We start from the raw sequence: 55,842 nt of genomic DNA, 5'->3' as shown, positions 1-55,842 counted from the left end.
GAGGGGGACGCTCTATCCAACTGAGCTACGGGGGCGAGGCGCGGATTTTGGCATGGATGGGCCAGTGGCGCGATTCCCCTGACCGATCGCGCTCCGTTTGTCCCCCTCCGCCTGCCGGCATCTTCCCCGCTAACGGGCGAAGGCTCACCCGACCCCACCCGCAGACAGAAGCTCCGTACCGCGATCCTTCCGCCGCGAGCGGGGGAAGGATCGAGGAGGGCGGATGGGGGCAGCCTTGCCTCAGCCCCGGCAAAGCCCGCTGACCCACCCTGCTAGAATGGTCGTTTCGCAATAGTCCGGCGCCCTCGTAGCGCCCGATCCAAAGGAGTCACGCATGTCCCACGATATTCTCAAGGCGCTCGGCCTGGGCGAGTCGCAGTCCGGTACCTATCTCGGCCAGGGCGAATGGTCGAAGACGACCGACGCCGGCACGCTCCAGCCGCAGAACCCGGCCACGGGCGAGGTGATCGCCTCGGTGCATGCCTCCAGCGCGGCCGACTACGAGACCATCGTCAAGCGCGCGCAGGAAGCCTTCAAGGTCTGGCGCACCACCCCGGCGCCGCGTCGTGGCGAGGCCGTGCGCCTGTGTGGCGAGGCGCTGCGCAAGCACAAGGATGCGCTCGGCTCCCTGGTCGCGCTGGAGATGGGCAAGATCAAGCCCGAAGGCGACGGCGAAGTGCAGGAAATGATCGACATCGCCGACTTCGCCGTGGGCCAGAGCCGCATGCTGCACGGCTACACCATGCACTCGGAGCGCCCGGGCCACCGCATGTACGAGCAGTACCAGCCGCTGGGCCTGGTCGGCATCATCAGCGCGTTCAACTTCCCGGTCGCGGTGTGGGCCTGGAACGCCATGCTGGCCGCCGCCTGCGGCGACATCTCGATCTGGAAGCCTTCGCCCAGGACGCCGCTCTCGGCGATCGCCACCATGAAGATCTGCAACGAGGCGCTGAAGGACGCCGGCTTCCCGGACATCTTCTTCCTGTTCAACGACGCCGGTACCGAGCTGTCGCAGGCGTTCGTCGACGACAAGCGCATCCCGCTGATCAGCTTCACCGGCTCGACCAAGGTCGGCCGCATGGTCGGCGAGCGCGTCGCCCATCGCATGGGCCGCTCGCTGCTGGAGCTTGGCGGCAACAACGCGATCATCCTGGACGAAACGGCGGACCTGAAGCTGGCCATCCCGGGCATCGTGTTCGGCGCCGTCGGCACCGCCGGCCAGCGCTGCACCACGACCCGCCGCCTGTTCGTGCACGAGTCGATTTTCGACAATGTCCTCGATACGTTGGTCGGCGCGTACAAGCAGGTCGAGGGCAAGATCGGCGACCCCACCCAGGCCACCACGCTGATGGGCCCGCTCAACAGCCCCGAGGCGGTGAAGGCTTACCTGGCGGCCATCGAGAAAGCCAAGGCTGCCGGCGGCACCGTGCGCACCGGCGGCGCGGCGCTGACCGACCGCAAGGGCAACTTCGTGCTGCCGACCATCATCACCGGGGTGAAGAACTCCGATGACGTCGTGCAGACCGAAACCTTCGCGCCGATCCTCTACGTGATGCCGTTCAAGACGCTGGACGACGCGATCGAGATGCAGAACGACGTGCCGCAGGGCCTGTCCTCGGCAATCTTCACCAACAACCTGCGCGCGGCCGAGCAGTTCCTGTCGGCGGCCGGTTCGGACTGCGGCATCGCCAACGTCAACATCGGCACCTCCGGTGCCGAGATCGGCGGCGCGTTCGGCGGCGAGAAGGAAACCGGCGGCGGCCGCGAGTCCGGTTCCGACGCATGGAAGGTCTACATGCGCCGCCAGACGAACACGATCAACTACTCCGACGCGCTGCCGCTGGCGCAGGGCATCAAGTTCACGGTGTAAGAAGCCCGTTCTCCCCCGGCCCAGCCGGGGGAGAACGACCTTTCGCATATCCGCCACCGGCGGCCTGCCCGACCCATGCCACCGTCCCGGACGCCGCCAGGCGCCGGAACGACGCCCTCGATCGGTGCCTGGTGCCACAATCCCCATGGATTCCCGCGTTCGCGGGAACGACGTCCAGGTAGTTCGTCTTTTCCGGCCGACAGACCCTCGCGAGGACAGCCGCCATGAACGCACCGCCTCCCGCCCATCGCAGCACCAGCGCCACGGCGGTCGTCAGCCTGGTCTTCGGTGTCCTCACCTGGTTCCTGCTGCCGGTCATCGGGGCGGTAGTGGCGATCGTGTGCGGTCACCTCGCGCGCAGCGAGATCCGTCGCTCGCAGCAGGGCATGGAGGGTGACGGGCTGGCGATCGCGGGCCTCGTACTGGGTTACGCCCAGCTCGTACTGGGCGTACTCCTCGTGGGCTTCCTGACGATCGCGCTGATGTTCGGCCTGTCGATCGGCCTCTCCCACTGATGGCCGAGGGCGCGTTCGATTTGGTCGGCTACCGCGTGCTGGTCGCCGGGGCCAGCAAGGGCATCGGCCGGGCCATCGCGCTGGCGTTTGCGCGCGCCGGGGCTGCGGTGTCGATCTGTGCGCGTGGCGAGCAGGCGCTGGAAGCGACGCGGCAGGAGCTGCTCGCACTCGGCCCGGCCGCCCACGCGGCCCGTTGCGACCTTGCCGACCCGCAGGCGATCGTCGCCTGGGTCGACGCGGCCGCGGCCACGCTCGGCGGCGTCGACGTGCTGGTCAACAACGCCAGCGGCTATGGCTTCAGCGACGAGGACGAAAGCTGGGTGCGCGGTTTCGAGGTGGACCTGATGGCCGCCGTGCGCGCCTCACGCGCCGCCCTGCCCCACCTGGTGGCCTCGCCGCACGCCTCGATCCTGCACACCAGCTCCATCGCCGCCTTCCATCCGCGCCGCCAGGGTGCGCCGTACGCCGCAGTGAAGGCGGCGCTCAGCCAGTACACCACCTCCCAGGCGCTTGCGCTGGCCGAGCGGCGCATCCGCGTCAACGCGATCGCCCCGGGTTCCATCGAATTCCCCGACGGGCTGTGGGACCGCCGCCGTCGCGACGAGCCGGCGATCTACCAGGCCACGCTCGCGAAGATCCCGTTCGGCCGCCTCGGCGCGCCGGAGGACATCGCCCATGCCGCCGTGTTCCTCGCCTCGCCCTATGCCGCCTGGATCACCGGCCAGACACTATGTGTGGACGGCGGCCAGGGCCTCAACGGATAAGCCATGTACGACCACATCCGCCCGCTGCTGTTCGCGCTCGACGCCGAGACCGCGCACCGGCTGACCCTGTACGCGCTGGGCGTGGCCCATCGCAGCAACCTGGGCCGCTTCGTCGCCACGCCGCCGGACGACCTGCCGGTCACCGTGTCCGGTATCCGCTTTCCCAACCCGGTCGGCCTGGCCGCCGGGCTGGACAAGAACGCGGCGCACATCGACGAGCTGGGCGCGCTGGGCTTCGGTTTCGTCGAGGTCGGCACGGTGACGCCACGCCCTCAGCCGGGCAACCCGAAGCCGCGCATGTTCCGCCTGCGCGACCACGAGGCGATCATCAACCGGCTCGGCTTCAACAATGAGGGTGTCGATGCGCTGGTGCGCAACGTCGAGGCGTCCAGTTACCGCGGCGTGCTGGGCATCAACATCGGCAAGAACAAGGACACTCCCAACGAGCGCGCGGTCGACGATTACCTGTTCTGCCTGGAGCGCGTTTACCGCCACGCCAGCTACGTCACGGTCAACATTTCCTCGCCCAATACCCAGGGCCTGCGCGACCTGCAGGAAGAAGCCACGCTGCGCCGCTTCATCGAGACGCTGCGCGAGGCGCAGGAGCGCCTGGGCAGCCAGGCCGGCGCACGCAAACCGATGTGGCTGAAGATCGCCCCGGACCTGGGCGAGGCCGAGCTCGACGGCATGGCCGAGGTGCTGCGCACGACCGGCATCGACGGTGTGATCTGCACCAATACGACGATCGACCACAGCGCGGTGGCAGGCGACCCGCACGGGCAGGAAGCCGGTGGCCTCTCGGGCAGGCCGTTGTTCGCCCGCTCCACCGACGTGCTGCGCGGCATGCGCGCGCGGCTCGGGCCGGCGATGCCGATCGTGGGCGTGGGCGGCATCCTCGATGGCAGCGATGCGGTCGAAAAGCTCGAGGCGGGCGCGCACCTGGTGCAGGTGTATTCGGGACTGATCTACCGCGGACCACGCCTGGTCGCCGAATGCGTCGACGAGATCCGCCGCCAGCGGGAAGCGGCGCATGCTGGCTGAGCGCATCGACATGGGCGGCTACACGTTGATCGAGAACGCGCCCCTGGTCACGCGCAACACGCTGCGCGTGGCGGCCCGCGCGCGGCTGCTGGCCGAGATACGCGACGCGGCCAGACTTCCGGAACTGCTCGACTTCCCCGCCGTGCGCAACGGCCCGCTGCTGGCGCTGGGCGAAGGCAGCAACCTGCTGCTGACCGGCGACTTCGAGGGCACGGTAGTGGCCATGGCCACCCGCGGCGTGCAGGTCGAGCAGGATGGCGAGGTCGCGCGCATCGCGGTCGCCGCCGGCGAACGCTGGGACGACTTCGTGCGCTGGACGCTGGGCCAGGGCTTTGCCGGGCTGGAGAACCTGATCCTGATCCCCGGCACGGTCGGCGCCGCGCCGATCCAGAACATCGGCGCCTACGGCACCGAGGTCGCCGAGTTCATCGAGAGCGTGGAAGCCTGGGACCTGCAGGAGCGCCGAGTCGTCTCGCTGGACAACGCCGCCTGCGCCTTCGCCTATCGCTACTCGCTGTTCAAGCGCGAGCCGGGCCGCTACATCGTCACCGCGGTGCGCTTCGCCCTGCCCCGTACGCACGCGCTGCGCCTGGACTACGCCGGCATCCGCGAGGAGCTGGCGCGCATGGGCGTGGACAAGCCCGCGCCCTTCCACGTCGCCGAAGCGGTGGTCCACCTGCGCACGCGCAAGCTGCCCGATCCGGCCGTCATCGGCAACGCCGGCAGCTTCTTCAAGAACCCGGTCGTCGAAGCGGCGCTGGGCGAAGCGCTCAGACGCGAGCATCCCGAACTGGTTGCCTGGCCCGGCAGCGACGGCCGCTGGAAACTCTCTGCCGCCTGGCTGATCGAAGCCGCCGGCTTCAAGGGCTACCGCGAGGGTGACGCCGGCATCTCCAACCGCCATGCGCTGGTGCTGGTCAACCACGGCCACGCCAGTGGCGCCGAGCTCTGGGCACTGGCACAGAAGGTGATCTCGGGGGTCGAGGCGAAATTCGGTGTGCGGCTGGAGTCGGAGCCGGTGGTGGTTTGAGGCAAGGCCTCCCATCCGCCCTCCGGGCACCTTCCCCCGTGGAACGGGGGAAGGACCAGCGCCATCCCACCTACCGAGCCTTCCCTCATTTACGGGGAAGGACCACGACCATCCCACCTACCGAGCCTTCCCCCGTTTACGGGAAGGTGCCGACAGGCGGATGGGGGAAGCCCTGCCTCAGCGCATCAACGCCGCGCCTTCGACAGCAGCCGCAGAATCTCCATGTACAGCCACACCAGCGTCACCATCAGGGCAAACGCGCCGTACCACTCCATGTACTTCGGCGCACCGGCCTGCGTGCCGCGCTCGATCAGGTCGAAGTCCAGCGTCAGGTTGAGCGCCGCCAGGCCAACCACTACCAGGCTGAAGCCGATGCCCAGCAGCCCGGACTCGTGGATGAAAGGCACTTGCACGCTGGTGAACGCCCGCAGCCCGATGTCGACCAGGTACAGCAGCACGATGGCGCCGGTGGCCGCGACCACCCCGGTGCGGAACCGGTCGGTGACCTTGATCACCCGCGTGCGATAGAGCCCCAACATCACCGCCAGCACGCCCGCGGTCAGCATCACCGCCTGCAGCACGATGCCCGGGTAGCGCAGCTCCATGTAAGCCGAGATGCCGCCGAGCGCGAAGCCCTCGGCAATCGCGTACAGCGGCGCGGTGATGCCTGACCACTGGCGCAAAAAGGTGCTGGCCATCGCGAGCAGGAAGCCGACGATCAAGCCGCCCCACATGAACGGCGAGATGGCCGCGATGGCGCCGGCGACATCGCCGGCGGCAGCCAGCGCGTCGAAGCGGCGCCAGGTCCAGCCGCCGGTCACCACGGCCAACAGGAGCAGCAGCCCGGCCTTGGCCACCGTGCCGCTCATCGTCATGCGATCGCCTTCGGCGAACAGGCCCTGGAAGGTGTTCTCGCGCAATACGGGATTGCTGGAGCGCATGGATTCCCTCTTTCGTGTGTTCGCGCGCGGCGCGGAGGGCGCCATCCTAGCGCGCGGCAAGCTTGCGCGGGCGCGGCCGGTCCAATTCGGGCAGGAACACGGTGATCAGTCCCATCAGCGGCAGGAACGCGCACAGGCGGTAGACGTACTCGATGCCGTGCGCGTCGGCGAGCTGGCCCAGCACCGCCGCGCCGATGCCGCCCATGCCAAAGGCAAAGCCGAAGAACAGGCCCGACACCATGCCTACGCGCCCCGGTAGGAGTTCCTGCGCATAGACCAGGATCGCCGAGAACGCCGAGGACAACACCAGCCCGATCACCACGCTGAGCACGCCGGTCCAGAACAGGCTGGCGTGCGGCAGCAACAGGGAGAACGGCGCCACGCCGAGGATCGAGATCCAGATCACCGCCTTGCGCCCGATGCGGTCGCCGACCGGGCCGCCGATCAGCGAGCCGGCCGCCACCGCGAACAGGAACACGAACAAGTGCGTCTGCGCGCTCTGCACCGACACGCCGAAGCGGTGGATCAGGTAGAAGGTGTAGTAGCTGGAGAGGCTCGCCAGGTAGAAATACTTGGAGAAGATCAACAGCCCCAGGATCACCAGCGACAGCACCACGCGGTTGCGCGAGGGCATCACCCGCGCGTGGTGCCGGCGCGAACCGTTGCGGCTGGCGTGATGCAGTCGGTACCAGGCGCCCACCTTCACCAGCACGGCGATCGCCAGCAGCGCGGCCAGCGAGAACCAGGCCACGCTGCCGCGCCCGTGCGGCACGATGATCCAGGCCGCCAGCAGCGGACCCATCGACGCGCCGGTGTTGCCGCCAACCTGGAACAGCGACTGCGCCAGCCCGTGCCGTCCGCCCGAGGCCATCCGCGCCACACGCGAGGCTTCCGGATGGAACACCGACGAGCCGGTGCCGACCAGCGCGGCGGCAACGAGCAAAACGGGAAAGCTGGGCGCCACCGCCAGCAATAGCAATCCGCACAGGGTGAAGCCCATGCCGACCGGCAGCGAGTACGGCATCGACCGGCGATCGGTCGCCACGCCCACCAGCGGCTGCAGCAGCGACGCGGTGATCTGGTAGGTCAGCGTGATCAGCCCGACCTGGCCGAAGCTCAGCGCGAAGCCACTTTTGAGGATCGGGTAGATCGCCACGATCAGCGACTGGATCATGTCGTTGAGCAAATGCGAGAAGCTGATGGCGCCGAGCACGGCAAAGGCGGTGCGCGGCTCCGCGGGCAAGGCGGCGGCGACGGGTTCGGCGCGGGTTTGCATCGGGCGGGGTCCGGGGGGAGCGCGGCCTGGAGCCGCGGCGCGCACTCTAGAGCCTGGGGCAGTCGTTCGTATACCGCCTTGCGGCCGATTTGGTGGGGTTGTCTGTGCGGTTCCCCGCAAGGCCTCCCCCATCCGCCCTTCGGGCACCTTCCCCCGCAGGCGGGGGAAGGATCGAGGCGCCACGCAGGGAATGGGCCAGATCGCGACGCTGGCTATCGAGCCTTCGCTCGCAGGCTGGGGAGGATCAATGCGCGGCGGCAGGGATAGGGTGGGATCGCGACGCTGGCTATCGAGCCTTCCCCCGCACGCGGGGGAAGGTGCCGTCAGGCGGATGGGGGAAGCCTGGCCTCGGCCCGCCCTATCGCCTCAACCCGAATTCCTCGGCAGCCCGTCCGGCGCGCAGGCGCGCGGTGCGAATCGCCGCAGCCATGCGCCCGCCGAGCATACGCGTCGGCTTGCCCTTGCGAGGCCGCCGAACATCGGACGCCGCGACGTGCCGACGCGCGGACGCACGCATCGTCGGCAGCGTGCCACGGGACACGCCTTCGCCTGGCGGCGCATGCCGGCCGTCCGCCCCCCGACGCGCCCGTCCCACGATGCCATCGGGATTGCCACCCGGGACACGAGCGCGTTTCGAACCTGCCTTCGCCGCCAAGCGATGCCACCCTGTGTTGGTTGGGAGGGGCATGCTGCGCAGCGCCGCGTGAAACGGCGGACAAGGCTTCGTTCGACGTTCATTCGACACCATCCGGGATGCGCGAGGCGCCGATTGACCGCCTGCGGACGCCACCGGATCATGGCCGGATGCCCTTCCTGCGACGACTCCTGCTCTGCCTGCTGCTGGTTGCTCTTCCCGCGCTCCACGCGCAGGACGCTCCGGCCGGCGCCGCCGCCCCGCCCACCGTCTCGCCCGCGCAGGCGCTTGACGACATGCGCGACCAGCTCGACACGATCAAGTCCGCGCTCAAGGGCAAACCGGACGACCGCGCCCTGGCCGACCTGCGCACCACCGCGCTCTCCGTGCAGGACCAGGCCGGGCAGCTCGCCGCGACGCTGGCGCCGCAAGTGGACAGCCTCGACGCGCGGCTGGCCGTGCTCGGCCCCGCGCCGGCCAAGGGCGCGCCGCCCGAAGCGTCTGAAGTGGCGGCGCAGCGCCGGCAACTGGACAAGGCCAAGGCGGCCCTGGACGCACAGGTCAAGCAGGCGCAGCTGCTGGGCGAGGAAGGCATGCAACTGGCCGCGCAGGTATCGGGCCTGCGCCGCGACCAGTTCCAGGCGCAGCTTGCTTCACGCACCGCCACGCCGCTGGGCGGCGCGTTCTGGACCGAGCCGGCCCGTTCGCTGCCGGATGACCTGGCCCGACTGAAACGGCTGAAGACACGCATCGCCGAGGCCTGGCACGACGCATGGCAACCACCCAACCGCCTGCCGCTCATGCTCTGCCTGGGTGCCGCCCTGCTGTTGCTTGTCGCCGGTCGTTTCGTGCTCGATCGCTTGCTGATCATCTTCGCCGCGCGCGCGATGCCCGACAGCCACCTGCGCCGCAGTGCCGCCGCGTGCGCCCTGGCGCTGGGCGCCGTGCTGGTGTTCGGACTGGCCGCACAGCTCGTCCGGCTGGGGCTGGACTGGAACGACACCCTCGATCCGGAGCTCGACGACCTGGCGCTGTCGCTGGTGCGGCGTGTGTGCTTTGCGGCCTTTGTGCTGGGCTTGGGGCGGGCATTGCTCGCGGTCAGGCAACCGTCCTGGCGCCTGCCGGCACTGTCCAACGCCGCGGCCCATCGGCTGCGCCTGTTTCCCGCCTTGCTGGCCGCCGCCACGTTGCTGCTGAGCGTGGTCGAGCGCATCAACAGCGCGATCGGCGCCAGCCTGCCGGCCACCGTCGCGACGCGCGGCGTGATCGCGCTGGTGGTCAGCGGCCTGGTCGGCGTCGCCCTGCTGCGGCTGGGCCAGGCCCGGCGTGCCCTGCTCGCCTCCGGCAGCGCGCCGGCGCAGCGACCGCTGTGGGTCGGGCTGCTTGCCGGCGCGGCGGCGCTGGCCGTGGTGCTCAGCTGGATCGCGGTGGCGCTGGGCTACATCGCGCTGGCGTTCTTCCTCGCCACGCAGATGCTGTGGATCGGCGTGCTCATCGGGGCGCTCTACCTGCTGCTGCACCTGGTGCACGACCTGATCGCCACGCTGCTGGCCCCCAACGGCCGCAGTGGGCAGCGCCTGCAAGCGGCGTTCGGGCTGCCGCCGCGCACGCTGGAGCAGGCTGCCACGGTGCTGTCGGGTATCAGCCGCGTGCTGATCCTGCTGCTGGCGATCGGCGCGTTACTGGCCCCCTTCGGCACTGATCCGCAGGACCTCGCCGCGCGCATGGGCCAACGGTTCGGCAACCTCACGCTGGGCGAACTCACGATCGACCCGAGCACGGTGTTCGAGGCGCTGGCGGTATTCGCGCTCGGGCTGATCGGCGTGCGCGTGCTCAAGCGCTGGCTGGGCGAGCAGTTACTGCCCAGGACCACGCTCGAGCCGGGCATGCAGAACTCGGTGGTCACCCTGCTCGGCTACGTCGGCGGCGTGCTGGTGTTCGCGCTGGCGCTGGCCGCGCTCAACGTCAGCCTGCAGAGCATCGCCTGGATCGCCAGCGCGCTGTCGGTAGGCATCGGCTTCGGCCTGCAGGCGATCGTGCAGAACTTCATCTCCGGCCTGATCCTGCTGGCCGAACGGCCGGTGAAGGTGGGCGACTGGATCAGCCTGGCCGACGTCGAGGGCGACATCCGCCGGATCAACGTGCGCGCCACCGAGATCCAGATGTGGGATCGCTCCACCGTCATCGTGCCGAACTCGCAGCTGATCACCCAGAACGTGCGCAACGTGACTTTGGCCAACGCGCAGGGCCGCGTGCAGATCAAGCTACCGATGCCGCTGGACACTGACGCCAGGCGCGCGCGCCAGATCATCCTGGACGCCTTCCTCGGCCATCCGACAGTCCTGGACACGCCCGCGCCCAACGTGCAGCTGGAACATGTGGACACGCTGGGCATCCACTTCGTCGCCACCGGCTACGTGCCCAGCCCGCGCGAGGTCGGCGGCGTGCGCAGCGACCTGTTGCTGGCGATCCTGGAGCGGCTGCGCGTCGAAAGGTTGCCGCTGATCCGCCCCCAGGACATGCGCATCCATCGTCTGCCCGAACCGGGCGAGACCGGCTGAACGGGGCCGCGGCAGCCATGGCCTTCCACCAGCGCCTGCCTGCCCCGCCGCTCGATGTGCTGGTCGAAAAGCTGTGGGACTGGGACATGCCGCCCGCCGCGCATCGTTACGAGCGGGTGCTGCCCCAGCCCGGCGCGCAGCTCATCATCAACCTCCACGAGGACCAGACGCGCGTCTACAGCGACGACGCCGAGCGGCGCTGCCGGGTGTCCTCGGGCAGCGTGCTGGGCGGTCCGCAGCTGTGCAGCCAGATCATCGACACCGCAGAGCAGATCCGCGTGATGGGCGTGGTCTTCCGGCCGGGCGGTGCCGGCGCCCTCACGGGCGAGGACATGGAGGCGATCGCCGGTTGCGACGTGGACCTGGGCGGCCTGTTCGGGGTCCATGCCGAAACCCTGCGCCAGCGCCTGCTGGAAACGACCGGACCAATCGATCGGTTGGCCCTGCTGGAACGATGGCTGCAAGAGCGCATGCGTCTGCCGCGACTGGAGACATGTGTCGCCCATGCGCTGGCCTGGCTGGAGCGCATGCCCCAGGTGGCGCGCATCGGCTGTCTGGTGCGCGAAACCGGAGTGTCGGAGCGGCGCCTGGCGCGCCTGTTCCGTCGGCAGGTCGGCTACGGTCCCAAGCAGTACGCGCGGCTGCTGCGCTTCCGCGCCGTAGTCACGCAGGCACATGGCCTGCCCAAGGTGGACTGGGCGGGCATGGCGGCCGACGGCGGCTACTGCGACCAGGCCCACCTGGCCCATGAATTCCGCCGCTTCGCCGGCGTCACGCCCGGTGCGTTCATGGCCGCGCGGGGGCCCTACCCGAACCACCTGCCGCTCGATTGAGCGGACGGAAATCTACAAGACCGCCATCCCCCAACGGCCTAGATTTCATCTCTCCCAGCCCGGAGACCTCTGATGAACCAAGGACCCAGCACCATCATTCCCTGCCTGCGCTACCGCGATGCCCACCGCATGATCGACTGGCTGTGCGAGGCGTTCGGCTTCCAGAAGCATGCGGTGCATGACGACGGCCAGGGCGGCGTGGCGCACGCGCAGCTGGTTTACGGCGGCGGCATGCTGATGCTCGGCAGCGTGCGCGAGGATGGCTTCGGCCGCCTCATGGCCCAGCCCGACGCACTGGACGGACGCGAGACGCAGTGCGCCTGCGTGACCGTCACCGATTGTCGTGCGCACTACGAGCGGGCCAAGGCGGCCGGCGCCCGGATCGTGGACGAATACGCCGAGAAGGTTTACGGCGGGGCCGGCTACGGCTGCCGCGATCCGGAAGGCCATCTTTGGTGGTTCGGCAGTTACGACCCGTGGGCGGGATAGCCAGTCGGCACAAGGGGCGTCGGGTGATGTTCGACCTGCCCGGATCAGCTCCCTCTCCCCATCGGGGAGAGGGTTGGGGTGAGGGGCGAGGCTCGCGCGACGCTCCCATCGTCGGCTGTGGAAGGAGCGCGCACGCTGTATGCGACCTGGACGATGGCGGTCGCGCACAGGGTGCGCTTCTACGAGCGCCTGCGGGCCAACGGCAAAGCACCCCGCGTGGCGCTCTGCGCCGCTATGCGAAAGCTCCTCCATCTGGTCTGGGGTGTGGTTCACAACGGGACGCGGTTCGATCCACGGCACGCGGTTGCGTGAGGGAGAGCAAGACGGTATCTACAGTGGCAGTGCCGACTCTCGGGGCAAGCTTGTCCCTCACACGCGTACTCCCCCGCGTTGGCTGGGAGGCCCTTGCGCGTGCTATGGATTGACTGCAACGCGCTTGAGCTCCGACTGCGGCCGCGCCACGGCGTACATTTCCCATGCCATCTGCTTGAGCAGACCCTGGCGGTCCTTTCCCTGCACGTAGAGATCCATGTGCGTGCGGCCGGGCAGAAACCGGAAGTCGGACTTTGCGCCCAGGCCATCGAGCACGGCCTTGAGCTTGTGCGCGGCGCCATCGAGGTAGAACGTGTCCGCGGTACCGACCACCAGGTGGATCTTGCCGTCCAGGTCGGGTTTGAGATCGGGCCAGTGCGCCTTCAGGCGGCGGGCGATGTCGTAGTGCTCGCCCCAGTAGGCGACTACCGCCGGATCGACCGCACCGGTGTCGCGGTCGAACATCGGCACGGGCCGCCCGTCCGCGCCACGCGGCGAGAACACCCAGTCGAACGACGCCATCTGCCCGCCGTAGGGTCCCAGCACGCGTTCCAGCCGGGCGAAGGTTTCGTAGGTCGCCAGCACTTTGCCCTTGTCGCGCACCAGCGGATACGGCGTGCCGTCGGCGCGGTGGTAGACGTTGGCATGCGCGGCGTACAGGTCGACGCCGGTGAAGTCGTGGAAGTCGCTCGGGTCGGGCGAGGTCGACCAGGTGCCGCCGAAGACTTTCGGGTAGCGCGTCTGCAGCCACAGCGTCGCCCAGCCGCCGGAGGAGTGGCCGGTGAGGAAGCGGCCCGAGGGACGCCCATCCATGCGGTACTTGCCCTCCAGCGCAGGGATCAGCTCGGTGGTTAGCGCCTGCCCCCACGGGCCGTTGTTCACCGAGTCGGCGAACTCATGCGTGCCGGTAGGGCTGGATTCGTCAAGCACCACCCAGATCATCGGCGGCAGCTGTTTTTCGGCCATCGCGCCGAAGATCATGGCGGCGGTACCGGCCTGCGTATGCAGGTCGCCGCCGTAACCATGGGTCTGGAACACGGTCGGATACGTGACCTTGGCCGACCCGTCGTAGCCCGGCGGCAGCACGACCCAGCCGCGCATGTGGATCGGCCGCCCCCAGAAGGCGCTGAGCGCGGGGCTGACGAAGTCGACCGGCTGCACCTGCTCGCGCGCCTGCGCCAGGTGCTTGCGGGTGGTGTCGCTCATGTAGCGCTCGGGCAGATCCCACAGCGCGGGCGTGGGCAGCGTGTCGGTCAGAGCCAGCTTCGGTGCGGCGGCGCTAGGCAGATGCACCTCGACCACCGGGCTCACCAGGTCGCCACCGTTGCGCCCGTGGTAGTTGTAGTCGTGCTGGGTGTCCAGCACGACCTGCACGAGATAGTCGCCCGGCGGCAGTTTCGAAAAGGCCGCGGGAAAGGCCTGGTCGTCGGCATCCAGCAGGACCCCTTCCCCGGGCGCCAGGCGCTCGACCTCGCGCGCGGCCACGGCCGTGCCCTGCGGCTCGAACGGGCTGCTCTCCACCTCGGTCACCTTGCCGTCCCTGGCCGCGGCCCGGGCGGCTTTCGCTTCGGTGGCGAACAACAGCAACCGCCCGGCTGTCGGCTTGCCCGCCGACGTGGGCAGGGTGACCTGGAAGAATTGATGCGCGACCGGCGCCGCCTCGCGCGCACAGGCGCCGGTGGCCAGCAGGCCGGTGAACAGCAGCGCCAGCGCGCCGCGGACGGGGTTCAACATGGCAAGGCTCCTGAGCTGCGACCTCTTGCAGGAGCGCCCTTGGGCGCGACCGCCCGGCATCCCGATCGCGCCCAAGGGCGCTCCTGCTAAACGGTCAGTGATTGGAAAAAGGGGCCGGTCGCCCGGCCCCTCACGGTTCAATCGTCCGCCCCCTCGCCGTCCTTCGCCACCGGCGCCAGGCGCAGGTCCTGGAAGTCGAAGCTGAAGTCGGTCAGCGGCGAGATCGGCTCCATGCGCGCCTCGCGCACGTGGCCATCCTCGTCCAGCGCGAAGGTCACGAAGGCATCGGCATTGAGCGTGCGATCGTCCCAGCGCACGGTAAAGGTGTCGTGCTGCCACGGCGTCATGGTGCCGACCAGCTGCGGCGTGTGGCTGAAGCGCATGCGCAGCTTGCCGCCGTCGCGGCTGACGACGACGTCGCCGTACCACGGATCGCGGTAGGTGCCCGCGTAACCGGCCAGCGGCAGCGAAGGCTTGCTGTCCTTGTCACGCGCGGCCTCGTGCCTGGCCATGCTGTCGTCGGCCTTGGCCTGCGCCTTCTTCACCGCCTTGTCGTACACGGCAACCCAGTCGGTCTTCTTGCCCGGGTTGAGGTAGGCATCGAGCACGCGGTAGGTGACCGCGTTGAAGGCGGCGCCGGACTCGGCGTTGGTCAGTACCACCACGCCGAGCTTGAGTTCCGGCACCAGCGTGACGCGCGAGACCATGCCCGGCCAGCCGCCGGTGTGCCACACCAGCTTCCTGCCCTGGTAGTCGGACAGGAACCAGCTCTCGCCGTAACCGAAGAAGTCGGGCGTGAGCGAGGCCAGCTCGGGGACCTGCGCCTTGTGGATCTCGATGGGCGTGAGCATCGACCACATCTGGTGCTGGCTGTCCTCGGAGAACAGCCGCTTCGGCTTGCCGTCGGCGCCGGTGGTCGGCAACGCGCCGCCGGCCAGCTGCACGTTCATCCACTTGGCCAGATCGTGCACGCTCGAGTAGATGCCGCCGGCACCCGGGTCGTTGAGCCAGGCCATCGGGGGCACGGGCTTGAGGTCCTTGAAGTCGGCCTTGGCGTGGCCAGTGGCGACATCCATCCCGCTCTTGAGGTAGGTCTTGTCGATCAGCGACTCGTTCATGCCCACCGGCTTGAAGATGTGCTCGCGCACGTAGTCGGCGTAGCTCTGGCCGGAGGCCTGCTCGATCACCAGCGTGGCCACGGCGAACAGGATGTTGTCGTAGGCATAGCCGGCGCGGAAGCTGTTCTTGATCGGCACCTTGGCCAGGCGCTCGACGACATCCCTGGTGGTGTAATCGGTCGGCGGCCAGTACAGCAGGTCGCCCGCTCCCAGGGACAGGCCGCTGCGGTGCGCCAGCAGGTCGCGGATGCGCATCTCGTGGGTCACGTAGGCGTCGGACATGCGGAACCACGGCAGGTGCTCGATCACCCGGTCATCCATGTCCAGCTTTCCGGCCTCGGCCAGCTGCTGCAGCGCCGCGGCGGTGAACGCCTTTGTGTTGGAGGCGATCGCGAACAGCGTGTCGGCATCGACCTTGTCGCCCTTGCCCAGCTCCCGCAGGCCGAAGCCCTGCTCCATCACCACGTGCCCGTCCTTGACGATGGCCACCGCGATGCCGGGCACGTCGAAGGTCTTGCGCGCGCTGTCGACGTAGGCGCCGAAATCCGCCAGCTGCGGCGGCAGCATCAGGCGTGCGGTGTCGCCGGTGGAGACCGGCGGCGGCAGCGGGTGCTGGGCGGGCGTCTGCGCCAGCGCGCCGGTGGCGGCGAACACGAGCGCGCAGGCCGCGGCCAGGCGGATGGAGAAAACAGGCTGGGTCATCGAAAGGCTCCGCGTTGAGAACGTCCCACTATCGCGGCAAAACCGGCAGGACGCCAGCCTGCCGGGCCCGCTCAGCCACCGTGGGCGTGGGCCGCAATCCAGGGCGCCAGCGAGAGCGACCAGAGGTTGTCCAGGCCGGTGTCCCAGGCCTCCATGCGCGCCACGTCCTGGCGTCCCCGCGCTTCGCTACGGGGTAGTGCACCGCGCACGCCCCGTGTGCTGGAAAAATGCAGCGTGCGGTGATCGGGACCCAGATGCGAGCCCGGGGCGAGGCCATGTTCAGCTCGTCGCCCAGGTCGGCCGGGGCGCGCCAGTGGTCGCGGTCGCGGAAGGGGCGGAGGAAACGCTGCACAGATACGCGCCCCGTGAAGGGTCGCGCGTGGCGCAAGTCACGCCGCTCACGCAACCGACGACGGTCACGTGCAAGCATGGGCGCCCGCCGCAGGAGCACGCCATGACACCCACCCGCGCCGCACCACCCTCCGGGCCGATCCGTGTCGGCATCGGCGGCTGGACCTTCGCCCCCTGGCGCAACAACTTCTACCCCGCCGGCCTGGTGCAGCGGCGCGAGCTGGAATACGCCAGCCGCCATCTGCGCGCGATCGAGATCAACGGCACCTTCTATGGCGCGCAGAAGCCGGCCACCTACGCCAAATGGGCCGCGGAAACGCCCGAAGGCTTCGTGTTCGCGCTCAAGGCGCCGCGTTACGTGGTCGAGAGCCGGAAACTGGCCGCCGCCGGCAAGGGCATCGAAGCTTTCGTGTTCGGTGGCATCGCCGAAATGGGCGACCGGCTGGGACCGATCAACTGGCAGCTGGGCCCGTCGCGGCCATTCGACAGAGACGACATCGCCGGTTTCCTGGACGCGCTGCCGCGCGAGCTCGACGGCCGGCCGTTGCGCCACGTGCTGGAGGTGCGCCACCCGAGCTTCGCAAGCGAGGGCTACGTGGCGCTCGCCCGCGCGCATGGCGTGCCCACGGTGTTCACCGACGCGTCGAAATACCCGTCGTTCGCCGACCTCACCGGTGATTTCGTCTATGCGCGGCTGATGCGCAGCGCGGCCGACCAACCGGACGGCTATCCGTCCGCGGCACTGGATGACTGGGCCGAGCAGGCAAGCGCCTGGGCGCAGGGCAAGGACACGGCCGGGCTGCCGCATGCCAGCACATCCCAACCGGATGGCGCGCCGCGGGATGTGTTCATCTTTTTCATCAGCAGCGCAAAGGAGCGCAACCCCGCGGCTGCCATGGCGTTGCAGGCCCGCGTCGACGCGCGCCGACGAGCGGACTGAGGGGATGTTTACGGTCGTTTGCCCCGCGCGTCACGGCGCTTGAGGCAGGCTGGAACTCGTCGCGACGACGACGATTTCCCTCACCGCCCAAGGAGACTCGCCATGACCATCCAATCGACCGGCTACAACTCGACCAATCCCAACCGCGGTATGGGTACCGGCCCGGTGCTGGCCTCCAGCACGCTCAACGGCGAAAACGTACGCAACGCCTCGGGCGAGGATCTGGGCGAGATCAAGGACCTGATGATCGATACCGCCAGCGGCACGATCCAGTATGCCGTGCTGTCTTTCGGCGGCTGGCTCGGCATGGGCGACAAGCTGTTCGCGGTGCCGTGGAATGCCATGCGTCTGGATACCGACAACCATTGCCTGGTGCTGGATGTGTCCAAGGACCGGCTGAAGGATGCGCCGGGGTTCGACCAGGACAACTGGCCCGACTTTGCCGATTCCACCTTTACCAATCGCATCAGCAGCTACTACCACTGAGGTAGCAGGCCTGAGTTGTCCGAGGGCGTCGCGTCGCGGCGCCCTCGTCGCATGCGCTCCCGATACACTGCCTGCCCCGCCAGCCAGCCAACGCCAGCCATGCAGACGCTCACCTTCCAGCTCGATCGCGATCATGTCGAGCTCAACCAGTTGCTCAAGCTCGTCGGGCTGTGCGACAGCGGCGGTGCCGGCAAGATGCTCGTGGCCAGCGGCGAGGTTTACGTCGACGGACAGCAGGAGCTGCGCAAGACCTGCAAGATCCACGCAGGACAGACGGTGAGCCTGGGTGACGTGGAAATCCACGTGGCCTGACGTAACCCGGCGACCGCGGCCGGCGAATCCCTTGCGAGCATGGTGCATCCCATCCGGGCGTGCCGCCGTAAAGCTCCCTGCGACTTCGCTCCGAGGTAACCGCATGTCCAACCGATGGTTTCCCCTGATCCCCCTGGCCGTCGCCCTGCTGGCCGGCTGCGGCGTGTCCGGACCGGCCACCGCCGACGGCGTGGCCAACCTGCCCGATCCGCGACTCGACCCCGCGCCCATCCGCCCTGGCGAGCAGGTGGCGGTGTTCGCCGGGGGCTGCTTCTGGGGTGTCGAGGCGGTGTTCGACCACGTCCGCGGCGTGCGCGAGGCCTGGTCCGGCTATGCCGGCGGTGCCGCCGATACCGCGACCTATGCGCAAGTCAGCGACGGCGACACCGGGCACGCCGAATCGGTCAAGGTGGTCTATGACCCGGCCAAGGTCAGCTACGGCCAACTGCTGAAGGTGTTTTTCTCGGTCGCCCACGACCCCACCCAGCTCAACCGCCAGGGGCCGGATGTCGGCAACCAGTATCGCTCGGCGATCTTCTACGCCACGCCCGAGCAGCAGCAGGTCGCCCAGGCCTACATCACCCAGCTCACCGCCGCGCACGCGTTCGCCGCGCCGATCGTCACCCAGGTCGTGCCGTTGAAGGGTTTCTACGCTGCCGAGGGCTACCACCAGGACTTCGCCGCGCAGCACCCGGACAACGCCTACATCGTCTACAACGACGCGCCCAAGGTGGCCCACCTGAAGCAGTGGCTGCCGGCGCTGTATCGCCCGCGGGAGCAGTTGGTCCAGGTACGCCTGCACTGAGCGGGACGAAAGCAACCCGTACGGTGGGTTCCGGCCTGCCGATCTTCCGGACACCCGGGCCGGTGGGCTGAAGCCCAGCCTCCGTCGGATTGGCGTCGGGTTTCAGCGCTGGCGTCATTCCCGCGAAGCGGGCCTGCGGGGGTGCGCCTGGTCAGCGGATCGGTGGCACCAGCCGCAGTTTGGCCGATCCCGGGCGTTGGCCGGGGCGCAGCATGCGTTCGATCTCCTGCACTTCGAGTGCCCGTGCGTACAGGTAGCCCTGGCCTTCGGTGCAGCCGGCGCGAAGCAGGAACTCGTGCTGCGCTTCGGTCTCGATACCTTCGGCGATGGCGCACAGCCCAAGCCGTTTGGACAGCGCGAGCATCGCTTCGACGATGGCCGCGTCGTTCGAACTGCCCGGCAAACCATCGACGAAGCTCTTGTCGATCTTGAGGAAGGCGATCGCCGGCAGTTTGAGGTACGCCATCGAGGAGTAGCCGGTCCCGAAATCGTCGATCGCCACGCCCACGCCCAACGCGTGCAGGGCATTCATGGTGCGCTCCATCTCGTCGCCCAGGCGCAGGATCGCGCCTTCGGTGATCTCCAGCAGCAGGCGCGGTGGCGCGACCTGCTCGGCCACCAGCCAGCGGCGCACGTCCTCGACGAAGTGCGGCGCGCCGTAGGAACCGGCGGAAATGTTCACCGCCACGCGGATCGGCGGCAGGCCTTCCTCGTCCCACTGGCGCATCTGGCGGGCGACCGCCTGCAGTACCCACTCGTCGACGTGGCGGATCAGGCCGAGCTTTTCGGCCATGGGAATGAACTCGGCCGGCGATACCTCGCCGCGCGATGGATGGCGCCAGCGCAGCAGCGCCTCGACCGCCACCACCTTGCCGTTGCGCAGGTCCACACTCGGTTGGTAGACCAGCCGGAACTCGTCGCGGCTGAGGGCCTGGCGCAGTTCCGCCGCCAGCGCCAGCCGCTTGCGCGCGTCGGCCTGCATCATCGGCGAGTAGAAGCGGTAGGTGTTGCGCTCCTGCGTCTTGGCCGCGTACATGGCCGCATCGGCGTTGGCGATCAGGGTCACCGGATCGCTACCGTCCAGCGGGTACCCGGCGATGCCGATGCTCGCGCTCAGCGCGACCTCGTAGTCGCCCACCTTCATGGTCTCGCCCAGCACGCTCAACAGGCGCTGCGCCAGCGCGCTGGCCTGCTCGCGCGAAACCAGCCGGCCGATCAGCACGGTGAACTCGTCGCCGCCGATGCGGCCGGCCACGTCGTGCTCGCCCAGATCCCGGCTGATGCGCTCGGCCACGTGCACCAGCAGCCGGTCGCCGATGGCGTGGCTGTAGCTGTCGTTGACCACCTTGAAGGCATCCAGGTCGATGAACAGAACCGCCACGGCGCCGTGTTCACGGTCGGCGGTGTGGATCGCCTGCGCGCACTGGCGCTCGAACTCGGCACGGTTGGCCAGGCCGGTCAGCGGGTCGTGGGTGGCCAGATGCTCCAGCCGGCGCTGGTTGGCCTTGGTGGTGCTGATGTTGGTGAACACCGCCACGTACTGCTGCACGCGCTCTTCCGCGTCGCGGATGACACTGATGCTGAGCAGTTCGGGATAGACGCTGCCGTCGGCGCGCTGGCTGTGCACCTCGCCCAGCCAGTTGCCGCCGGCTTCCAGGGTTTCCCACACCGACGACGGCATCGGTCTGTCGTCGGGCAGGCAGCGGGTTTCGTCGAAGCGGCGACCCAGCATGTCCTGCAGCGACAGGCCGGTGATGGCCACGTGCGCCGCATTGATCGAAAGCACCCGGCGCTCGGCGTCGGCGATGATCACGCCCTCGGCGATGCTGGCCAGCGCCTCGGCGGCGATGCGTCGCTCCTGCTCAAGGCTGATGCGTTCGGAAATGTCGCGGACGATCGCCTGGCGTACCTGGCGCTCGCCCCAGCGGACCAGGCTGCTTTGTGTTTCCACCGGCCGGGACGAGCCCTGGCCATTGCGCAGGGCGCCCTGGGTGATGCCCTCCCCGCCCGGCTGGCCGCGCTCGAACAGCGCGGCGAACGGCATGCCGATCAGTTCCTGCTGCCCGCGGCCGGTCCATTCGGTGGTCTTGTAGTTGGCGTCCAGGATGTGGCCGCCCTGCTCGTCCACCATGACGATCGCGTCCGGTGCGCGGTCGAACAGCAGCCGGTAGCGCTCTTCCGTGCCGCGCATGTTGGCCAGCACGCGCCGCGCCATCCACAGCCACAGCAGCGTGGCCAGGCAGGTGGCGCCGAAGATGGTCGAGTACAGCACGCGCCCCATCCAGACCGCGCCATGTGCCACTTCCTGCGAGAACACCTTGGCGCGCGGCTCGATGTAGTCGTTCAAGGCGCGGATGCGTGCCTGCTGGCGCGCGATGCTGGCCCGGTCCATCGCGCCGCGCGCGTGGGCCGCCTCCAGTTCGTGGGCGATCGTGTCCAGCTCGGCGACCTGGCGATCGACCGACCGCCACGCCGCGAGCGCCTCCTTCATGTACGGCCCCGAGGAGAAGTGGTCGAGCATGAAGATCACGCCCGGTACGGCCGACTGCATGGTGTTGACGCGTACCAGCGCATCGGCCACCGCCTGGCGGTCGTAGTTCCCGGTAGCCACCGTGTCACGCGTCCAGCGGTCGATGCGCAGGATGTCGTAATTGCGGCGGTAGGCCGCCAGGTCGGCCGGGCTGCCGCTGGCCGCGTAGTTGCGCAGGTCGATGACCGCCTGCTTCTGCGCCTTGGACCAGATGCTCTCGCCGTTGAGAAAGCCGGCGAGAGCAACCTGGACCTTCAGCGCACCCCAGGTGAACGCCAGGATCAGCCCGATGACGGCCGCCAGTCCCCATGCCAACGGCAGCAGGCGCCGGGGCAGTGAGTGCAATCTAGGCACGGCAGCAGGCATTTTGTCCTTTTTGTGTGGCTGACCCGCCCAATTCTACGGGTGATTGTTCACCTTTCGTGCGCCATCAAGCCGCCGCCTCGTTCACGGTTCCGTAAACGTTCGGCTGCGCGACGCAGCGATCGGCCAGAATCCGCATGCCGACATAGCTGCGCTTGACGCACTCGGTGAGGTGGTCCACTTCATCGGCAGCCGGCGCCGTTCCCTTGAGTGTGCAGACGATCTCCAGCGCCTCCCAGGGGTGGGTGTCGTCATAGGCGGCGTGCAGCTGCAGCCAACGCAGGCTCTGGATGCGCTTGTCGGCGGGCATGCTCTGGGCGTAGCTGGCACTGTCGTAGATCAGCTGCGACCACTCGCCGGTGGCGCCTTCGACCGCGTAATTGGTGGCCACGATGCCGGCGGCCAGGCTGTCATGCTCGCTGACCTCCTCGCACCAGTCGGCGAGCACCTGGGTGCCCTGCGCACGCGCGCCGTACAGGACGTCCCAGCGCGGCACGCCGGCGCCTTCGGCCCAGTTGAGCCAATGGTCGGCGTGGTTCTGCTCGACGCGGATGTTGCGCACCAGCCAGCGGCGGGCCATGTTGTCGCCCGGGCTGCGCCCGTACTGGGTCTTGAGCAGGTTGCGGGCCATGTAGGCGGGAAAGCGCTCGATCACCGGCCAGATGCCGGCCATGAAGTCGCGGGTGCCCTGTCGGCTCAGGCGCACCTCGCGCATCCGGTCCCACAACTCGTGGCGGATCACGCTCTGCTTGGTTTCCTCGCAGGCGCCGACCATGTCCTGCGCCCACTGCGGATAGCTGGAGATGTCCGTCAGGGGACCGGTCCGTTCGAAACGATGATTCATTGCGTAGCTCCTCTCGGGGTGTGCTGCGAGGCATTCGATTCGGACCACCCACACAAGGGCGCCCGTTCCCCTGGCTCGCAGCGCGCCAGGGAAAGTCATGGTTCCGATCGGCTGTCTCATGGATGGGGAATGCGCACACGCCCTGGATGGGCTGTTCACGCCCGGGAAGGATTCAATACTGGCAACGCCTCCATCTTCGCGCCTGACGCCCCCGCTTGCGTCAAGACCGTGTGCGGGTCCGGGGAATCAGTGGCGCGTGCGCTGCTCGGCGGCCAGCGCCGAGGCGACGTCGCGCGTAGCGGCCGGGGGGCTTCCTCGGCACGACGTCGGGCTGGCCGGGACGATGCCGTGCTATCGCCGAACGACGGCTGCCGCACGACGCCCGCATTCAAGGTGAGGCGTTTGCGCCGGCGAGCGTCCGCGCGAAAAAAGGAACCGCGTCCCGCTCGAAGCGCCCCAGGTCCACATGCCCGCCGTGATCGACCAGGTACTCGTGCCTGACGCCACGGGCGAGCAAGGCCTGATGGAACGCCGGCACGCTGGCCGGGATGTGGCGCAACTCGTCGTGGTCGCCGTACTGGATGCGCAGGCCGTTGAGCGTTTTCAGGCCGGCGGCTTCGCGGTCCAGCCGGTTGCCCGGCAGATGGGCGAGCCACGTCGCGTACGCGGGCTCCGCCGGCACCACGCGCCCACCGTCCACGCGATAAGGCAGGTCGCCGAAGACGTCCGGTCGACCCGCATCCGGGGCGAAGGCGGCGGCCAGCGCCAGTGTCTCCAGCGCGGCTGGATCGCCATGCTGGAAGGCCGCATCGGCCTGCGCCAGGGTCACCTGCTGCATGGGAACCCACGCGGGCGTCGGCCCCAGCTCCTCGACCATCGCCATGCAGCACGGCGACTGCGCGAACACCGTGCCGAACAGCCTGGGCCGGTGCATCGCGATGGATAACGCGCCGAAGCCGCCCATCGAGCCGCCGTACAGGCCACGGCTGTCGCGATTGCGAAGGGTGCGGAACTGTTTGTCGATCATGGGAATCACGTCGCGCGTGACGAAATCCTCCCAGCGGCCGGTACTGGCCGAATTGACCCAGAAGCTTCCGCCCAGGCGGTTCCAGCCCTCGATGTTGACCAGGATGAGCTTGCCCAGCCGTCCCTGGGCGATGGCCCGGTCCACGCCGACGAACAAATAGCCTTCCGGATGCGGGCCGATCTGCGCGGCCAGCGCGGGCGAAGGCTGGTAGCCGCCGAGGGAGTAGATGACCGGGTAACGGCGCGAAGGGTCGTGCAGATAGCCGGGGGGCAGATACACGTTCACCGTGCGCTCGGGCGAATCGCCCAGCCGGTTGCCTTCGAGCGACGTGCCGTGGATCTTTATGTCCAGCACCTGGCCCAGCAGCCGCATCGAGGGCGCGGCCGCCTGCCGGGGGGTGACGGGCGGCGGATCGGATGTGCCGGCCAGGGCCGCTCCGCAGCCCAGCCAAAGAGCTGCCAGCCCTGCATATCGACCACCAGAACGCATGCGCTTGAACATCAGAGTGCCTCCCGGGCGAGTCCTCGTCGCCACCAGGCGAAGCGCCTGGCGCCACCATCGACGCACATCGAACCACACTATCCCGGCACCACCCGCCGTTGCGGCCGGGAGCATGGCCTCCGTCGCCCGCAACCGGGCGAGCTGCGCCGTGCCGCGGCCCCTGTCCGGCGGCACGGGTGGGATCATAGACCTCTCGGCAGTGCGCTGCAGTGGCGGACTGGCACCCGCCTGACGTCAGCCCTGCGTGCCGGCGACCACCATCCAGGACACGCCGAAACGGTCCGCCACCATGCCGAAGCTGGAGGCGAAGAAGCTGGGCCCGAGCGGCTGTTGCACCTGCCCGCCTGCGGCCAGTGCGTCGAACAGCTGGCGCGCCTGCGCGTCGTCGTCGGCCGTGATGGACAGGGACACGCCCTTGAATTCCGGTCGTCCGCTGGCGAAGCCGTCCGACGCCATGACCAGGGTCTGGCCGATCTGCAACGCAGCGTGCATGACCTTGTCCGCCGGCGGCGGCTGCCCGCCCGGGCAGCCGGCATCGCCCGCAGGCGCGTCGGAATAGTGCATCAGCGCGAGCACCTGCGCGCCGAGCGCGTCGCGGTAGAACGCGACCGCCTCTTCGCAGCGGCCATCGAAAAACAGGTAAGGCTGGATTTGCATGAGTGCTTCCTCGTCGGGATGAGTGGGCTTGCACTCTAGCGACGAGCGGGCGGGCAGGATTTCGACATCGCTTTCGAGCCCTCTATCCTCGCGGCCCGACACTAATGAACTCAAGGGTGGGGATCGGGTGCGGATGGGTCCTGCAGGTACTCTCAGGAAGCCTGCCGAAAGCGGACTGATGCGACAGCGCGGTCCTATCGGGTCGAAACCGGCGGGGTTTCCGGCGTTCCGGTGAGCTGGCAGGACAGCGCGTACAGCACGCGCAGGTCCTGGGCATCGAGCGTGTCGCCGTCCATGCCGCGGAAATGGTGATGGAAGGAACGCACCGCAGCCGCACGGTCATCCAGCGGGTAACCCACCAGCGCCAGCGCCATCCAGGGATCGAAACCCGGCGGTGGATCGACCAGCGGGCCTTGCGGCCACAGGCCGTACCCGGCCTCGGCCAGGCGTTGCCACGGGAACAGCGGACCGGGATCGTCCTTGCGGCCGGGCGCGAGGTCCTCGTGGCCGATGATCTGCGTGGGCGGGATGTGCAGCCGCGTGGTGAGGTCCGCCAGCAGGCGCAGCAGGCTGTGGATCTGCGCTGGCGCGAAGGGCGAGTGGCCATCGTTGTCCAGCTCGATGCCGATGGAGGCCGAGTTGAGGTCGGTGATCGTGCCCCAGCGCCCGGGACCGGCCTGCCAGGCCCGCTTGCTGTCGGCGACCAGCTGGTAGATGCCCCCGTCGCTGCCGACCAGGTAATGCGCGCTCACCGGCCCGCCGCTGTTGGCGGTACGCAGGGTGTGCAGGCTTTCCTGCACCGAATGCTGGTCGGTGAAGTGGATGACGATCGCCACGGGGCGGCGCTCGTCGTAGTTGGGTGACGGCACCCAATGCGCCATCGGGTTGCGCACGGGGCCGCACGCGGCCAGCAGCAAGGCCAGCGGAAGCAGGCGGCCCGCACGAAGCACCGGTGCGCAAAGGGAACGGAGACGGAACACGGCAGGTGGCAGGCGGCAGGTCATCCCACGAACGTGCCGCAGCGGCTTGGGCGACGTCAAGGCCGCAGCGCAGCGCTCGTGACGGCCATCCGCATCCGCTTCTCGCCGCGCCCGTGCCTGCTATGGTTGCCGGCGACGCCCGGCGGACCCGGTTGCTCGCGGTCCCCCGGCCCTGCCACGCAAGGGAGCCACAGATGCCTGCCACCACTTCCTCCACGCCGGCCCGCCCGATGCTCCGCCACGCGCTGCGCGCCCTGCCGCTGGCCACCCTGCTTGGGTTCGGCCTGGTCACCACCGCCCGGGCGGACGCCGGCGAGCAGGCGCGCTGGAAGCAGGAAGCCCAGGCCGTGACCATCACGCGCGACGACTGGGGCATCGCCCACGTGCACGGCAAGACCGACGCGGACGCGGTATTTGGCATGGTCTACGCGCAGGCCGAGGACGACTTCAACCGCGTCGAGACCAACTACCTCAACGCGCTGGGCCGGCTGGCCGAGGCCGAAGGCGAGCAGGCGCTCTGGTCGGACCTGCGCCAGCAGCTCTTCATCGACCCGGTGGAACTGAAGAAGCTGTACGCGCAAAGCCCCGCCTGGCTCAAGCAGCTGATGGACGCCTGGGCCGACGGCCTCAACTACTACCTGGCCACGCATCCGGACGCGCACCCGCGCGTGATCACCCACTACGAGCCGTGGATGGCGCTGAGCTTCACCGAGGGCAGCATCGGCGGCGACATCGAGCGCGTCTCGCTCGAGCAGTTGCAGGCCTTCTATGGCAGGCCGGACGACACGCCGGTGCCGGTGGCGATGGCCCTGGCACACCCGAGCTGGGTCGAACCGACCGGATCGAACGGCATCGCGATCGCACCGAAGCTCACCGCCGACGGCCATGCGCTGCTGCTGATCAACCCGCACACCTCGTTCTTCTTCCGCTCGGAACTGCAGATGACCTCCGATGTGGGACTGGACGCCTACGGCGCGGTGACCTGGGGCCAGTTCTTCGTCTACCAGGGCTTCAACCACCACATCGGCTGGATGCACACCTCCACCGGTGCGGACGTGGTGGACGAGTTCGCCGAAACCACCGTGCGCAAGGACGGCAAGCCGTACTACCGCTACGGCAAGGAGCTGCGACCCGTCACCGAGCGTGAGATCACCCTGGCCTATCGCGCGAAGGACGGCTCGATGGCCAAACGCACATTTACCGCGTACTTCACCCACCACGGCCCGATCGTGCGCGAGGCGAACGGAAAGTGGATCGCGACGGCGCTGATGAACCGGCCCATTCCCGCGCTGGAACAAAGCTGGCTGCGGACCAAGGCGCACGACTACGCCAGCTACATGAAGGTGGCCGAGCTGAAGGCCAATTCGTCCAACAACACCTTGTTCGCGGACGACAAGGGCGAGATCGCCTACCTGCACCCGCAATTCATCCCCAGGCGCGACGACCGCTTCGACTACACCCAACCGGTCGACGGCTCCGACCCGGCCACCGACTGGCACGGCCTCACGCCGCTGGACCAGGCGCCGCATGTGTTCAACCCGGCCACCGGCTGGGTCTACAACACCAACAACTGGCCCTACTCTGCCGCCGGCAAGGACAGCCCGAAGAAGCAGGACTTCCCGCGCTACATGGACACCTTCGGCGAGAACCCGCGTGGCCTGCATGCGATCCACGTGCTCACGGGGAAGGACGATTTCACCCGTGCCTCGCTGATCACCGCCGCGTTCGACTCCTACCTGCCGGCGTTCGCGCGGCAGATCCCGATCCTGGTCGCGGATTACGATGCCCTGCCCGCAAGCGATCCGCTGAAGAAGAAGCTCGCCGGGCCCATCGCCATGCTGCGCCACTGGGACTGCCGCTGGGGCATCGCCTCGATGCCGACCTCGCTGGCGGTGTTCTGGGGAGATACGTTGTGGGATGAAGTGAGCAAGGCCGATACCGCCGAAGGCCTGTCCATCTACGATGCCATGGCCGGAAAGGCTGGATCGAAGGCGCGCCTGGGCGCGCTGGTCGAGGCCGTCGACCGGCTCGAAAAGGACTTTGGCCACTGGGGCGTGCCTTGGGGCGAGATCAATCGCTTCCAGCGCATCAACGGCGACCTGGTGCAACCGTTCGACGACAGCAAGCCGAGCATCCCGGTGCCCTTCACCTCGTCCCGATGGGGTTCGCTGGCCTCCTTCGGCGCGCACCGTTGGCCGGGCACCAAACGCTACTACGGCACCAGCGGCAACAGCTTCGTCGCGGTGGTCGAGTTCGGGCCGAAGGTGAGCGCGCGAGCGATCACCGCGGGGGGCGAGAGCGGACATCCGCAATCGCCGCACTTCAACGACGAGGCCGAGCGCTACACCACCGGCAACCTGCGCGAGGTGTACTACTGGCCCGAGCAGTTGAGGGGGCACACCGAGCAGGTCTACCACCCGGGCGAGGGCAGGAACGTCCTCTGAGGGCACGACGGTAGGAGCGCACCCTGTGCGCGACCGCGCGGCACCTGCGGCATGGCGGTCGCGCACAGGGTGCGCTCCTGCAAAGCCGGACAGTTGAGATAGCGATCGGCGGGCTCCATCTTCCCCAGGTACAAACGCTGGAACCGCCATGACCGCTCCCACCCCGCTCCGCATCGACTTCGTCTCGGACGTCTCCTGCCCGTGGTGCGCCGTCGGCTTTGCGTCGCTGGAGCAGGCGCTCCAGCGCCTGGGCGGCGCCGTGCAGGCGGACATCCACCTGCAGCCGTTCGAGCTCAACCCGCAGTTGCCGGCGGAAGGCGAAGACGCTACCGAGCACCTGATGCACAAGTACGGCATCGACACGGCGCGGGTGGAAGCCAATCGCGCGGTGATCCGCGAGCGCGCGGCGGCGGTCAGGTTTGCTTTCAACATGGGCGTGGGCAGCCGTGTCTACAACACGTTCGACGCACATCGCCTGCTGCACTGGGCGGAGCTCAAGGGCCGCCACCTCACGCTCAAGAAAGCGCTGCTGCGCGCCTACTTCACCGACGGCGAGGACGTCGCCTCGCACGACGTGCTGGTACGGCTGGCCGGTGAGGCGGGGCTGGATGGCGATGAGGCGCGCGATGTCCTGGAAGGTGGCGCCTATGCCGATCAGGTGCGTACACAGGAACAATTCTTCCAGCAGCGCGGCATCCGCTCGGTGCCGGCGACCATCGTCAACGGGACGCACCTGATTCCTGGCGGGCAGCCGCCGGAAGTGTTCGAGCAGGCGCTGCGCGAGATCGCCGGGTCGGTGAACGGCTGACCGGACGCGGCAGCCGGAACCGTTCGATCGGACGAGCGCCGGCGCGGCAGGACTCGAATCCAGCGCGCCTGTTCTTGCGTACAAGGCTGCTGAAAGATCGCTTCGCGGCTGCGCGGCGCATCCTTCATCCGCGCCGGCGCACGCTGGCCCCGATCGCCTACCGGACCCCTGCCATGCGCCTGCATCCGTCTGCCGTGTTCGGTCCCCTGGTCGCCCTGCTCCTGGCTGCCTGCAGCGCCGGCGGCGACATCACCCGACCGATTCCCACCCGGTGGGTGAGCGCCACGCAACCACCGCACCGGCTGGTGGTGATGCTGCCCGGACGCGGCGACGACCTGCAGTCGCTCGGCACTCGCGGCATCGCGCAGACGATCCAGCAGCATTGGCCGGACACGGACGTGGTTCTCACTGGCCTGACCATGCCCTTCTATCGCGAGGGCCGTGCGGCCGAACGTTTGCACGAGGAGGTCATCGTCCCGGCCCGCCGGCGGCACTACGACCAGATCTGGCTGGTGGGCATCTCGCTGGGCGGCATGGGTGCCCTGCTTTACGACCGGTCGTTCCCTGGCGATATCGACGGCATGCTGCTGATTTCGCCCTATCTGGGAGACAAGGCCATCTATCGGGAGATCCAGGCGGCCGGCGGCCTGGATCGCTGGCGACCCGGGCCCGTGGAGACGATCAGCGAAGCGAACTACCAGCGCGAGTTGTGGCGCTACATCCAGCACTGGTCCGAAACGCCGGAACGCACCGCATCGATCTGGGTGGCCTACGGCGACAAGGAACGCTTTCGCGACCGCATCGCGCTGCTGGCCACACAGCTGCCACCGGGCCACGCGTTCGAGCTGCCCGGCCATCACAACTGGACGCTGTGGCAGCCGGCGGCAACGACGCTGCTGGAACATGCCCGGCCCGAAGCCGGCTCACCGGAAGCCGCGCGCCCGGACGCCGACCAAGGGAAAACGCGGACCGGAAGCTAGCCCCGACCGGGAATCTGCAACCCACGCTCCACCGCCGGACGCGCCAGTCCGCGTTCCAGCCACGCCGGCACGTTCGACAACTCGTCGAAATGCACCAGATCCCGCGCCTCGTAGAACCCGATCAGGTTGTTCACCCAGCCCAGCGTGGCGATGTCGGCAATGCTGTAGTCCTCGCCCATCAGCCACGGCCGCTCGTCCAGGCGCGCCTCCAGCACGCCGAGCAGGCGGCGCGATTCATCCACGTAGCGCCTGAGCGGGCGCTTGTCCTCGTAGTCGCGCCCGGCGAATTTGTGGAAGAAACCCACCTGACCGAACATCGGCCCGATCGAGGCCATCTGGAAGAACACCCACTGGATGGTCTCCCACCGCAGCGCCGGATCGGCCGACAGGAACATGCCGGTCTTCTCGGCGAGATAAAGCAGGATCGCGCCGGACTCGAACAGCCCGATCGGCTCGCCGCCGGGGCCATCGGGGTCGATGATCGCGGGGATCTTGCCGTTGGGGTTGAGCGACAGGAATTCCGGCGTCTTGTTCTCGTCCCGCATGATGTCGACCAGGTGCGGCTCGTAGGCCAGGGTGGTCTCCTCCAGCATGATCGACACCTTCACGCCGTTGGGCGTGTTGAGCGAATAGAGCTGGATGCGGTCGGGGTGTCGCGCGGGCCAGCGCGCAGTGATCGGGAAGGCGGACAGATCGGGCATGGCGATTCCTCCTTGGGGCCAACCGGACAAGATGGGGGTCTTCCACACCAACTGCAACGGCCAACCGAGCGATCTTCCGCCCGACAGTTCACATCGACTTGGCGGTCGACCGGGAATGGTCAGGCTGGGGCGCATCGGGGAATGCGCACCATCGGCCCCTGGCCGCACTTTCGCGAGGTAACACACGCACTCTCGGGGAGATCTCGATGAACACCGTTTCCGAACCGTTGCTGGGCGACGAGGGCCCGGTTTCGCCCTGGTGGGTCCGCATCCTGGTCATCGTGATGGTGGTGGGCTTTGGCCTGCTGCTGATGATCACCGCGCTGGCGTACAAGAACGCCCCGCCCATCCCCGACAAGGTGGTCGACCCGCAAGGCAACACGGTGTTCACCGGCCAGGACATCCGCGACGGACAGGCGGTGTTCCTGCGCTATGGCCTGATGAACAACGGCAGCATCTGGGGTCACGGCGCCTACCTCGGCCCGGATTACTCGGCGCTCGCGCTGCACTGGATGGGCCGGGACACCGCGCGGGCCCTCGCGCTGAGCCGCTACGGTCGCCCGCCCGAACAGCTGGACGACATGGAAAAGGCCGCCCTGCAGGCGCAGACCGCGGTGGTGATGAAGACCAACCGCTACGATGCGGCGAGCCGCACGCTGGCATTGACCGCGCCCGAGGCGGACGCCTACCACCGCCAGGTCGGCTACTGGGCGGACTATTTCACCGCCTCGGCGCGCAACGGCGGGCTCAGGCCCAATCTCATCAACGACCCGGACGAGCTTCACCAATTTGCTGCATTCGTCGGCTGGGCGGCGTGGGTATCGGTCGCCACGCGGCCCGGGGAAACCTATTCGTACACCAACAACTTTCCCTATGACCCCAGCGTGGGCAATGTCCCCACCGCCGGATCGATCCTGTGGAGTGCGCTCAGCCTGGTGGTGCTTCTGGGCGGCATCGCGACAGTGCTGCTTATCTTCGGCAAGTTCGAGCATCTGGGCTGGGTCAACGAGCGGCACATCCATCCGCAGGTATTGCCGGGCACGGCGAGCGAAGGCCAGCGTGCCCTGGTGAAATACTTCGTCGTCGTGGCGATCCTGTTCCTGTTGCAGACGCTGGTGGGCGGCGCGATCGCGCACTCGCGTGCCGAGCCGGGCGACTTCTACGGCTTCCCGCTGGACAACATTTTGCCCAGCAACCTGCTCCGCACCTGGCACCTGCAGACAGCGATCTTCTGGATCGCGACCGCCTACGTGGCCGCCGCGCTGTTCCTCGGGCGCACGCTGCGCAGTGACGAGCCGGGCTCCTTCAAACTGTGGGTGAACCTGATCTTCGGCGCTTTCGCCGTGGTGATCTTCGGCAGCCTGCTGGGCGAATGGCTGGGCATGTCCAACCTGCTCGGCGACCTGTGGTTCTGGCTGGGGAATCAGGGATGGGAGTTCCTGGAGCTGGGCAGGATCTGGCAGGTCCTGCTGATCGTGGGCCTGTTCGTCTGGTTCGGGGTGCTGTGGACGCTGGCCCGCCCGCGCAACGTCGCGCCACAGGCCAAGCCGCTGGCTAGCATGTTCATGGTGGCGGCCCTGGCGATTCCGACGTTCTACATCCCGGCGCTGTTCTATGGGGCGCACACCAACTACACCATCGTCGACACCTGGCGGTTCTGGATCATCCATCTGTGGGTCGAGGGCTTTTTCGAGCTGTTTGCCACGACGGTGGTGGCGCTGACGTTCTTCCAGCTCGGTCTGGCCCGGCGCAACACCGCGCTCAGGGTCATTTACCTCGATGCGATCCTGTATTTCCTCGGCGGCCTGGTCGGCACCGGCCACCACTGGTATTTCAGCGGCCAGACGCAAATCAACCTGGCCCTGGCGGGCATGTTCTCGGTGCTCGAAGTGGTCCCGTTGACGCTGCTCACCCTGGATGCCTGGGCGTTCGTGCGCGCCACCCGTGCCGACTGCGAGGAATGCGGCCGGGCAATCAACATTCCGCACAAGTGGACCTTCTACTTCCTGATGGCGGTCGGCTTCTGGAACTTCGTCGGCGCGGGCGTGTTCGGCTTCCTGATCAACCTGCCGATCGTCAGCTACTACGAGGTCGGCACGATCCTCACGCCCAACCATGGCCATGCCGCACTGATGGGCGTCTTCGGCATGCTGGCCATCGCGTTGATGGTGTTCGTGTTGCGTCAGGTGCTGGACGACGCCCGTTGGGCGCAGGTGGAGAAGTACGTGCGGGTCTGCTTCTTCGGCAGCAACATCGGACTGGCGATGATGGTTGCGTTGAGCCTGTTCCCCGGCGGCATCCTGCAGGTCTGGGACGTGGTGCAGAACGGTTACTGGCACGCGCGCGGGCTGGAGTTCACCACCAGCGCCGGCGCACGCACGCTGGAATGGCTGCGCCTGCCCGGCGACGTGGTGTTCATCGTCTTCGGCGCGGCTCCGCTGCTGATCGCCGGCATCAAGGGCTGGCAACTGATGCGCGGACAGCCGGTCGCGGCCAGTCGCATCCGGTAGCCCCGACGCCCTCCCCGTTCGCTGGGGAGGGCGCTTCAGGCCACCATCGGCTCAGCCGAACTGCGGCGGCGTGGCTGCTGCTTCCTGTCCCGGCATGAAGTAGTCATGCAGGTACTTTTCGCCCTCGTCACAGAATGCCGTCACCACCGTCTTCAACTCCGGAAAGCGCTCACGCACGCGCTTGGCCGCCAGCAGATGGGCGCCCGAGCTGGGGCCGCAAAGCAGGCCATGGTGGCGGGCAAGGTGGCGCATGGCTTCCACGGCATCCTCGCTGGAGACGCTGAGCACGTCGTTTACCAGCGCAGCATTGCGCTGGAAGATGCCCGGGATGAACCCGTCGGAGATGCCCTCGATGGTATGCGAGGCGATCTCGCCGCACAGGATGGTGCGCGACTCGCTGGGCTCCATGGCGAACAGGCGCACGCCCGGGTTGGCCTCGCGGAACGCCTGGCCGACGCCGACCAGTGTGCCGCCGGTGCCCACGCCAAGCACCAGCGCGTCGGGCAGCCGACCGGGAGGCAATTGGGCAAGGATTTCCGGACCGAGGATGAGGCGGTTCTCCTCCACGTTCCATTCCGACTCGAACTGGCCGGGAAAAAAGAACCCGGGCTGGCGTCCCAGTTCCCGTGCGCGCTCCAGCGCCTGGTCGACGTGGAAGTTGCCGCAGAACAGCACGTCGGCGCCGTAGGCCCGGGAGATCGCGACGCGCTCGCTGGACAGTCCCTCGGGCATCACCACCAGCATCCGGTAGCCCTTGACCGCGGCGACCATCGACAGTGCGTTGCCGGTGTTGCCGCTCGTCGCCTCCACGATGGTGTCGCCCGGCTTGAGCAGGCCTTCTTCTTCCGCCCGCTCGATCATGTATTTGGCGATGCGCGCCTTGATCGAGCCGGAAGGATTGAGGAATTCGAGCTTCGCGTAGATGCCCTCGATTTCGATCAGCGGCGTATCGCCGACCGCGTCGAGGATGTTTCCGGAAACGCCACGGTATCGGATGTCCATGGCGGCTCAGCCCTCCGGATGGGCATGATGGTGCATGACGTCCAGCGCCAGCGCGGCATGCGCATAGGCGCCGCCGGCGCGCATCTCGGCGGCCACCCAGATCGCCTCCATGATCTGCTGCTCGCTGGCGCCCTGCTTCAGCGCCTCGGCCGTGTGACCCTTGATGCAGTACGGGCACTGGGTGACGTGCGCCACGGCCACCGCGATCAGCTGCTTGGTCTGCGCCGCCAACGCGCCTTCGGCGAAGACCGCTGCGCTGAACGTCTTGAAGGCCTGCAAGGGTTCTGGGGCCAGCTCCCGGCGCTTGCGTGCGAGCTCGGCGGTGGATTCAGGGTAAAGGGGGTGCGTCATGCGGATCTACCTCATTGGATTCGCCCAGCTCACTTGCGCCAAGGGTCCAACTGGGCGGATCGCTGGCGGGGAAGCTTTGTGCCAGTTCGTCGTCGATCCTTCGCTCGGTGAGTTGGCGCATACCTGCGGTATCGGGCGGCAATGGGCGCAACACAGGCTTGTTCATGAGTGCCTCCTGACGAAGCGTGGCGGCGCGCCACACGGCGATCGCGGCGGCCCGGAGCGGCGGTACCCGGGCAGTTCCACCATGCGCGCCACAAGCGAGGTTTGCATTGATGCAGGTCAGCGTGCGCCGGGCGCGGCAACCGTGCGTGAGTCTTCAGACGCGAGGGCAGAGGCAGGCGGCTGGCGCTCAGCGCATGCCGACGCGGGTCCTCGCTTCGACGACCCCGTCGGCGGAGCTGTCGGCCTGGATCGGCACGATCGCGCGCGCCGTGCGGCGAGAGCTTTCCCAGCGGATCCAGCCGGCCGCCAGCGCCATGCCTCCGAAGGTCAACGGACCGCCGGGCCAGGAATGGGACTTGAAAACGTTGATGCCGAAACTGGCGACGGCCAGCAACAGCACGGGCAGCCAACCGTGCCCCGCCCGCTTGAGCGAGATCGAGCCCGCCACCGCGCCGAAGGACAACGACAGGCGTCCGATCAGGCCCATCAGCGGTGCATCCGTGAACCCCTTGCCGCCTAGCACGGGGTCGAACCACAAGGCATCGATCATGTCGCGCCAGGATTCCGGATCGCCGGAGGCCAACGCGCCCTTCACCAGCAGGCCGATCACCAGCCCGGCAGCGGTGTCGAAGGTGGTAAAGGCTACGGCGAACACGAACATGCCCGCCTTGCACAGCCACGCGGCCCAGTCCGTCCGGTCGCGCACCAGCATCGCAATGGACAGCGCCGAAAGCGGAAACAGCGGAATCTGTGCGTAGTGCACGAACATCCACCGATCCACATCCAGGTCGAAGAGATCCTGGGGATGGGGGTGGAAGATTTCGACGATCGCCAGCACCAACGGCGCGGCGACGACCATTGCGATGGCAAGCCAGGGCCTCATGGCGACGCGCTCATGCGTTTCGCTGACGGGCGTGCTGGACGGTAGGCGCATGGAGCCAACCTACCTCGCGCCTGGTCTACGCCATGTAGCGGTGTCCCGGTAATGGTCGCGCCCGGTCAGCTTGTGTATGGACAACAAGCCACGGAGCCGCCGCACTGCTAAAATCACCCGGCTGCGCCACCCGGCGCGCCATCAACTTCCTGGAGGACGCATGGGATTCCTGCACGGCAAGCGTGCCCTGATCGTCGGCATCGCCAGCCAGCGCTCGATCGCCTGGGGCATTGCCAACGCGATGCATCGCGAGGGCGCACAACTGGCCTTCACCTATCAGAACGAGCGACTGAAGGACCGCGTCGACGAGGCGGCCAACGCGTTCGGCTCCAATATCGTGTTGCCTTGCGACGTGGCCCAGGACGGCCAGATCGACCAAATGTTTGCGGAACTGGGCAAGCACTGGGACGGCTTCGACATCCTGGTCCACTCGGTCGGCTTCGCGCCGCGCGAGGCGTTGCAGGGTCAGTATCTGGACAACCTCACGCGCGAGAGCTTCACCATCGCGCACGACATCTCCAGCTACAGCCTCGCTGCACTGGCCAAGGCCGCGCGTCCGATGATGGCCGGCCGTGGCGGCGCCATCCTCACGCTGACCTACCTGGGTGCCGAGCGCGCGCTCAACAACTACAACGTGATGGGCCTGGCCAAGGCAAGCCTGGAAGCGAACGTGCGCTACCTGGCCTTCAACCTCGGTCCGGAAGGCACCCGCGTCAACGCGATCTCGGCCGGTCCGATCAAGACCCTGGCCGCCGCCGGTATCTCCAATTTCCGCAAGATGCTAGACCACGTGGACGAGAACGCCCCGCTACGCCGCAGCGTGACGATCGACGAGGTCGGCAACGTGGGCGCGTTCCTGTGCTCGGACCTGGCCTCTGGCGTGACCGGCGAGATCACCTACGTGGACGCCGGCTACAACATCCTTGGCATGACCGGCATTTGAGGTCAGCTCATCGCAAGTGAGAAAGCGGCCCTCGTGGCCGCTTTTTTTGTCTCGCCGCCGCGCCCGGAAAACTCGATGAAAGGCTTTGCAGGGTGGGCTTTAGTCCACCCTGCGGATGCATGGTGCCGGGCTGAAGCCCACCCTGCGAAGAAAGGCTACTCAGCGGGCCTTCCTCCATGTCGCGCGAAAGCGCAGCGGTTTGCATGAAGAGCCCTTCAGCAGCGCCTCCGCCGGCACCTGATCTCCAGACGCAGGAGCGGCAACAACAAAAAGGCGACCCGTAGGTCGCCTTTTTGCCACGTCTTCAACCGCGAGCCTACATCCGCTCCTTGGCGATCTTGATCTCGGTCTTCGCCTTCAGCTGTTCGATGAAGCCTTCGGTGGCCACGTTCCCGTAGGCAGCCAACATGCTCTGGCGCAGCATCTTGCGCTGATCGGGCGTCACCTTGGAGAGGTCGCCGTCCTGGACCTTGTCCACCGCCAGCAGCGCGTAGGCGCCCTCGGGCAGGGCCACCGCGGCGAACTGCGGCTTGCCTTCCCTGGGGTGCGGCAACAGGAAAGCCTCGTCACGCAATTGTTCGGGAAGGCCCTGCTGCACGCGCAACGCTTCCGGCACGCTCTCGACGGCCGCACCGACCGACGCGGCCACGACGTCCATCGCCTCGCCCTTCTGCAGGCGCGCCAGCAGGCCATCGGCACGCTGCTTGGCCGCCGCGGCGATGCGCTCGTCGAGGATGTCCTTCTCGATGGCGTCACGCACCTCCGCCAGCGGCTTCACCGCGGCGGGAACGTGCTTGTCGACGTGGATCACGACCGAGTGGTCGTTGCCCAGGTCGATCAGGTTGGAATTGTTGCCCTGCACGAGCACGTCATCGGAGAACGCCGCCTTGGCGACCTTCGGATCGGCCGCGATGCCGTTCTTGTCGCCCGCGCGGGTGAACAGGCCCGTGCTCTTGACCGGCAGGCCCAATGCCTGCGCCGCCGGCTCGAGCGAGGTCGGGTTCTGGTAGGTCTTGTCGGCCAGCTTGCCGGCCACCTCGTTGTACTTGCGCTCACGCTCGGCGGCGACCGCTTCCTGCTCGAGCTGGCTTCGCACTTCCTCGAATGGCTTGGCCTGGCCGCTGCGGACATCGCGCAGCCAGATCACGTGATAGCCCTCGTCCGACAGCACCGGCTTGGAGATCTGACCCTTCTTCAGCGCGAACAGCGCATCGTCGAAGGCCTTGTTGGTCACGCCCTGCTCCAGCCAGCCCAGGTCGCCGCCCTGGCGCCGCGAGCCCAGGTCCGACGAATCCTTCTCGGCCAGCTTGGCGAAGTTTTCCGGCGTCGCCTCGGCCGAGATCTTCTGGGCCTTGGCCAGCGCAGCCTTCTGCTGCTCAGGCGTGGCGTTCTTCGGCACATCGACCAGGATATGCGAAACCAGACGCTGCTCCGGCTGCACGAAGCGCTGCTTCTCGTCCTCGTAGCGCTTGCGCAGGTCGTCCTCGGTGGGAGGGTTGTCGGCCTTCAGGCCAGCCGCGTTGACCTCGACGTAGCGGATGGCAACCTGTTCGGGTGCCATGAACTCGGCCTGGTGCTGCTTGTAGTAGGCCTCGATCTGCGCGTCGGTAACTTTGCTGTCGGTCAACGCCGGGCGCGGCAGCATGGCGTAACGCACGTCACGGCGCTGCAGGCGCAGCTTGAGAAAGCGGTCGATCTCGTCCTCGGTGATGATGGTGCTGGCCGTGATCGCGTCGGGCACCAGGCTGATCGCCATCGACGAGCGCACCTCGTCCTCGAACATCGCCGGTGTCTTGCGTTGGGCCGCAAGCACGGCCTTGTAGGTGGCCGCGTCGAATTGACCGTTCACCTGAAAGGAGGGAATCGCGGCGATGGCATCGCGCACCGCGGCGTTGGAAACGCGCAGCCCCAGTTCGTCATTGGCCTTGAGCAGCAACTGCTGGTCGACCATGGCGTTAAGCACGCGCTCCTTCGTCTCCGGCTGCTCGTACACGCTCGGGTCGAACTGGTCGCCCATCTGCGCACTCGCCTGCTGACGAAGCTGGTTCATGCGGTTCTGGAAATCCTGCTGGCTGATCTCCTGCTTGCCGACCTTGGCCACGAAGGTCTCGGTCCGGGCGGTGAAATAGCCCTCGATGCCGAAGAAGGACATGGCGAACACCGCCACGCCCAGCACGACGATGGACGGCCAGCCGTGCATCTTGTCTCTCAACGACTGCAGCATATGGATTCCCGCGATTCGAAAGCTTTGCCAGCCGCAAAGCATAAACGACAAGGGCGCCACTTGGGCGCCCTTGGAATTACTGGCGGAGTGGACGGGACTCGAACCCGCGACCTCCGGCGTGACAGGCCAGCATTCTAACCGACTGAACTACCACTCCGCGATTCTGGTGGGTGCTGTAGGGATCGAACCTACGACCCTCGCCTTGTAAGGGCGACGCTCTACCGCTGAGCTAAGCACCCGAAACCGAGCGAACTAGCCGCTCAGTTTAGGGCATCCTTGAGCGTCTTGCCAGCCTTGAACGCCGGCACCTTGGAAGCCTTGATCTTGATCGTCTCGTTGGTGCGCGGGTTGCGACCGGTACGAGCGGCGCGCTTGCGCACGGTGAACGTGCCGAAGCCCACGACCGAGACGTCGTCGCCCTTCTTCAGCGCCTTCTGCACCGTCTCGAAGAACGCTTCGAGGGCACGGCCGGCGTCGGCCTTGGTCAGCTCGGCCTTTTCGGCGACGGCATTGATCAGATCGGTTTTATTCATTGAGACACTCCCTTAAACGGTTTGCTGCCCGCGTGATCGGTCTGGGACGAGAAAACGCCGCCATGAAATGCATGACCGGCATCCCCCGCTACCCCGCATCGCTACGCCAAATGCACGGCGCTTTGACTGCGGTGCCGTCTTTATACCAGTGCCCCGCGGCGGTCCGCAATACAAGCAATACCAACGGTTCCGGAGGTTTGACACCGATCCCGACCACTTGCAAACGGCAGCCGGAACGGCTACCGCGCGAGGGTCTGCGAGGGGTGCCTTGTGAAGGCAAAAAAAAGGCCGCCCGGGATCGGACGGCCTTGGGGAAAAAACCTTCAAGATCAGTGCGCGCGAGTACGATTCTCAGCCGTTTCCTCGGACGCCGGCTCGACCGGTGCATGTTCCTCACCGGCACTTTCGACTGCCGGCTTGGCCGGACGCAGCGGATGTTCCAATGCGATGTCGAGCACCTCGTCGATCCAGCGCACCGCGTGGATGTCCAGCGAGGAGGTGACGTTGGCCGGAATGTCGGCCAGGTCCTTCTTGTTTTCCTCGGGGATGATCACCGTGGTGATGCCGCCACGATGCGCGGCAAGCAGCTTTTCCTTCAGACCACCGATCGGAAGTACGCGACCGCGCAGCGTGATCTCGCCCGTCATCGCCACTTCCGAACGCACCGGCACCTTGGTCAACACCGAGACTAGCGCCGTGCACATGGCAATGCCCGCGCTTGGGCCGTCCTTGGGCGTGGCGCCTTCGGGCACGTGGATGTGTACATCGAGGTTCTGATAGAAATCCGGGTCGATGCCCAGCTGGTCCACACGCGCCCGCACCACCGACGTGGCCGCCTGGATCGATTCCTTCATGACGTCACCCAGTTGCCCGGTGTGGACCATCCGGCCCTTGCCGGGCACCACCGAAGCTTCGATGCTCAGCAGATCACCGCCGACCGAGGTCCAGGCCAGGCCAGTAACCAGGCCCACCTCGTTTTCCTGTTCGGCACGGCCGAAATCGAAACGGCGCACGCCAAGGTAGTGCTCGATATTCTCCGGCGTAACGACCACCTGCGTTGCGGCCGGCTTTTTGCGGGCTTTGCCCGCCGGCTTTGCCGCCGCCTTGGCCTTGGCCTGCTTGACCTGGCCGAGGGCGAGTTCCTTGACCACCTTGCGGCAAATTTTGGCGATCTCGCGCTCAAGGTTGCGCACGCCCGACTCGCGCGTGTAATAGCGCACGATGTCGCGCACGGCCTCCGACTCGATGCTGAGCTCTTCCAGCTTGAGGCCATTGGCCTTCAGCTGCTTGGGCAGCAGGTAGCGCTGCGCGATCGCCAGCTTTTCATCCTCGGTGTAGCCCGGCACCCGGATGACTTCCATGCGGTCCAGCAGCGGGCCAGGAATATTGAGCGAGTTGGCGGTCGCGATCCACATCACCTCGGAGAGATCCAGGTCGACTTCGAGATAGTGGTCGTTGAATGCATTGTTCTGCTCCGGATCGAGCACCTCGAGCAACGCCGAGGACGGATCGCCACGGAAGTCCATCGACATCTTGTCGATCTCGTCGAGCACGAACAGCGGATTGCGCGTACCGACCTTGTTGAGGTTCTGCACGATGCGGCCGGGCATCGAACCGATGTAGGTACGCCGATGACCGCGGATTTCCGCCTCGTCGCGCACGCCGCCCAGACTCATGCGGACGAACTTGCGGTTGGTCGCCTTGGCGATCGACTGGCCGAGCGAGGTCTTGCCGACGCCGGGCGGACCGACCAGGCACAGGATCGGGCCCTTCATCGTGTTCACACGCTGCTGCACGGCGAGGTATTCGAGGATGCGGTCCTTGACCTTTTCCAGACCGAAGTGATCGGCATCGAGCACTTCCTGGGCAACCGCGAGGTCTTTGCGCACCTTGGTCTTCTTTTTCCAGGGCACGCCGATCAGCCAGTCGAGGTAGTTGCGCACCACCGTCGCCTCGGCCGACATCGGGGACATCTGCTTGAGCTTGGAGAATTCCTGCTTGGCCTTGGCCAGCACCGGCTTGGGCATGCCGGCGTCCTCGATCTTGCGCTGCAGTTCCTCGATCTCGTTGACGCCCTCCTCGCCTTCGCCCAGTTCCTTCTGGATCGCCTTCATCTGTTCGTTGAGGTAGTACTCGCGCTGACTCTTCTCCATTTGCGACTTGACGCGTCCGCGGATGCGCTTTTCCACCTGTTGCAGATCCATCTCGCCATCGACCAGACCGATCAACAGTTCCAGGCGCTGGCCGACGTCAGCGGTTTCCAGCACCTTCTGCTTTTCGGCCATGCGAACGGTCAGGTGCGCGGCGATCGAATCGGCCAGGCGCGAGGGATCGTCGATGCCGGAAAGCGTGGCGAGCACTTCGGGCGGCAGCTTGCGGCTCTGCTTGACCAGCTGCTCGAACAGCGACACCAGGGTGCGAGAGATGACGTCAAGCTCCCGCTCCTTGGCGCTGTAGACGGGCTCGATCACGCGCGAGCGCGCCATCAACATGCCGCTTTCGTTGCGGTATTCCTCGATGGACACGCGCGACTGTCCCTCGACCAGCACCTTGACGGTGCCATCGGGCAGCTTCAGCAACTGCAGCACGCCAGCCAGGGTACCGACTTCGTGCAGGTCGCCGGAGGCCGGATCATCGATATCGGGGCTCTTCTGCGCCACCAGCAGGATCTGCCGCTCGCCTTCCATCGCTTGCTCGAGCGCGCGCATCGATTTGTCGCGTCCGACGAAAAGCGGAATGACCATGTGGGGGTAGACCACCACGTCGCGCAACGGCAGCACCGGGAGTGCGTCGAGCGTGGCGCCGGTAGCGGTAACGGAGGCGTGTTTTGCCATCGAAAAAGTCCCCGAGGATTTGTAAGGTTTACCCCGACACTGCGCCGAGGTCTCCAGCAGGTCAAGTGGAGTCGACCTGCGCCGCCGTCAAGTCAACGCGACCGTTCAGAGCGGCTGAAACGGAGACTTGCAGATTCCAGGCCAAGGCTACGCAGCCTGCGCCGGGCTGGGTGAGAACCATGACGCAATGCCACTTGCATGGCCAAGGCTGAGCAGGCGCCTGCGTGCCTGCCCGCCAAAAAACAAACGGCCCCGGCAATGGCCGGGGCCGCTGTTTTTTGACGCTACACGTCGGTCAGGCGGCGTCGCCACCCTCACCCGCCACGCGTTGCTGTTGCAGGTTGCCGCGGTAGATCAGGTAGGGCTCGGCCTGACCCTCGATTACCGCGTCGTCGACCACCACCTTGCTGACGTGCTCCAGCGAAGGCAGCTCGTACATGGTGTCCAGCAACACCTGCTCGAGGATGGTGCGCAGGCCGCGTGCGCCGGTCTTGCGCTTGAGCGCCTTCTTGGCGATCGCCTGCAGGGCTTCCGGGCGGAACTCGAGTTCCACCCCTTCCATCTCGAACAGTCGACGGAACTGCTTGGTGACGGCATTCTTTGGCTCGGTGAGGATCTTCACCAGCGCCGGCTCGTCGAGCTCATCCAGAGTCGCCACGACCGGCAGGCGGCCGACGAACTCGGGAATCAGACCGAACTTGACCAGGTCCGACGGCTCGACCTCGGCCAGCACTTTACCCAGATTCTCGGTGCGCTCCTTGGAGCGGACCTCGGCGGAGAAACCGATGCCGGTGGTCTCCGAACGCTGCTGGATCAACTTCTCCAGACCAGCGAACGCGCCGCCGCAGATGAACAGAATATTCTTCGTGTCCACCTGCAGGAATTCCTGCTGCGGATGCTTGCGCCCGCCCTGGGGCGGTACCGAGGCCAGCGTGCCTTCGATCAGCTTGAGCAGCGCCTGCTGCACGCCTTCGCCCGACACGTCACGCGTGATCGAGGGGTTTTCGCTCTTGCGCGAGATCTTGTCGATCTCGTCGATATAGACGATGCCCGACTGCGCCTTGTCGACGTCGTAGTCGCACTTCTGCAGCAGCTTCTGGATGATGTTTTCGACATCCTCGCCCACGTAGCCCGCTTCGGTCAGCGTGGTGGCGTCGGCGATGGTGAACGGCACATTGAGCAGTCGGGCCAGCGTCTCGGCCAACAGCGTCTTGCCCGAGCCGGTCGGACCGATCAGGAGAATGTTGGACTTGCCGAGTTCGACCTCGTCGCTCTTCTGGCGCGATTCCATGCGCTTGTAGTGGTTGTACACGGCCACCGCCAGCGCCTTCTTGGCGCGGGTCTGGCCGACCACGTACTGGTCGAGGGTTTCCATGATCTCGCGGGGCTTGGGCAGATGACTGCGCCCGGAGGCGGCCTTCTCCTCCAGCTCCTCGCGGATGATGTCATTGCAAAGCTCTACGCACTCGTCGCAGATGAACACGGATGGACCCGCGATCAGCTTGCGCACTTCATGCTGGCTCTTGCCGCAGAAGGAGCAGTAGAGGATCTTGCCGCTGTCGTTGGAACGGCCCTGCCGCTCGTCGCTCATATCAGGTCCTGCTGTGTTTCGGTTGCGTCGTCAGAATAGCACAGGGCTCCGCGCCTGCTTGTGCCTGCGCGGAGCATGCTTCCTGCGATCTGGATCGGCCGGAATCAGGTTGGCTGAAGTCAGGCCGACTTGACGGTTTCGACCCCGCGGCGGTCGAGAACCTGGTCGATCAGGCCGTAGTCCCGAGCCTCGATCGGATTCATGAACCGGTCGCGTTCCATGTCGCGCTCGATCTTCTCCAGCGGCTGGCCGGTGTGGTCGACATAGAGCTGGTTCAGGCGCTGGCGGATGTAGAGGATTTCGCGCGCCTGGATCTCGATGTCGGTCGCCTGGCCCTGGGCGCCGCCGGAGGGCTGGTGGATCATGATGCGCGAGTTGGGTAGCGAGAAACGCTTGCCCTTGGCGCCCGCCATCAGCAGCAGCGAGCCGGCGCTGCAAGCCTGGCCGATGCACATGGTGCTGACGTCAGGCTTGATGAACTGCATGGTGTCGTAAATCGCAAGACCCGCGGTGACCGCGCCGCCCGGGCTGTTGATGTACAGATGGATGTCCTTGTCCGGGTTCTCCGATTCCAGGAACAGCATCTGGGCGATCAGCACGTTGGCGACCTGGTCGTTGACCTCGCCGACCAGGAAGATCACCCGCTCCTTGAGCAGGCGCGAGTAGATGTCATAGGAACGCTCGCCGCGAGCGGTCTGCTCGACGACGATCGGCACCAGGTTGAGGTTCTGGATCGGGGCCATGGCCATGCGTGCTTGTTCTCCGGATGAGGCCCGCCTTCAGGCGGGCCTGATGATGGTGCCTGGCAGTGTCGCTCAGGCGCCGGCCGGGCGCATCACTTCGTCGAAGCCCAGGTGCTTTTCAGTGGTCTTGGCGTGCTCGGCCACCCATTCGGCCACCTGGTCTTCCATCACGCGGTTCTGCAGCCCAGACATCAATTGGGGGTCGGCATTGTAGAGTTCAACGACCTTCTCCGGCTCTTCATAGGTCGAGGCGATGGCAGCGAGCTGCTCGGCGACACGCTTGCGGTCGATCTTCAGTTCCTGCTTGCGGGCGATCTCGCCCATCAGAAGACCGGCAATCACACGCTTGCGGGCCATCGGCATGGCCGCCTCGATCAGCTGCGGCGGCGGCTGCTGTCCACGCGGCACGCTGCCGGCGGCCAGGTTGCGCGCCTCGGATTGCACCATCATGTTCGGCACCTCGAGTTCACCGTGGGCGTCGGCCAGCTTTTCGGCGACCTCGGCCTTGAGGCGGCCCATGAGGGTGGCCTTGAGCTCTCGCTCGAGGTTGGCGCGGACCTCCTTGCGGAAGGTCTCCAGATTACCGTCGGCGATACCGAACAGCTTGGCGAACTCCTCGTTCACTTCCGGCAACTGCGGCGCCTGCACCTTGATGATCTTGAAACTGACCTGGGCGGTCTTGCCGGCCAACTGCGGGTTACCGAAATCTTCCGGGAAGGCGATTTCGGTCTCGAACTCATCGTCCGCCTTGCGGCCGCTCAGCGCTTCGTCCAGCGCCTTGAACAGCGTGCCCGAACCCAGCACGCTACCGGCGCGCTCCAGGCCCTCGGCCGGGAAGCGGTAGTCACCGGTGGTGGCCGCGTACTCGAACATCACGAAGTCGCCCTCGGCCGAAGCGCGCTCAACCGGGTCGAAGCTGCGACGCTGCAGGCGCAGGGTCTCGATCATCTTTTCGATGTCCGCGTCAGTCACTTCGGCGACCGGGCGGTTGACCTCCAACGCGGCGATATCGATCTCCGGAAACTCCGGCATCACTTCGAAGGTGGCGGTATAGGCGATCTCGCCGTTTTCCGGCCGGCCGGTGGTATCGATCGAGGGGTTGGCGACCGGACGAAGGTTCTCCTTCTCGAAGGCCTCGCGCAGGGTACTGCCGATCAGATCGGACAACACTTCACCGCGCACCTGCGAGCCGAAGCGCTGCTGGATCACGGTCGCCGGCACCTTGCCAGGGCGGAAGCCCTTCAGGCGCACCGTGCGCCCCATCTCGGCGATGCGCGCGCTGACCTGCGACTCCAACTGGTCCGCCGGGAACCGCACCGTGAGCTTGCGCTCGAGCTTGCCGACGTTCTCAACCGAAAACTGCATGACGACTCCTGGTAACTCTCGTGATGGACCGGCGTGCGGGCCGGCCTTGCAGAAACTGATAAGGGAATGGTGCGAAAGGAGGGATTCGAACCCTCACGGGGGTTACCCGCCAGAACCTAAATCTGGTGCGTCTACCAGTTCCGCCACTTTCGCATCGCGCCCGCAGAGGGAAAGCGGCGGATTCCAAACGGAATTCGGCCAAGCGCCCCGCCCCGCTAAGTCGATGATTCCCTTACGCCAAAGCGGGGCATTTTACGGTTGCGCGGCCGGACAGCACAAGCAGGGTGCGGGTTGGGCTGCCATGCCCCTGCCTATCGCTCCCTCTATCCTCTGGACAGAAGGCCGGGCGCGGGGCAAGGCCTGCGAAATATCCATCGAAGCAGCTCGCCAGGTTGCTTCCGGCGAGCCCGCCTTACCTCTCCCCAAGGGATAGCGAGCGGGAGCGCAAAGGCACATGACTCCCTCGGGAACGCAATCACTTGGATCCGCCGCCACCCGGGACCTTACGCCATGCGGCCATGCGTGCATCCGGGACCGGTGCTTTTGCAGAGCGCCCTAGGGGCCAACCGCGATGCCACATGGGACGCCCGAGGCGCGCCCAAGGGCGCTCCTGCAAAAAGCGAACACCACCCACACGGCACCGCGTCGCCCATGGCCGCGTCAGGGAGCCTCCCCGCGATTTCTTCCCCGCGATTTGGTGAAGAAAAAAAAACAGGCGCCCGGTTTCCCGAGCGCCTGGCTTTTTTGGTGGGCCGTGTAGGATTCGAACCTACGACCAATTGATTAAGAGTCAACTGCTCTACCAGCTGAGCTAACGGCCCTTGAAACTACAAATTGGGGTGAGCGATGGGATTCGAACCCACGACATCCGGAATCACAATCCGGGACTCTAACCAGCTGAGCTACGCCCACCATAAAACAATGAATCTGGCGCGCCCGACAGGAATCGAACCTGCAACCGTCGGCTTAGAAGGCCGATGCTCTATCCGGTTGAGCTACAGGCGCATGTCCGAAGCATAACGCCTGCTGGTCGGGGCAGAGGGATTCGAACCCCCGACATCCAGCTCCCAAAGCTGGCGCTCTACCAGACTGAGCTATACCCCGTAGCAAACCTGTAGGACGCGTTTCGCGTTCCGAAGCTCTCGAATGCTACGGGTGACGCCTCACCTCGTCAATCCGTTCCAGCACGTCAGAATCCGTTCCGACCCCATCGGCAACAGAGCCGACGAACAAGTCATGGTGCGAACATCACGACTTGCGATGTAAATGGCGCGCCCGGAGAGATTCGAACTCCCGACCACCAAGTTCGTAGCCTGGTACTCTATCCAACTGAGCTACGGGCGCGCGGTGAAACTGGTTTGCCGTGGGACCACCGCCGAAGCGATGGGTGCCGAAGCAAGAAGCGGAATTATTCAGATTGGACGCCGCTGCGTCAACACCTTTTTCAAAAAATCTTTGCTTTCTGCCGCGGAGATTTTTTTCCCGTTGCCAGCGCTCGAAGATTTGGACGTCCAAACGGAACCATGCTTGCACGTCCCTTCCCCGCCATGCAGGGAAGGTCACGCCGGTTCAACCATGCGGCTGCGTCGCCGGGTCACCGAGCTTGGGTGAGCCGGCATCGCCACGTGGCGGCAGGTTCGGCGGTACCGAACCACCCGAAGACGGCTTGGACCAGTCGGCCGGCTCGCCCGGCTGGCGGCCCGCCATGATGTCGTCGATCTGCCGTGCGTCGATGGTCTCGTACTGAAGCAACGCGTCGGCCATGACGTGCAGCTTGTCGAGGTTATCGGTCAACAGCCGCTTGCTGCGTGCGTAGGCGCGATCAAGGATGTCGCGTACGACTTCGTCGATGCGTCGGGCCGTCTCGTTGGAGACATTCTTGTGCTGCGTGACCGAGCGGCCCAGGAAAACCTCGTCCTCGTCCTCGCCATAGGTAACCGGCCCGAGCTCGTCGGACAGGCCCCACTTGGTGACCATGTTGCGCGCCATCTTGGTGGCCCGCTCGATGTCGTTGGACGCGCCCGTGGTGACCTTGTCGGCGCCGAAGATGAGCTCCTCGGCGACACGGCCACCGTAGAGCGAGCAGAGCTGCGATTCGATCGCCACGCGGTTGATCGAATACTTGTCGGCCTCGGGCAGGTACATGGTCACGCCAAGCGCGCGACCGCGCGGGATGATGGTGACCTTGTAGACCGGGTCGTGCTCGGGCACCAGGCGGCCGACGATGGCGTGGCCGGCCTCGTGGAAGGCGGTCAGGCGCTTCTCGTCCTCGCTCATGGCCATCGAGCGGCGCTCGGTGCCCATCAGGATCTTGTCGCGCGCCTTGTCCAGGTGGCTCATGCGCACTTCGCGGGCGTTCTCGCGCGCGGCGAACAGCGCCGCCTCGTTGACCAGGTTGGCCAGGTCCGCGCCGGAGAAGCCCGGCGTGCCGCGCGCGATCACCATCGGGTTGACGTCGCTGGCGGTGGGCACCTTGCGCAGGTGTACCTTGAGGATCTGCTCGCGGCCCTTCACGTCAGGCAGGCCGACGACCACCTGGCGGTCGAAACGGCCCGGACGCAGCAGCGCCGGATCGAGCACGTCGGGCCGGTTGGTCGCCGCAATGACGATGATGCCCTCGGTCCCCTCGAAGCCATCCATCTCGACCAGCAGCTGATTCAGCGTCTGCTCGCGCTCGTCGTGGCCACCGCCCAGGCCAGCGCCGCGATGGCGACCGACCGCGTCGATCTCGTCGATGAAGATGATGCACGGCGCATGCTTCTTGGCCTGCTCGAACATGTCGCGCACGCGGCTGGCGCCGACGCCGACGAACATCTCGACGAAGTCCGAACCGGAGATCGAGAAGAACGGCACCTTGGCCTCGCCGGCGATGGCCTTGGCCAGTAGCGTCTTGCCGGTGCCGGGCGGGCCGACCATCAGCACGCCGCGCGGAATCTTGCCGCCCAGCTTCTGGAACTTGCCCGGATCGCGCAGGAACTCGACCAGTTCGCCGACTTCCTCCTTCGCCTCGTCGCAACCGGCAACGTCGCTGAAGTTGACCTTGACCTGGTCCTCGCCCTGCAGCTTGGCGCGCGAGCGGCCGAAGCTCATCGCGCCGCGCCCGCCCGCGCCGGCCTGCATCTGGCGCATGAACCAGATGAACACGCCCACGATCAGGATGATCGGCAGCCAGTTGACCAGCAGGCCGAGCAGCGAGAAGCCGTTGTTGGACGGCTCCTGGGTCACCACCACGTTCTTGTCCTGCATCTGCTTGACCACCCCGTTGGTGGAGAAGCCGAGCACGGGCGCGACGGTGCGGAAGGCGCTGCCATCCTTCAGCTTGCCGGTGATGGTGGCGGGGTTGTCGGCGCTGATCGTGGCGCTGGCGACGTTGCCGCTGTCCACACTCTGCACGAAGCTCGAGTAAGGCAGATCAGACGAGGAGCCGCCGTGCGGATTGAAGCTCTGGAAGACCGTCAGCAGGACCACCGCGATGATCAGCCAGAGCAACAGGTTTTTCGCCATTTCGTTCATGCGCGGGTCTCGTCCGTTTGCCCGCCCCCGGCCTTCTTGCCGGTGGCGAGCGCATACACCTCGCGCGAACGCGCGCGCGAAGCCTTGGGTTTACGCATGGTTACGCGCGCGAACTGCGCGCGCAAGTTGCGCAGGTAGTCATCGAAGCCGGCGCCCTGAAACAGCTTGATCAGGAACGCACCACCCGGTTTGAGCCATTGCCGGGAGAAATCCAGCGCCAGATCGGCCAGGTCCATCGCACGGATCTGGTCGGCCAGCGCCACACCACTCATATTGGGGGCCATGTCCGACAGTACAAGATCGACCGGCTGCCCTCCCAGGCGCTGCTCCAGTTGGTGCAGCACGCTTTCCTCACGGAAATCGCCCTCGATGAAATCCACTCCCGCGATCCCCTGCATCGGGAGAATGTCCAGCGCGATCACCGTGCCGTTGTCGCCCAGGCGTTGGCGTACCAGCTGCGACCAGCCGCCGGGGGCCGCGCCCAGGTCGACCACGCGCATCCCCGGCTTGAGCAGGCGGTCGCGCTCGATCAGCTCCTCCAGCTTGAACACCGCACGCGAGCGCAGTCCCTCGGCCTGGGCCTTCTTCACGTAGACGTCGTCGAAGTGCTCCCGGAGCCACCGGGAGCTGCTTTTGCTGCGGGACATGCGGCAGGGGGCACCGATGGGGAAGGACGGTCGCATGATACCCTTTACGACCCCCTGACCGCGAATCGTGGACCCTTTCCGCATGCCGATCTCCCCCTCCCAGCGCCGCTACCTGCGCAGCCTTGCGCACGACCTGCACCCGGTGATCCTGCTTGGTGCCAAGGGCGCGACGCCCGCCGTGGTCAAGGAGCTGGACCTGGCGCTGAGCCACCACGAACTGGTCAAGGTGAAACTCTCCGGTGGCGACAAGGAAGCGCGGGACGCGCAGATCGCCTGCCTGACCGACGGTACTGGCGCCGAGAGCGTGCAGCAGATCGGCCATACCGTCACGCTGTTCCGCCGCAACGAGGACGAGCCCAAGCTCGCCCTGCCCCGCTGATGGACCTTTCGCTCGAGCGCCCGGAGGGCTACCTGTTCATCCGCCGCGTGGGCGAGCGGTCGATCACGGTGGTCGACCGGGAGTTGGAATCGAGCTTCCTGCTGGCGCCGGACCGGTTGGTCGAGGATTGGCCAGCCGGTGAGGCGACGGCGCTGGACGACGTTGCGGGCGAGGCTCTGCGCGCGCTGGAACCGGAAGTCGTGCTGCTGGGCACGGGCAGCCGCCAGCGCTTTCCGTCGGCCGCCTTTCTGGCCGGATTCCTGCGCAAGGGCATCGGCATCGAGGTGATGGACAACGCGGCCGCGGCGCGCACATATGACCTGCTGGCCGGAGAGGGCCGACGGGTGGTGGCTGCTTTCATCCTGCCGGGGACCGGGTCGGCGGGCTGAAGCCCACACTAGGAAGAACACATCCAGGGCGGGCGTTGCCGCGCCGGCGCTTACCGCGACGGCAGATAATCGAGCGGATCGACCGGATTGCCATCGCGGCGGATCTGGAACTGCAATTCATCACGCGACGCGCCGGTCGAGCCCATCTCGGCGATCAACTGCCCCGCGCTCACCCGCTGTCCTTCCTTCACCAGCCGCTTGCGGTTGTGCCCATACGCCGACAGGAAGTCGTCGTTGTGCTTGATGATGATCAGCTCGCCGTAACCGACCAGGCCGTTGCCGCTGTACACGACCACGCCATCGGCCGCGGCCCGCACCGGATCGCCCGGCTTGCCGGCCAGTTCGATGCCAGGGATCGCGTCACCACTCTGGAATTTCTTGATCAACGTGCCCTCGGCCGGCCATCGCCAGTTGACGCCGCCCGCGGTGCGCGTGGCGCCTTTGGGGGCGGGCACGGCGGGCGGCGCAGGCGTGGCTGCCACGGGAGCGGGAGCCGGCGTCACCGCTCCCGGGCGCGAAGGCGCCGGGGCGACGGGCTTGAACACGGGCGCGGCGGGGCGCGCCGGTGCGGACGCGACCGGCGGCCGCGTGCCCGTGGGGCGGCCCTGCGTGGGAGCAAGCCGCAGCATCTGGCCCGGCCAGATCGTGTAAGGCGAACCGATGCCATTCCAGGCGGCAAGATCGCGAAAATCCAATCCGTGGCGGAACGCGATGGAATAAAGCGTGTCCCCGCGCAGTACGCGGTAACTGCCCGGGACCGTCCGCGGTGCAGCGGCCGAGCGATGCGGAGCCGTCACGTCACGATGGGGCTGGACCACGACCGACCGGCCACAGGCGGCAAGGAGAACCGCGGCCGAGCATGCCGCCGCGAAGCGCATCCATTTCTTCATGCCGGCCAGCATACCCAGCCGACACGCCGATTTCACGGAAAGCGCCGTGCTCAACGCAGCCAGATCCACCAGACCAGCAACAGGGCCAGCACGATGATCGCCGCCCAGCCGATACGCTCGATGTGCTTGTGCAGCAGCCGCTCGGCCCGCTCGCCGAACAGGCGGATCAGCAGCGCCAGCAGCCACACACGCTTGCCGCGTCCCACCGCCATGCACAGCAGGAACGGGATCACCGGCACGCCCACGATGCCCGACGCCCAGGTGACGAACTTCATCGGCACCACCGGCTGCAGCGCAGCCAGCGCCAGCACCAGCAGCAGGCCCAGCCAATGCTGGTTCATCTGCGAGCGCAGGCTGGCCACCCCCTGCTCGATCGGTTCGAGCAGGTGCAACGAGGCCAGCAGTGGTTGCAGCGCCTGGAATGCCCAATGGCCCAGCGCATAGCCCACCAGCGAGCCGAGCAGCGAAAACAGCAGGCTGACGTTGGCGTAGAAGAACGCCTTCTGCCGCTTGCCCAGCATCATCGGCGCCAGCATCACCTCCGGCATGATGGGGAAGATGAAGGCTTCCACGAAACTCAACCCGCTGAGGTAATACACGGCCCGAGGGTCGCGCGCCCAGACCAGTGCACGCGAATAGAGCGTTCCAAACAGGCGCATCTAGTGGATTCCTTGTCGCCGGAGGGGTGGCATCAACCGATGCCGCCAAGCAGCGGCACGAAACTCACCGGACCAAGCTCTTCCTGGATGAAATCACCCTGCCCGTTGCCGCGGATGCGCAGCAGCATCTGGCTGCTGGGCGAGCCGACCGGCGCCACCAGCACGCCATCCGGCGAGAGCTGGTCGAGCACCTGGCTGGGGATCGCGTCGCCCGCGGCGGTGAGGATGATCGCATCGAATGGCGCCTGATCCGGCCAGCCCAGCTTGCCGTCGTCGTGGCGCGAACGCACGTTGTCCAGGCCCAATTGGCGAAAGCGCCGACGCGCCTGGCGCAACAGCTCCTCGATGCGCTCGACCGTGAACACCTGCCCGACCAGCGCCGCCAGCACCACCGCCTGATAACCGGAGCCGGTGCCGATCTCCAGCACCTTCTGCGGCACGCCGCCGTTGAAGTGCTCCAGCAGCGCCTCGGTCATGCGCGCGACCACCCAGGGCTGCGAAATGGTCTGGCCGTGGCCGATCGGCAATGCGGTGTTCTCGTAGGCGCGCGAGTGCAGCGCCTGGTCGATGAAATGGTGACGCGGTGTGTTGCGGATCACTTCGATCACGCGCGGATCGCGGATGCCGCTCTCCTTGAGCGTGGCGGCCAGGCGGTCGCGCGCGCGCTGCGAGGTCATCCCCTCGCCCTTGAACGCCGACGGCGGCAGCGGATGGATGTTCATCGTCATCGCGTCAGGCCGCCTTTTCGTCCATCGCGTCGGTCATCGCCTGCATCCAGCCGCTGATTTTCTCCAGGGCCTGGTAGCGGGTGAGATCGACGTGGATCGGCGTGACCGACACATAGCCGCGCCGGACCGCGTCGAAGTCGGTGCCGGGGCCATCGTCCTCGGCGCCGCCGGACGGCCCGATCCACCAGATCGGCTTGCCGCGCGGGTCGGTCTGGGCGATGCACGGCGCCGAGCGATGCCGCTTGCCCAGTCGGGTGACCTCGAAGCCCTGGATCTCATGCCAGGGCCGGTCCGGCACGTTGACGTTGAGGATGGTGTCGGCCGGCAGCGGATCGACCAGCAGGCGGCGCATCAGGATCAGCACGGCCTGCGCGGCCGAGTCGTAGTGATCGCCCTTGTGGTCGCGGCTGGCCAGCGAGACGGCGATCGCCGGCAGGCCGAGGAAGCGCCCTTCCATCGCCGCGGACACGGTGCCCGAGTAGATGACATCGTCACCAAGGTTGGCCGAGTTGTTGATGCCGGACACCACGATGTCCGGTTCATGCTCGAGCAGGCCGGCCAGCGCCAGGTGCACGCAATCGGTCGGCGTGCCGGCCACGCGATAGCGGCCATCCTCCATCTTCAGCGCGCGGATCGGCGCGTCCAGGGTGAGCGAGTTGCTGGCGCCGGAACGGTCGCGGTCGGGCGCCACCACCGTCACCTGCCCCACCGCCGCCAGAGAGTCGGCCAATACGCGGATGCCGGGGGCGTCCACGCCGTCGTCGTTGCTTACCAGGACTCGCATGATGTTCCGTACAGATGCACGAGCGCGGCCCCGAAGGCGCGCTCCGAATCCTTCGAAGTCTACCGGACCGGCCCACCTCTTTCACGGGCAGGCGGTCGGAATCCTCGCGCTCGGCGAACGGAGCGGATGGCGGCGGGGTTTGAGGAAAATGGCCACCGGTCCCTTGTTAGCATGGCCCCATGAAGAAGCGCCGCAGCCCATCCGAGCCTGACGAGAACGACATCCGACTGTTCCGTGATGCCATCGGGCCGGTACGCGAAATCCGCGCCGATAGCCCGCCGCCACCTGCACCCCGGCCGGAACCGCGTGCGCACATGCTCGAAGCGGACGAAGCGGCCGTCCCGGGCGAGCTGCTGGAGCTTGCCTTCGATCCCGCACTGATGGAAATCGGCGAGGAGCTGGGCTACCTGCGCGATGGCTACCCACCGCGCCTGTTGCGCCAGCTCAAGCGGGGCCAGTTCAGCATCCAGGACGAACTGGACCTGCACCACATGAACGCCGCGGCCGCCCAGGCCAGCATCGTCAGCTTTCTGGCCGAGGCCCGCCAGCACGGGCTGCGCTGCGTGCGCATCGTGCACGGCAAAGGCCTGCGCTCCAAAGCTGCCGGCCCGGTACTGAAGGTGCTCACCGACCGCCTGCTGCGCCGCCGCGACGACGTGGTCGCCTTCGCCTCGGCCAAGCCTGCCCAAGGTGGCACCGGCGCCGTCGTGGTCCTGCTGAAAAACGCCTAGCGGCGGATCAGTCGGCGCGTATGGCCGCCACCGGCGCCACGCCAGCGGCACGCCGCGCCGGTCCCAGCACCGCGAGCTGACCGAGAACCACCGCACCAGTGCGCCCGCCAGGGCAAACCAAGGAGCCTCAGGCCTGCGCCAGCTCGCGTGCCACCACGGTGGCATAGGCGCCAGCGGGCAGTTCGAAGCCCAGCTCCAGTGCGTCGTCGGCCAACCAGCGCCAGGAGAGATGGCGAGGCAGCAGGCGCAGGGGGCGGCGCTCCTGATCCATGCGGGCCGCCGCAAGGCCCTCGGCCAGGTCGCTATCGCGCGCTGCAACTTCGCGTTCCAGCGCGCCTGCCGCGGCTGTCGTCGGCGGTTCGCCCTGCCCCCAGAGCGAGCCAGAGGGGTGGATATCTCCCTTCGCCAGGCGCTCGGCCAGCGTGGCGTCGAAGGGTTCCGGTCCGAACCAGGAGCGCGAACCGGCAAGTGACCAGATCTCCCCGTCCAGCGGCGTGTCCCATGCGCCCTGCTCCACGCGCGCGGCAAGCACACCATTGAAGATGTGCGAGCGGGCGGCCGACAGCAGAAAGCTGCGCTTGTCGCGGTCGACCCGGCGGCCGGCGAACATGGCCCTCGCCTGCGCCACGTTGCCGCCCTCGCGGCCGAAGCGCTGTTCGCCGAAGTAGTTGGGCACGCCGCGCGCGGCGATGGCCGCCAGCACCCGCTCGGCCTCTGCGCGATCACCCTGCGCATCGCGCAGCACCAGCACGAAGCGGTTGCCCCGCAGCGCACCGCGCTTGAGCTTGCGGTTGTGCCGTGTGGCGGCAAGCACTTTCACCTCCGCATGCGGGAAGGCCGACCAGTCCGGGTCGGGCTTGCCCGCCAGCTGGACAGTGAAGGCCTGCCGGGTCACCGCGTGGCGGTCCTTCAGGCCCGCGTAACCCACGGCGGCCGGTGGCACACCCGCGAAACGGGCCAGCTCGCGCGCCACCCAATCGGTGTTGGCGCCACGCTTCTCCACCCACAGCAGCGCATGTTCGCCCGTGCCCTCGGCGTCGTAGCCGAGGATTTCCTCGACGATGAAGTCCTCTGGCGTGGCGCGCAGTTGCGCGGTGAGCGGCGGGGTGCCGTGGGCATAGGGAAGTTCGTGCACTGCGGTCCTTGGTCGGGTTCGCCCGGCTTTGTGGGAGCCCGGGCTACATCAGGAAAAGCGAGGCGAGGCCCAGGAAGATGAAGAACCCGCCGCTGTCGGTCATCGCCGTGATCAATACGCTCGATCCCAGCGCCGGGTCACGGCCGAATTTCATCATCAGCATCGGTATGCCGACGCCGCAGAAGGCGGCCAGCAGCAGGTTGAGCGTCATGGCCGCGGTCATCACCACGCCCAACGCAATGT

The 55,842-nt window shown here is 67.1% G+C and carries 48 protein-coding genes and 9 tRNA genes (2 of these 57 cut by a window edge); 20 read left to right on the top strand and 37 right to left on the bottom strand.

Translation table 11 applies throughout. The features are described 5' to 3' along the window. A tRNA-Arg gene (locus J7I44_RS16280) sits at positions 1-35 on the bottom strand (it extends 42 nt beyond the left edge of the window). Positions 36-334: 299 nt separating this feature from the next. On the opposite strand from J7I44_RS16280, the gene amaB reads away from it, so the two are divergent. From amaB to murB, 5 genes are all read left to right on the top strand, one after another. Then, positions 335-1,870: an L-piperidine-6-carboxylate dehydrogenase gene (gene amaB / locus J7I44_RS16275; protein ID WP_209623163.1), complete on the top strand. Its 1,536-nt coding sequence runs from the start codon at positions 335-337 to the stop codon at positions 1,868-1,870. A 224-nt stretch (positions 1,871-2,094) separates the two neighbouring features. Then, a complete protein-coding gene (locus J7I44_RS16270; protein WP_209623161.1) occupies positions 2,095-2,385 on the top strand; it encodes a DUF4190 domain-containing protein in 291 nt (96 codons plus the stop codon). Further along, complete coding sequence (locus J7I44_RS16265; RefSeq protein ID WP_209623159.1) at positions 2,385-3,149, top strand: SDR family NAD(P)-dependent oxidoreductase; 765 nt, start codon at positions 2,385-2,387, stop codon at positions 3,147-3,149. Before J7I44_RS16270 ends, J7I44_RS16265 begins: the two co-directional genes overlap by 1 nt. A gap of 3 nt (positions 3,150-3,152) precedes the next feature. Beyond that, the gene (locus J7I44_RS16260) at positions 3,153-4,190 is read left to right on the top strand and encodes a quinone-dependent dihydroorotate dehydrogenase (protein WP_209623157.1); all 1,038 of its coding nucleotides are present in this window, start codon (positions 3,153-3,155) and stop codon (positions 4,188-4,190) included. Between the two features lie 10 nt (positions 4,191-4,200). Then, a complete protein-coding gene (murB, locus tag J7I44_RS16255; protein ID WP_245188263.1) occupies positions 4,201-5,220 on the top strand; it encodes a UDP-N-acetylmuramate dehydrogenase in 1,020 nt (339 codons plus the stop codon). Between the two features lie 185 nt (positions 5,221-5,405). On the opposite strand, the gene J7I44_RS16250 is transcribed toward murB, so the two are convergent. Further along, positions 5,406-6,161 (bottom strand): Bax inhibitor-1/YccA family protein, encoded by a 756-nt coding sequence (locus J7I44_RS16250; protein ID WP_209623152.1) that lies wholly within the window; start codon positions 6,159-6,161, stop codon positions 5,406-5,408. Between the two features lie 46 nt (positions 6,162-6,207). Further along, positions 6,208-7,437 (bottom strand): MFS transporter, encoded by a 1,230-nt coding sequence (locus J7I44_RS16245; RefSeq protein ID WP_209623150.1) that lies wholly within the window; start codon positions 7,435-7,437, stop codon positions 6,208-6,210. A gap of 804 nt (positions 7,438-8,241) precedes the next feature. On the opposite strand from J7I44_RS16245, the gene J7I44_RS16240 reads away from it, so the two are divergent. From J7I44_RS16240 to J7I44_RS16230, 3 genes are all read left to right on the top strand, one after another. Further along, entirely contained in the window at positions 8,242-10,632 is a 2,391-nt protein-coding gene (locus J7I44_RS16240) for a DUF3772 domain-containing protein (RefSeq protein WP_209623147.1), read from the top strand. 17 nt (positions 10,633-10,649) lie between these two features. After that, positions 10,650-11,465 carry an AraC family transcriptional regulator gene (locus J7I44_RS16235; RefSeq protein WP_209623145.1) on the top strand — a complete coding sequence of 272 codons (816 nt, stop codon included), beginning with the start codon at positions 10,650-10,652 and terminating at the stop codon, positions 11,463-11,465. A gap of 72 nt (positions 11,466-11,537) precedes the next feature. Further along, positions 11,538-11,954 carry a VOC family protein gene (locus tag J7I44_RS16230; protein WP_209623143.1) on the top strand — a complete coding sequence of 139 codons (417 nt, stop codon included), beginning with the start codon at positions 11,538-11,540 and terminating at the stop codon, positions 11,952-11,954. A 414-nt stretch (positions 11,955-12,368) separates the two neighbouring features. Here the strand turns inward: J7I44_RS16230 and J7I44_RS16225 are convergent, their stop codons facing one another. Both J7I44_RS16225 and J7I44_RS16220 read right to left on the bottom strand, forming a co-directional pair. Continuing rightward, entirely contained in the window at positions 12,369-14,000 is a 1,632-nt protein-coding gene (locus J7I44_RS16225; RefSeq protein ID WP_209623141.1) for an alpha/beta hydrolase-fold protein, read from the bottom strand. A gap of 137 nt (positions 14,001-14,137) precedes the next feature. Beyond that, complete coding sequence (locus J7I44_RS16220; protein ID WP_209623139.1) at positions 14,138-15,820, bottom strand: serine hydrolase; 1,683 nt, start codon at positions 15,818-15,820, stop codon at positions 14,138-14,140. Between the two features lie 454 nt (positions 15,821-16,274). Between J7I44_RS16220 and J7I44_RS16215 the strand changes: the two genes are divergently transcribed. The 4 genes from J7I44_RS16215 (at position 16,275) to msrA (ending at position 18,714) form a co-directional block, all read left to right on the top strand. Further along, complete coding sequence (locus J7I44_RS16215; RefSeq protein WP_209623137.1) at positions 16,275-17,111, top strand: DUF72 domain-containing protein; 837 nt, start codon at positions 16,275-16,277, stop codon at positions 17,109-17,111. Between the two features lie 102 nt (positions 17,112-17,213). Further along, complete coding sequence (locus tag J7I44_RS16210) at positions 17,214-17,597, top strand: PRC-barrel domain-containing protein (RefSeq protein WP_209623135.1); 384 nt, start codon at positions 17,214-17,216, stop codon at positions 17,595-17,597. A gap of 99 nt (positions 17,598-17,696) precedes the next feature. Then, complete coding sequence (locus J7I44_RS16205) at positions 17,697-17,909, top strand: RNA-binding S4 domain-containing protein (RefSeq protein WP_209623335.1); 213 nt, start codon at positions 17,697-17,699, stop codon at positions 17,907-17,909. A gap of 103 nt (positions 17,910-18,012) precedes the next feature. Further along, on the top strand, positions 18,013-18,714 hold the full coding sequence (msrA, locus tag J7I44_RS16200; protein WP_209623133.1) for a peptide-methionine (S)-S-oxide reductase MsrA: 702 nt from the start codon (positions 18,013-18,015) through the stop codon (positions 18,712-18,714). A 151-nt stretch (positions 18,715-18,865) separates the two neighbouring features. Here msrA and J7I44_RS16195 read toward each other — a convergent pair whose 3' ends face one another. The 5 genes from J7I44_RS16195 to J7I44_RS16175 all read right to left on the bottom strand — a co-directional run bounded on the left by J7I44_RS16195 (position 18,866) and on the right by J7I44_RS16175 (position 25,640). After that, complete coding sequence (locus J7I44_RS16195; RefSeq protein WP_209623131.1) at positions 18,866-21,610, bottom strand: putative bifunctional diguanylate cyclase/phosphodiesterase; 2,745 nt, start codon at positions 21,608-21,610, stop codon at positions 18,866-18,868. A gap of 64 nt (positions 21,611-21,674) precedes the next feature. Next, entirely contained in the window at positions 21,675-22,451 is a 777-nt protein-coding gene (locus J7I44_RS16190) for an iron-containing redox enzyme family protein (protein ID WP_209623129.1), read from the bottom strand. 388 nt (positions 22,452-22,839) lie between these two features. Further along, positions 22,840-23,979: an alpha/beta hydrolase gene (locus tag J7I44_RS16185; protein ID WP_209623127.1), complete on the bottom strand. Its 1,140-nt coding sequence runs from the start codon at positions 23,977-23,979 to the stop codon at positions 22,840-22,842. Between the two features lie 234 nt (positions 23,980-24,213). Continuing rightward, positions 24,214-24,636 (bottom strand): VOC family protein, encoded by a 423-nt coding sequence (locus J7I44_RS16180; RefSeq protein ID WP_209623125.1) that lies wholly within the window; start codon positions 24,634-24,636, stop codon positions 24,214-24,216. Positions 24,637-24,830: 194 nt separating this feature from the next. Next, on the bottom strand, positions 24,831-25,640 hold the full coding sequence (locus J7I44_RS16175; protein WP_209623123.1) for an N-acetylmuramoyl-L-alanine amidase: 810 nt from the start codon (positions 25,638-25,640) through the stop codon (positions 24,831-24,833). 170 nt (positions 25,641-25,810) lie between these two features. On the opposite strand from J7I44_RS16175, the gene J7I44_RS16170 reads away from it, so the two are divergent. The 3 genes from J7I44_RS16170 (at position 25,811) to J7I44_RS16160 (ending at position 29,848) form a co-directional block, all read left to right on the top strand. Then, positions 25,811-28,060, top strand: coding sequence for a penicillin acylase family protein (locus tag J7I44_RS16170; protein ID WP_209623121.1), 2,250 nt, complete (start codon positions 25,811-25,813; stop codon positions 28,058-28,060). A 148-nt stretch (positions 28,061-28,208) separates the two neighbouring features. Continuing rightward, positions 28,209-28,868, top strand: coding sequence for a DsbA family oxidoreductase (locus J7I44_RS16165; RefSeq protein ID WP_209623119.1), 660 nt, complete (start codon positions 28,209-28,211; stop codon positions 28,866-28,868). A 173-nt stretch (positions 28,869-29,041) separates the two neighbouring features. Continuing rightward, the gene (locus J7I44_RS16160; protein ID WP_209623117.1) at positions 29,042-29,848 is read left to right on the top strand and encodes an alpha/beta hydrolase; all 807 of its coding nucleotides are present in this window, start codon (positions 29,042-29,044) and stop codon (positions 29,846-29,848) included. Here J7I44_RS16160 and J7I44_RS16155 read toward each other — a convergent pair. Continuing rightward, on the bottom strand, positions 29,845-30,549 hold the full coding sequence (locus tag J7I44_RS16155) for a glutathione S-transferase N-terminal domain-containing protein (RefSeq protein ID WP_209623115.1): 705 nt from the start codon (positions 30,547-30,549) through the stop codon (positions 29,845-29,847). The genes J7I44_RS16160 and J7I44_RS16155 overlap by 4 nt on opposite strands. A gap of 206 nt (positions 30,550-30,755) precedes the next feature. On the opposite strand from J7I44_RS16155, the gene J7I44_RS16150 reads away from it, so the two are divergent. Beyond that, on the top strand, positions 30,756-33,059 hold the full coding sequence (locus tag J7I44_RS16150; protein WP_209623113.1) for a nitric-oxide reductase large subunit: 2,304 nt from the start codon (positions 30,756-30,758) through the stop codon (positions 33,057-33,059). A gap of 51 nt (positions 33,060-33,110) precedes the next feature. Here the strand turns inward: J7I44_RS16150 and J7I44_RS16145 are convergent, their stop codons facing one another. From J7I44_RS16145 to J7I44_RS16130, 4 genes are all read right to left on the bottom strand, one after another. Then, positions 33,111-34,061, bottom strand: a complete 951-nt coding sequence (locus J7I44_RS16145) for a PLP-dependent cysteine synthase family protein (protein WP_209623110.1) — start codon at positions 34,059-34,061, stop codon at positions 33,111-33,113. A gap of 6 nt (positions 34,062-34,067) precedes the next feature. Continuing rightward, a complete protein-coding gene (locus J7I44_RS16140; protein WP_209623108.1) occupies positions 34,068-34,412 on the bottom strand; it encodes a carboxymuconolactone decarboxylase family protein in 345 nt (114 codons plus the stop codon). After that, on the bottom strand, positions 34,390-34,578 hold the full coding sequence (locus tag J7I44_RS16135) for a hypothetical protein (RefSeq protein WP_209623106.1): 189 nt from the start codon (positions 34,576-34,578) through the stop codon (positions 34,390-34,392). The genes J7I44_RS16140 and J7I44_RS16135 overlap by 23 nt, the downstream gene beginning before the upstream one ends. A 186-nt stretch (positions 34,579-34,764) precedes the next feature. After that, positions 34,765-35,511, bottom strand: a complete 747-nt coding sequence (locus J7I44_RS16130; RefSeq protein WP_209623104.1) for a hypothetical protein — start codon at positions 35,509-35,511, stop codon at positions 34,765-34,767. Positions 35,512-35,671: 160 nt separating this feature from the next. On the opposite strand from J7I44_RS16130, the gene J7I44_RS16125 reads away from it, so the two are divergent. Beyond that, the gene (locus J7I44_RS16125; protein ID WP_209623102.1) at positions 35,672-36,454 is read left to right on the top strand and encodes an enoyl-ACP reductase FabI; all 783 of its coding nucleotides are present in this window, start codon (positions 35,672-35,674) and stop codon (positions 36,452-36,454) included. Between the two features lie 316 nt (positions 36,455-36,770). Here the strand turns inward: J7I44_RS16125 and J7I44_RS16120 are convergent, their stop codons facing one another. From J7I44_RS16120 to rlmE, 16 genes are all read right to left on the bottom strand, one after another. Next, on the bottom strand, positions 36,771-38,678 hold the full coding sequence (locus tag J7I44_RS16120; protein WP_209623100.1) for a SurA N-terminal domain-containing protein: 1,908 nt from the start codon (positions 38,676-38,678) through the stop codon (positions 36,771-36,773). A gap of 80 nt (positions 38,679-38,758) precedes the next feature. Further along, a tRNA-Asp gene (locus tag J7I44_RS16115) sits at positions 38,759-38,835 on the bottom strand. Positions 38,836-38,842: 7 nt separating this feature from the next. Further along, positions 38,843-38,917 (bottom strand) — tRNA-Val (locus J7I44_RS16110). Between the two features lie 21 nt (positions 38,918-38,938). Further along, positions 38,939-39,211, bottom strand: coding sequence for an HU family DNA-binding protein (locus J7I44_RS16105; protein WP_209623098.1), 273 nt, complete (start codon positions 39,209-39,211; stop codon positions 38,939-38,941). Positions 39,212-39,540: 329 nt separating this feature from the next. Then, positions 39,541-42,045, bottom strand: coding sequence for an endopeptidase La (gene lon, locus J7I44_RS16100; protein ID WP_209623095.1), 2,505 nt, complete (start codon positions 42,043-42,045; stop codon positions 39,541-39,543). A gap of 295 nt (positions 42,046-42,340) precedes the next feature. After that, complete coding sequence (gene clpX, locus J7I44_RS16095) at positions 42,341-43,636, bottom strand: ATP-dependent Clp protease ATP-binding subunit ClpX (RefSeq protein WP_209623092.1); 1,296 nt, start codon at positions 43,634-43,636, stop codon at positions 42,341-42,343. A 119-nt stretch (positions 43,637-43,755) separates the two neighbouring features. Next, positions 43,756-44,385: an ATP-dependent Clp endopeptidase proteolytic subunit ClpP gene (clpP, locus tag J7I44_RS16090; protein ID WP_245188233.1), complete on the bottom strand. Its 630-nt coding sequence runs from the start codon at positions 44,383-44,385 to the stop codon at positions 43,756-43,758. 66 nt (positions 44,386-44,451) lie between these two features. Beyond that, entirely contained in the window at positions 44,452-45,744 is a 1,293-nt protein-coding gene (gene tig / locus J7I44_RS16085) for a trigger factor (RefSeq protein ID WP_209623091.1), read from the bottom strand. Between the two features lie 67 nt (positions 45,745-45,811). Continuing rightward, positions 45,812-45,897: transfer RNA gene (locus J7I44_RS16080), tRNA-Leu, on the bottom strand. A gap of 592 nt (positions 45,898-46,489) precedes the next feature. Then, positions 46,490-46,565, bottom strand: a tRNA-Lys gene (locus tag J7I44_RS16075). Positions 46,566-46,579: 14 nt separating this feature from the next. After that, positions 46,580-46,656: transfer RNA gene (locus J7I44_RS16070), tRNA-His, on the bottom strand. 16 nt (positions 46,657-46,672) lie between these two features. Continuing rightward, positions 46,673-46,749 (bottom strand) — tRNA-Arg (locus J7I44_RS16065). 22 nt (positions 46,750-46,771) lie between these two features. Next, positions 46,772-46,848, bottom strand: a tRNA-Pro gene (locus J7I44_RS16060). Between the two features lie 163 nt (positions 46,849-47,011). Continuing rightward, a tRNA-Arg gene (locus tag J7I44_RS16055) sits at positions 47,012-47,088 on the bottom strand. A gap of 225 nt (positions 47,089-47,313) precedes the next feature. Further along, complete coding sequence (ftsH, locus tag J7I44_RS16050; RefSeq protein WP_209623089.1) at positions 47,314-49,257, bottom strand: ATP-dependent zinc metalloprotease FtsH; 1,944 nt, start codon at positions 49,255-49,257, stop codon at positions 47,314-47,316. Beyond that, positions 49,254-49,904, bottom strand: coding sequence for a 23S rRNA (uridine(2552)-2'-O)-methyltransferase RlmE (gene rlmE / locus J7I44_RS16045; RefSeq protein WP_209623087.1), 651 nt, complete (start codon positions 49,902-49,904; stop codon positions 49,254-49,256). The genes ftsH and rlmE overlap by 4 nt, the downstream gene beginning before the upstream one ends. Before the next feature lie 82 nt (positions 49,905-49,986). On the opposite strand from rlmE, the gene yhbY reads away from it, so the two are divergent. Both yhbY and J7I44_RS16035 read left to right on the top strand, forming a co-directional pair. Continuing rightward, positions 49,987-50,283: a ribosome assembly RNA-binding protein YhbY gene (gene yhbY, locus J7I44_RS16040; protein WP_209623085.1), complete on the top strand. Its 297-nt coding sequence runs from the start codon at positions 49,987-49,989 to the stop codon at positions 50,281-50,283. Continuing rightward, the gene (locus tag J7I44_RS16035; protein ID WP_209623083.1) at positions 50,283-50,672 is read left to right on the top strand and encodes an Mth938-like domain-containing protein; all 390 of its coding nucleotides are present in this window, start codon (positions 50,283-50,285) and stop codon (positions 50,670-50,672) included. Before yhbY ends, J7I44_RS16035 begins: the two co-directional genes overlap by 1 nt. 50 nt (positions 50,673-50,722) lie before the next feature. Here the strand turns inward: J7I44_RS16035 and J7I44_RS16030 are convergent, their stop codons facing one another. Genes J7I44_RS16030 through surE form a run of 4 tightly spaced genes read right to left on the bottom strand, consistent with a single transcriptional unit; the run spans position 50,723 to position 53,733 of the window. After that, the gene (locus tag J7I44_RS16030) at positions 50,723-51,574 is read right to left on the bottom strand and encodes a peptidoglycan DD-metalloendopeptidase family protein (RefSeq protein ID WP_245188261.1); all 852 of its coding nucleotides are present in this window, start codon (positions 51,572-51,574) and stop codon (positions 50,723-50,725) included. A 38-nt stretch (positions 51,575-51,612) separates the two neighbouring features. Then, on the bottom strand, positions 51,613-52,221 hold the full coding sequence (locus tag J7I44_RS16025; protein ID WP_209623079.1) for a YqaA family protein: 609 nt from the start codon (positions 52,219-52,221) through the stop codon (positions 51,613-51,615). Between the two features lie 32 nt (positions 52,222-52,253). Further along, positions 52,254-52,943, bottom strand: coding sequence for a protein-L-isoaspartate(D-aspartate) O-methyltransferase (locus tag J7I44_RS16020; RefSeq protein WP_245188232.1), 690 nt, complete (start codon positions 52,941-52,943; stop codon positions 52,254-52,256). 10 nt (positions 52,944-52,953) lie between these two features. Further along, the gene (gene surE, locus J7I44_RS16015) at positions 52,954-53,733 is read right to left on the bottom strand and encodes a 5'/3'-nucleotidase SurE (protein ID WP_209623077.1); all 780 of its coding nucleotides are present in this window, start codon (positions 53,731-53,733) and stop codon (positions 52,954-52,956) included. A gap of 179 nt (positions 53,734-53,912) precedes the next feature. Between surE and J7I44_RS16010 the strand changes: the two genes are divergently transcribed. Further along, complete coding sequence (locus J7I44_RS16010) at positions 53,913-54,464, top strand: Smr/MutS family protein (RefSeq protein WP_209623075.1); 552 nt, start codon at positions 53,913-53,915, stop codon at positions 54,462-54,464. Between the two features lie 127 nt (positions 54,465-54,591). Here the strand turns inward: J7I44_RS16010 and truD are convergent, their stop codons facing one another. Both truD and mgtE read right to left on the bottom strand, forming a co-directional pair. Continuing rightward, positions 54,592-55,599 carry a tRNA pseudouridine(13) synthase TruD gene (truD, locus tag J7I44_RS16005; RefSeq protein WP_209623073.1) on the bottom strand — a complete coding sequence of 336 codons (1,008 nt, stop codon included), beginning with the start codon at positions 55,597-55,599 and terminating at the stop codon, positions 54,592-54,594. A gap of 43 nt (positions 55,600-55,642) precedes the next feature. Next, positions 55,643-55,842, bottom strand: partial view of a magnesium transporter gene (gene mgtE, locus J7I44_RS16000; RefSeq protein WP_209623071.1) — the end only. 1,186 nt of this gene lie beyond the right edge of the window; only the last 200 of its 1,386 coding nucleotides appear in the window; its start codon lies beyond the right edge, outside the window; it ends in the stop codon at positions 55,643-55,645.

Source organism: Frateuria flava (assembly GCF_017837635.1).
Lineage (GTDB): Bacteria > Pseudomonadota > Gammaproteobacteria > Xanthomonadales > Rhodanobacteraceae > Frateuria_A > Frateuria_A flava.
The sequence above is the reverse complement of the archived record's forward strand: the minus strand, read 5'-3'. Positions and strand labels throughout refer to the sequence as shown.

Bases quoted from the DNA above. Each gene is read 5' to 3' on its own strand.
- rlmE (WP_209623087.1), bottom strand. From the start codon at position 49,904: ATGTCCCGCAGCAAAAGCAGCTCCCGGTGGCTCCGGGAGCACTTCGAC.
- murB (WP_245188263.1), top strand. From the start codon at position 4,201: ATGGGCGGCTACACGTTGATCGAGAACGCGCCCCTGGTCACGCGCAAC.
- J7I44_RS16130 (WP_209623104.1), bottom strand. From the start codon at position 35,511: ATGCGCCTACCGTCCAGCACGCCCGTCAGCGAAACGCATGAGCGCGTC.
- J7I44_RS16225 (WP_209623141.1), bottom strand. From the start codon at position 14,000: ATGTTGAACCCCGTCCGCGGCGCGCTGGCGCTGCTGTTCACCGGCCTG.
- yhbY (WP_209623085.1), top strand. From the start codon at position 49,987: ATGCCGATCTCCCCCTCCCAGCGCCGCTACCTGCGCAGCCTTGCGCAC.
- J7I44_RS16250 (WP_209623152.1), bottom strand. From the start codon at position 6,161: ATGCGCTCCAGCAATCCCGTATTGCGCGAGAACACCTTCCAGGGCCTG.
- J7I44_RS16145 (WP_209623110.1), bottom strand. From the start codon at position 34,061: ATGGACATCCGATACCGTGGCGTTTCCGGAAACATCCTCGACGCGGTC.
- J7I44_RS16155 (WP_209623115.1), bottom strand. From the start codon at position 30,549: ATGCCCGATCTGTCCGCCTTCCCGATCACTGCGCGCTGGCCCGCGCGA.
- J7I44_RS16120 (WP_209623100.1), bottom strand. From the start codon at position 38,678: ATGCTGCAGTCGTTGAGAGACAAGATGCACGGCTGGCCGTCCATCGTC.
- J7I44_RS16205 (WP_209623335.1), top strand. From the start codon at position 17,697: ATGCAGACGCTCACCTTCCAGCTCGATCGCGATCATGTCGAGCTCAAC.
- ftsH (WP_209623089.1), bottom strand. From the start codon at position 49,257: ATGAACGAAATGGCGAAAAACCTGTTGCTCTGGCTGATCATCGCGGTG.
- J7I44_RS16195 (WP_209623131.1), bottom strand. From the start codon at position 21,610: ATGCCTGCTGCCGTGCCTAGATTGCACTCACTGCCCCGGCGCCTGCTG.
- J7I44_RS16240 (WP_209623147.1), top strand. From the start codon at position 8,242: ATGCCCTTCCTGCGACGACTCCTGCTCTGCCTGCTGCTGGTTGCTCTT.
- J7I44_RS16125 (WP_209623102.1), top strand. From the start codon at position 35,672: ATGGGATTCCTGCACGGCAAGCGTGCCCTGATCGTCGGCATCGCCAGC.
- J7I44_RS16010 (WP_209623075.1), top strand. From the start codon at position 53,913: ATGAAGAAGCGCCGCAGCCCATCCGAGCCTGACGAGAACGACATCCGA.
- J7I44_RS16035 (WP_209623083.1), top strand. From the start codon at position 50,283: ATGGACCTTTCGCTCGAGCGCCCGGAGGGCTACCTGTTCATCCGCCGC.
- lon (WP_209623095.1), bottom strand. From the start codon at position 42,045: ATGGCAAAACACGCCTCCGTTACCGCTACCGGCGCCACGCTCGACGCA.
- J7I44_RS16030 (WP_245188261.1), bottom strand. From the start codon at position 51,574: ATGCTGGCCGGCATGAAGAAATGGATGCGCTTCGCGGCGGCATGCTCG.
- J7I44_RS16165 (WP_209623119.1), top strand. From the start codon at position 28,209: ATGACCGCTCCCACCCCGCTCCGCATCGACTTCGTCTCGGACGTCTCC.
- J7I44_RS16270 (WP_209623161.1), top strand. From the start codon at position 2,095: ATGAACGCACCGCCTCCCGCCCATCGCAGCACCAGCGCCACGGCGGTC.
- J7I44_RS16245 (WP_209623150.1), bottom strand. From the start codon at position 7,437: ATGCAAACCCGCGCCGAACCCGTCGCCGCCGCCTTGCCCGCGGAGCCG.
- clpX (WP_209623092.1), bottom strand. From the start codon at position 43,636: ATGAGCGACGAGCGGCAGGGCCGTTCCAACGACAGCGGCAAGATCCTC.
- J7I44_RS16140 (WP_209623108.1), bottom strand. From the start codon at position 34,412: ATGACGCACCCCCTTTACCCTGAATCCACCGCCGAGCTCGCACGCAAG.
- J7I44_RS16215 (WP_209623137.1), top strand. From the start codon at position 16,275: ATGACACCCACCCGCGCCGCACCACCCTCCGGGCCGATCCGTGTCGGC.
- J7I44_RS16265 (WP_209623159.1), top strand. From the start codon at position 2,385: ATGGCCGAGGGCGCGTTCGATTTGGTCGGCTACCGCGTGCTGGTCGCC.
- J7I44_RS16025 (WP_209623079.1), bottom strand. From the start codon at position 52,221: ATGCGCCTGTTTGGAACGCTCTATTCGCGTGCACTGGTCTGGGCGCGC.
- surE (WP_209623077.1), bottom strand. From the start codon at position 53,733: ATGCGAGTCCTGGTAAGCAACGACGACGGCGTGGACGCCCCCGGCATC.
- msrA (WP_209623133.1), top strand. From the start codon at position 18,013: ATGTCCAACCGATGGTTTCCCCTGATCCCCCTGGCCGTCGCCCTGCTG.
- J7I44_RS16105 (WP_209623098.1), bottom strand. From the start codon at position 39,211: ATGAATAAAACCGATCTGATCAATGCCGTCGCCGAAAAGGCCGAGCTG.
- J7I44_RS16260 (WP_209623157.1), top strand. From the start codon at position 3,153: ATGTACGACCACATCCGCCCGCTGCTGTTCGCGCTCGACGCCGAGACC.
- amaB (WP_209623163.1), top strand. From the start codon at position 335: ATGTCCCACGATATTCTCAAGGCGCTCGGCCTGGGCGAGTCGCAGTCC.
- J7I44_RS16175 (WP_209623123.1), bottom strand. From the start codon at position 25,640: ATGACCTGCCGCCTGCCACCTGCCGTGTTCCGTCTCCGTTCCCTTTGC.
- J7I44_RS16170 (WP_209623121.1), top strand. From the start codon at position 25,811: ATGCCTGCCACCACTTCCTCCACGCCGGCCCGCCCGATGCTCCGCCAC.
- J7I44_RS16020 (WP_245188232.1), bottom strand. From the start codon at position 52,943: ATGAACATCCATCCGCTGCCGCCGTCGGCGTTCAAGGGCGAGGGGATG.
- J7I44_RS16210 (WP_209623135.1), top strand. From the start codon at position 17,214: ATGACCATCCAATCGACCGGCTACAACTCGACCAATCCCAACCGCGGT.
- J7I44_RS16180 (WP_209623125.1), bottom strand. From the start codon at position 24,636: ATGCAAATCCAGCCTTACCTGTTTTTCGATGGCCGCTGCGAAGAGGCG.
- clpP (WP_245188233.1), bottom strand. From the start codon at position 44,385: ATGGCCATGGCCCCGATCCAGAACCTCAACCTGGTGCCGATCGTCGTC.
- J7I44_RS16190 (WP_209623129.1), bottom strand. From the start codon at position 22,451: ATGAATCATCGTTTCGAACGGACCGGTCCCCTGACGGACATCTCCAGC.
- J7I44_RS16220 (WP_209623139.1), bottom strand. From the start codon at position 15,820: ATGACCCAGCCTGTTTTCTCCATCCGCCTGGCCGCGGCCTGCGCGCTC.
- J7I44_RS16135 (WP_209623106.1), bottom strand. From the start codon at position 34,578: ATGAACAAGCCTGTGTTGCGCCCATTGCCGCCCGATACCGCAGGTATG.
- J7I44_RS16160 (WP_209623117.1), top strand. From the start codon at position 29,042: ATGCGCCTGCATCCGTCTGCCGTGTTCGGTCCCCTGGTCGCCCTGCTC.
- tig (WP_209623091.1), bottom strand. From the start codon at position 45,744: ATGCAGTTTTCGGTTGAGAACGTCGGCAAGCTCGAGCGCAAGCTCACG.
- J7I44_RS16185 (WP_209623127.1), bottom strand. From the start codon at position 23,979: ATGTTCAAGCGCATGCGTTCTGGTGGTCGATATGCAGGGCTGGCAGCT.
- J7I44_RS16235 (WP_209623145.1), top strand. From the start codon at position 10,650: ATGGCCTTCCACCAGCGCCTGCCTGCCCCGCCGCTCGATGTGCTGGTC.
- J7I44_RS16230 (WP_209623143.1), top strand. From the start codon at position 11,538: ATGAACCAAGGACCCAGCACCATCATTCCCTGCCTGCGCTACCGCGAT.
- J7I44_RS16150 (WP_209623113.1), top strand. From the start codon at position 30,756: ATGAACACCGTTTCCGAACCGTTGCTGGGCGACGAGGGCCCGGTTTCG.